We start from the raw sequence: 54,789 nt of genomic DNA, 5'->3' as shown, positions 1-54,789 counted from the left end.
CGAGCCCGCGGAGCTTCCGCTCGGTGTGGTGACGGCGTTCGTCGGCGGGCCGTTCTTCGTCGCGGTGCTGCGCTCTAGCCGCAGGGAGGTGGAGATTTGACGGTGCTGGTGCAGGGCCTGGACGTGGCCCTGGGCGGGCGGCGGGTCCTGAAGGGGGTGTCGCTGGACGTCCCGGCCGGGTCGTGGACGGCGGTCATCGGCCCGAACGGCGCGGGCAAGTCGACGCTGCTGCGCGCCGTCCTCGGCCTGGTGCCGTCCAAGGGCGAGGTGACCGTCGCGGGCGTGGACCTGGGGAAGCTGAAGCCGCGGCAGCGCGCCCGCATGATCGCCTACACGCCGCAGAGCCCGAACCTCCCGGTGGGGATGACGGTGTTCGACTACACGCTGCTCGGCCGGTCCCCCTACATCCCGCACCTGGGACGGGAGGGCGCGCGGGACCGGGCCGTCACCGCGGAGGTCCTCGACCGCCTCGACCTCACCGCCTTCGCGGCCCGTCGGCTGGGCCACCTCTCGGGCGGTGAGCGGCAGCGGGTGGTGCTGGCGCGGGCGCTGGCCCAGCAGACGCCGGTGCTGCTGCTGGACGAGCCGACCGCGGCCCTCGACATCGGCCACCAGCAGCAGGTGATGGAGCTGATCGACCGGCTGCGGCTGTCCGACGAGCTGACGGTGGTGACGACCATCCACGATCTGACGCTGGCGGGGCAGTACGCCGACCGGCTGGTCCTCATCTCGGGCGGGCGGGTGGCGGTGGCGGGCGAGCCCGCGCAGGTCCTGACCCGCTCCGCCGTCGAGGAGCATTTCGACGCCCGGGTGCGGGTCACCCCCGGCGCCGGCGGGCGGCCGGTCCTGTCGCTGGAGCGCCCGTGAACCTCGAGACGGTGTGGCGGGCGGAGGACGGGGCGCGGCTCGCCGCGACGGTGTGGCGGGCGGGCGACGGGTACCGGATGATCTCGTCGGCGATGCTCGGCGGCGGCGCCGGCCGCGCCCGGTGGGTGCTGAACGCGCAGGTCGCGGGCGGGTATTCGCGGATGGATCCGGTCGCGCACCTGGAGGAGCTCGCGGCGTCGTACGGCCTGGAGGGGCCGGGCGTCGGGATGCTCACCGCGGCCTCGGTGTCCCGGACGATGCGGCGGGACGACGGGGGCGTGCACGCCTCTGCGACGGTGGGGCTCCGGGTCCCGACCTGGGCCGCGGCACCCGCCGACCGGCCGGACCCGGAGCTGGCGCCGATCCACCTGGACGGAGCGTCGCCCCCGGCGTGGTCCCCGGGGACGATCAACATCGTCGTCGCCGTGCCCGTGCCGCTCAGCGACGCCGCATTGGTGAACGCGGTCATGACCGTCACCGAGGCCAAGACGCAGGCGCTTCTGGAGGCCGGATATCCGTGCACGGGCACCGCATCGGACGCGGTCTGCATCGCGGCAAGGACGCCCGGCCGGACGACAGAAGACGGCAAGGCGGTGGAGGTGTTCGCGGGGCCTCGGTCGGTCTGGGGGGCCAGGATCGCGCGGGCCGTCCATGCGGCCGTCCACGCCGGTGCCGTCGACTACACCGCTTACCTGAGCTCCCGGAACCGGCAGCGGAAAAGCTGATCGCGCCCGCCTCCGGACGGGCGCCGGCCGCCGTACCACCCCGGTGCGATACGGCGGCCGGCTCAGGGCCAGTGCAGTGTGGGGAAGGGCCTCACCTCCTCGCGGTGCATCGGTCGGCCGGCATGACCGTCAGCCGGCGTAGGGAAGGTGGCGTCCGTTGTGCTGCCTGCCGCGTCTCCCGGGGTCGGTGGCGAGCGGGTCGCCGAAGTCCAGGGACGAGCCGCCGACCGGCGGCACCGGATGCAGCCCCGTCGGCGGTTCCCGGTCGACGACCGGGCGGGGGCCGCCGTCGCGGTGCGTGTCCGCGAGGGCGGTGAGCGCGTCGACCCGGCGGCGGGCCCGGTCGGCCTCGGCGCGCGCGGCGTCGCGTTCGGCGGTCAGCGCCTGCACCGCGGCCCGGAGTTCCTCGGCGGTGCGGGTCAGCTGCCAGTTGTGCTGCTCGAACTCGCGTGCCCGCGCCTGGAACTGGTCGAGGTCGGCGACGGCCTGGCCGCGTTTGGCCTCGGCGTCGCGGACGGCGGAGCGGAGGTCGTCGGTGGCGCGTTTCGCCGCCTCCGCCTCGACGCGCTGCCCTTCGACGAGCGTCTCGGCCTCCGAGAGCCGCCCGTGCAGGGACACCAGTTCCGCGCGGGCGTTCTCCAGGGAGGCGAGCAGTTCGCCCTCGCGGGCGGCGACGCGGTCGCGTTCGCGTTCCGCGGCGATCCGGGCGGCGGTGGCGGCGTCGGCCTCCTCCCGGGCCTCCTGCCGTTCGCGCCTGGCGGCGTCGCGTTCGGCGGCGAGGCGCTCGGCCCCGGCGCGGGCGGCCGCGGCCTCCTGCTCGGCGGCGTCCGCGCGGGCGCGGGCGGTGGCGGTCTCCCGCCAGGCGGCCTCGGCCTGCCGCTGCGACGCGTCGCGCTCCCGCTGCGCGATCGCGATGTGCCCGGCGGCGTCGGCCTGGGCGTCGGCGATGCGCCGTTCGACGCCGGCGACGCTCAGCTCGGACATGAGGGAGCCGGCGAGCCGGTCGGCGGCGCCCTCCAGCCGCTCGACCATCTCCCAGGCCCAGGCGACCTGGCCGGTGAGGCCGGGGGCCTCCCGCCCGCGGTCGCGGCTCTCCCGGGCGGAGCGCTCGCACTCCCCGTCGTTGTCCTGGCAGTAGCGGACGGTGCGGGCGCCGCGCACCGGCTGCGGCACGGGCCGTCCGCAGCCGGCGCACGGCCAGACCGCGACCGGGTCGCCGAGGCGGGCGACCCCGGTGCGGTCGTCGTCGCCCGGCGCAGGCGGACGCGCGACGTCGCCGTAGGTCCGCGCGACCTCGGTGAGCGGCTGCGTCGGGACGGTGTCCGCGGCGGGCTCGCCGCCCGGTTCGGCGGCGGGCGCCGCGTCCGCGCCGAGGTCTCCGCGGGACGCGGGCGCGGACCCGGGGAAGGAGGAGACCGGGTCGGGGTAGCCGGAGTCGGGGATGACGGGAAGGTCGGTCTTCGTCGGGGAAGGGGTCGGGGCCACGTCGTCGAACGGGGCGACCTTCTGGTCCTTCATGTGCCGTTGTACGCAGGAGACCCCGGAGGCGTTCGACGTTCCCGGCGACTACTTCGGCCCCGTCCCTCCCCGAGGGCCCGCGGGCACGTTCAGCCCGCGTGTTCCCCCAGGTAGTCCTCCCTCACGCGGCGCCGGCTGAGCTTGCCGGACGGGGTGCGCGGCAGCGATTCGCGGAACTCGATCCGGCGCGGGTGCTTCAGTTTCGCCAGCCGGGGCTCGCAGTGCGCGAGCAGGTCGGCGGCGAGGGCGTCGCCGGCGACGGCGTCCTCGGCCGGCTCGACGAGCGCGACCACGATCTGGCCCCAGTCCTCGTCCGGGACGCCGATGACGGCGACGTCGCCGACCGACGGGTGCTGCAGGAGGGCGTTCTCGATCTCGGCCGGGTAGATGTTCACGCCGCCGGCGATGATGAGGTCGGTGCGGCGGTCGCTCATGAAGAGCCAGCCGTCCTCGTCCAGGTGGCCGAGGTCGCCGGGCGTGTAGAAGTCGCCGCGCATGGCGGCCGCGGTCTTGTCGGGGTCGCCGTGGTACTCGAATCCGGGCTGCCCGCTCGCGTAGATCAGGCCGGTCTCCCCCGGCGGCAGCTCGGCGCCCTCCGGGTCGTAGACCTTGATCTGCACGCCGTCGACCGCGCGGCCGACCGTGCCGGGGCGCGCGAGCCACTGCTCGGGGGTGGCGACGACGACCGGGCCGCTCTCGGTGCTGCCGTAGTACTCGTAGAGGACGGGCCCCCACCAGTCCATCATCCGCTGCTTGGTCTCGACGGGGATGGGCGCGGCGCTGTGGTACACCTGCCGCAGCGACGACAGGTCGTAGCGGGCGCGGACGTCGTCCGGCAGGGCGAGCATGCGGTGGAACATCGTCGGCACCATGAACGAGTTCGTCACGCCGTGCCGCTGGATCAGCTCCAGCGTCTGCTCGGGCCGGAAGTGCGCGGCGACCACGAGGGCGTGGCCGAGGTTGAGCGACATCAGCGCGTGGACGCACGGCGCGGAGTGGTAGAGCGGGCCGATGGCGAGGTGCACCTCGTCGCCGGGTTCGAGGCCGAGGTGCCGCATCAGCGTCTGCCTCATGAGGTCGATCACCAGTTCCGGCGGGACGTCGAGGAGCGGCCGCCGCACGCCCTTCGGCCGCCCCGTCGTCCCGGACGTGTACAGCATGATCGAGCCCATCTGCCGCTTGCCGGGCGGCTCGGCGCTGCCCGTGGCGCACAGCGTGGCCAGCGAGCCGTAGCCCTGGGCGGGGTCGACGCTCACACGCCCCTCGGCGGGGATGCCCGCCTCGTCCGCCGCGCCCGTCACGACGTCGGCGAACGCGCTCTCGGTCACGACCGCCTTGGCGCCGCTGTCGGCCAGGATGTAGCCGATCTCCGGCGCGGTCAGGTGGCGGCTCACCGGAATCAGGTACAGGCCGCTCTGGAACGCGGCCAGCAGGACGGTGAGGAACTCGGGCCGGTTGCCGAGGACGGTCGCCAGCGAGTCGCCGGGACGGAGGCCGAGCCCGCCCAGCGCGTTCGACAGGCGGTTCACCTCGGCGTGCAGCTCGCCGTAGGACATCGGTTCCCCGGGTGCCAGGATCGCCGGGCGGTCCGGGTGGTTCTGCGCGATCTCGTAGAAGCCGACACCCTCGACGCCCATACGGCACTCCTCAGTCCGGGGTCAGATGGTCAAGAAATGACCTTTGGTACATCTGACCGAGTACGGCATGGCCACGTCAAGGATGCGGGGACGCCCGCGCGACGACCGAGTCCTGCTCATCGCCGCCGGCACCGGCGTATCGGCGAGTTCTTCACGAATGGGCAGGCGGCGGCAGGGCCGGGCGCGGTCAGCCGGCTTCCCGGCCGGCCGCGTCCAGGGCGGCGCGGGCCATGGTCTGGAGGAGCTCGCCCATCGCGTCGCGGTCGAGCCCGGCGGCGCTGCGCGGGGTGGAATTGAGGAGGCCGAAGCAGGCGTGGACGGCCGCGCGGGTGCGGCCGTCCCGCAGACCGGGGTGGAGGCGGCGCAGGACGGCGACCCACTCCTCCACGTAGGCGCGCTGCAGCCGGCGGATCCGGTGCCGCTGCGGCTCGGGGACGTTGTCCAGCTCCCGCTCGTGCACGGTGATCAGCGCGGGGTTGTCGAGGGCGAACGCGATGTGCCAGCGCAGCAGCGCGTCCAGGGCGCGGCCGGGGTCGGGGTCGGCGGCGCGGCGGACGCCCTCGGCGAGCAGCCGCTCGCTGATGTCGAGGAGCATCTCGGCGAGGACGGCCTCCTTGCCGCTGAAGTGCCGGTACAGGGCGGGGCCGGTGAGGCCGACGGCCCGTCCGAGGTCGCCGATGGACACCCCGTGGTAGCCGCGGCGCGCGAACAGCTCCGCCGCGGCGCCGAGGATCTCGGCCCGGCGCGGATTGGGCGGGCCGGCCGGGGCGGCGGGCCCGGCGGCCGCCCCGGCGGGGCGGGACGTCATGCGCGCCAGTCTAGACTAAGGTTGTTAACGGTGATTAACATCGGCGTTGTTAACGATCGTTAACCGTGAAGGAGGGGCATGAGCGGACCCGAGACCGGCTCCCGCGCCGACACGGCGGCCGAGGCGTTCAAGGCGAGCGCCGCCCACAACGAGGCCCTCGCCGCGGAGCTGCGCGAGTACCTCGACCGGGCCGGTCGCGGCGGCCCGGAGCGGGCGCGCGAGCGGCACGTCGCGCGCGGCAAGCTGCTCCCCCGCGACCGGGTCGACACGCTCCTCGACCCCGGGTCGCCCTTCCTGGAATTGTCGCCGCTGGCCGCGAACGGAATGTACGGGGACGAGGCCCCCGGCGCCGGGATCATCACGGGCGTCGGGCGGATCTCCGGGCGCGAATGCGTCGTCGTCGCGAACGACGCCACCGTCAAGGGCGGCACCTACTACCCGGTCACGGTGAAGAAGCACCTGCGCGCCCAGGAGGTGGCGCTGCACAACCGCCTCCCCTGCGTGTACCTGGTCGACTCCGGCGGCGCGTTCCTGCCCCGCCAGGACGAGGTGTTCCCCGACCGCGAGCATTTCGGCCGCATCTTCTACAACCAGGCCACGATGTCGGGCCGCGGCATCCCGCAGATCGCGGCGGTCATGGGGTCGTGCACGGCGGGCGGCGCGTACGTCCCGGCGATGAGCGACGAGGCCGTCATCGTCCGCGGCCAGGGGACGATCTTCCTGGGCGGGCCGCCGCTGGTGAAGGCGGCCACCGGCGAGGTCGTCACGGCCGAGGAACTGGGCGGCGGCGAACTGCACTCCCGTACGTCGGGCGTCACCGACCACCTCGCCGAGGACGACGCGCACGCGCTGCGGATCGTCCGCGACATCGTCGCCACCCTCGGGCCGCGCGAACCGCGCCCGTGGGACGTCGCGCCGGCCGAGGCCCCGGCCCTGGACCCGGCGGAGCTGTACGGCATCGTCCCGCCGGACCCGCGCACCCCCTACGACGTGCGCGAGGTCATCGCCCGCATCGTGGACGGCAGCCGCTTCCAGGAGTTCAAGAAGGAGTACGGGCCCACGCTCGTCACCGGATTCGCCCGCGTCCACGGGCACCCGGTGGGGATCGTCGCCAACAACGGCATCCTGTTCAGCGAGTCGGCGCAGAAGGGCGCGCACTTCATCGAGCTGTGCGACCGGCGCAGCGTCCCGCTCGTGTTCCTGCAGAACATCACCGGGTTCATGGTCGGCCGCGAGTACGAGGCGGGCGGCATCGCCAAGCACGGCGCCAAGATGGTCACCGCCGTCGCCTGCGCCCGCGTCCCGAAGTTCACCGTCGTCATCGGCGGCTCGTTCGGCGCCGGGAACTACGCCATGTGCGGGCGCGCCTACTCGCCCCGCTTCCTGTGGATGTGGCCGAACGCCCGGATCTCGGTGATGGGCGGGGAGCAGGCGGCGAGCGTGCTGGCCACCGTCCGGCGCGACCAGATGGAGGCGCGCGGCGAGGAGTGGCCCGCGCAGGACGAGGAGGCGTTCAAGGACCCGATCCGCGAGCAGTACGAGGCGCAGGGGAACCCGTACTACTCGACGGCCCGGCTGTGGGACGACGGGGTGATCGACCCGCTCGACACCCGCCGCGTGCTGGGGCTCGGGCTCTCGGTGGCCGCCAACGCGCCGCTGGAGCCGGTCGGCTACGGCGTCTTCCGGATGTGAGGGTGTGATGTTCGACAGCGTCCTGGTCGCCAACCGCGGGGAGATCGCCGTCCGCGTCTTCCGCACGCTGCGGCGGCTCGGTGTCCGGGCGGTCGCCGTCCACACCGACGCCGACGCCCTGTCCCGGCACGTCCGGGAGGCGGACGAGGCCCTGCGCATCCCGTCGTACCTGGACATCGGGGCCGTGCTCGCCGCGGCCCGCGACTGCGGGGCGTCGGCCGTGCATCCGGGGTACGGCTTCCTCGCGGAGAACACGGAGTTCGCGCGGGCGTGCGGCGAGGCGGGGCTCGTGTTCATCGGCCCGCCCCCCGAGGCGATCGAGGCGATGGGCGACAAGATCCGCGCGAAGCGGACCGTCGCGGCCGCCGGCGTCCCCGTCGTCCCCGGAAGTCCCCTTCGAGGGGGGACGACCCCCCACGCCCCCCGCGGCTCCGCCGATCTTCGCGAACCGGGCCTCACGGACGCCGAACTGGAGGCGGCCGCGCTGGAGATCGGGCTGCCGGTGCTGCTGAAGCCGTCGGCGGGCGGCGGCGGCAAGGGGATGCGGCTCGTCCGCGAGGCGGCGGAGCTGCCGGAGGCCATCGCGTCCGCCCGCCGCGAGGCACGCGGCTCGTTCGGCGACGACACGCTGCTCGCCGAGCGGTTCGTCGAGAACCCCCGGCACATCGAGATCCAGATCTTCGCGGACGCGCACGGCAACGCGGTCCACCTGGGCGAGCGCGAGTGCAGCCTGCAGCGCCGCCACCAGAAGATCGTCGAGGAGGCGCCGTCCCCGCTGCTGGACGCCGCCGCGCGGGACCGGATGGGCGCCGCCGCCGTCGCCGCGGCCCGCGCCGTCGGGTACGCGGGCGCCGGGACGGTCGAGTACATCGTCTCCGCCGACCGCCCGGACGAGTTCTTCTTCATGGAGATGAACACCCGGTTGCAGGTCGAGCACCCGGTCACCGAGCTGGTCACCGGCCTGGACCTGGTCGAACTCCAGCTCCGGGTGGCCGCGGGCGAGCCCCTCCCGGTCACCCAGGCCGACGTCAGGCTGGACGGCCACTCGATCGAGGCCCGCGTCTACGCCGAGGACCCGGCCCGCGGTTTCCTGCCGACCGGCGGACGCGTCCTCGCCCTGACCGAACCGGACGGCGCCCGCGTCGACTCCGGGCTCGACGCCGGCACCGAGATCGGCGGGTCCTACGACCCGATGCTCGCCAAGGTGATCGTCCACGGCGCCGACCGCGCCGAGGCCCTGCACCGCCTCGACCGGGCCCTCGCCTCCTACACGCTGCTGGGCGTCCCGACGAACGTCGCGTTCCTGCGGTCGCTGCTGCGGCACCCGCCGGTCGTGGCGGGCGACCTCGACACCGGCCTGGTCGAGCGCGACCTGGACGACCTGGTGGCCGGCGCGGCGGTCCCGCCCGAGGTGCTGGCGGCCGCCGCGCTGGAACGGATGCGGGCCCTCGAAACCGGGGACGACCCCTGGGACATCCCGGACGGCTGGCGGCCCGGCGCCCACGCGTGGGCGCCGTGGATCATCACGCCGTCCGGTGGCGAGCCGGTCGAGGTCCGGGTGCAGGGGCGCGCCTCGGACGCGCAGGTCGCGATCGGCGGCGGCGCTCCGGTCCCGGCCGCGCTGAACGGCCCGTTCACCCTGACCTACGCTGGGAGGACGACCTCGTTCACGGCCGCCCGCGACGGGCACACCCTGTGGCTCGGCCGCGACGGGCACGCGTGGGCGCTCGGCGAGCACGTCCGCGCCGAGGCGGGCGCCGCGTCCGCCGGGACGGGCGACGGGGTGCTGCGCAGCCCGATGCCGGGCACGGTCCTGGCCGTCAAGGCGGCCGAGGGCGACCGGGTGTCGGCGGGGCAGCCGCTCGTGGTCGTCGAGGCGATGAAGATGGAGCACGCCGTCACCGCGCCGCTGTCCGGCACGGTGGCGAAACTGCCGGTACGCGTGGGCGCGCAAGTCGCCCTCGACGCGGTGCTGGCCGTGATCGAGGAGGAATGACGATGCGGGTACCTCTCTCCGGCCTTCCCAGGCGTGTATCGATCTACGAGGTCGGGCCGCGGGACGGGCTGCAGAACGAGAAGGCGGTCGTCCCCGTGGACGTCAAGTCCGAGTTCGTGACCCGGCTGGCCGCCGCGGGGCTCCGTACGATCGAGACGACCAGCTTCGTCCACCCCAAGTGGGTTCCGCAGCTCGCCGACGCCGAGGACCTCCTCAACGTGCTGCCCCGCTCCCCCGACCTGCGCTACCCCGTCCTCGTCCCGAACGAGAAGGGCCTGCAGCGGGCGCTGTCCAACGGCGTCACCGAGATCGCGATCTTCGGGAGCGCCACCGAGTCGTTCGCCCGCCGCAACCTCAACCGGACCGTGGACGAGTCGATCGACATGTTCGCGCCCGTCGTCGAGCGCGCCCACAGCGAGGGGCTCTGGGTGCGCGCCTACATCTCGATGGTGTGCGGCGACCCCTGGGAGGGCGACGTTCCCATCGAGCAGGTCGTGTCGGTCGCGTCCCGGCTGATGGAGCTCGGCTGCTCCCAGCTCAGCCTCGGCGACACCATCGGCGTCGGCACGCCCGGCCACGTCACCGCGCTCATCGAGGCGCTCGGCGCCGCGGGCATCGGCACCGAGCGGCTCGCCGTCCACTTCCACGACACCTACGGGCAGGCCCTCGCCAACACGCTCGCCGCGCTCCGCGCCGGCGTCACCTGCGTCGACTCGTCGGCGGGCGGCCTCGGCGGCTGCCCGTACGCCGAGAGCGCCACCGGCAACCTGCCCACCGAGGACCTCGTCTGGATGCTGCACGGCCTCGGCATCGACACCGGCGTCGACCTCGGCAGACTCGTCGAGACCAGCCACTGGATGGCCCGCCACCTGGGCCGCCCCAGCCCGTCCCGCGTCGTCCAGGCCCTCTCACCGAAACCGGAGTAGTAATGATCGACTTCACGCTCAGCGACGAGCAGGAGGAGTTGCGGCGCACGGTCGAGCGGTTCGCCCGCGACACGGTCGCCCCCGTCATCGGGGACCTGTACGAGCGCGGGGAGTTCCCGTACGAGATCGTCGCCGCGATGGGCCGGATGGGCCTGTTCGGGCTGCCGTTCCCCGAGGAGCACGGCGGCATGGGCGGCGACTACTTCGCGCTGTGCCTGGCCCTGGAGGAACTCGCCCGCGTCGACTCGTCCGTGGCGATCACGCTGGAGGCCGGGGTCTCGCTGGGCGCCATGCCGATCTACCGGTTCGGGTCGCCCGAGCAGCGGAAGCGGTGGCTGCCGCTGCTCACGTCCGGGGAGAAGCTGGCGGCGTTCGGGCTGACCGAGCCGGGCGGCGGGTCCGACGTCCCCGGCGGCATGCGCACCACCGCCCGGCTGGACGGCGACACCTGGGTGATCAACGGCTCGAAGTCGTTCATCACCAACTCCGGCACCGACATCACCGCGTTCGTGACGGTCACGGCCTTCACCGGCGACGGCGAGATCTCCACGATCATCGTCCCGAACGGCACGCCCGGCTTCACGGTCGGGCGCAAGTACTCCAAGGTCGGCTGGTCGGCGTCCGACACCCGCGAGCTGTCCTTCGACGACGTGCGCGTCCCCGCCGAGAACCTCGTCGGCGAGCGCGGCCGCGGCTACGCCCAGTTCCTCCGCATCCTGGACGAGGGCCGCATCGCGATCGCCGCGCTGTCGGTCGGCCTCGCCCAGGGCTGCGTGGACGAGTCCCTCCGCTACGTCCGCGAGCGCGAGGCGTTCGGCAAGGAGATCGGCCGCTACCAGGCCATCCAGTTCAAGATCGCCGACATGGAGATGCGCGCCCACACCGCCCGGCTGGCCTACTACGCCGCGGCGGCGAAGCTCCTCGCCGGCGAGCCGTTCAAGAAGGAGGCGGCGATCGCCAAGCTCGTCGCGTCCAACGCCGCCATGGACAACGCCCGCGACGCCACCCAGATCTTCGGCGGGTACGGCTTCATGAACGAGTACGCGGTCGGCCGCTTCTACCGCGACGCCAAGATCCTCGAAGTGGGCGAGGGGACCTCGGAGGTCCAGCGCATGCTGATCGCCCGCGCGCTGGGCCTGCCCCCGTCCTGACGGGGCGCCCTGCCGGCCGGCCGCGGGCGCGGGCCGGCAGGGCGTTTCGCGCACCCGACTTCAGCGGATCTTCGAAAGATCGATCAGCGTCGTCCCGTCCTTGTTCGTGACGAAGTAGTGCGGATCGCGGTCATTGCGCGCCCGCCCCATCACCTCGTTGTACCGCCGTATCCCGGTGTCGAGCAGCTTGCCGGTCTCGACGTCGTACAGGACGTGGTTCTCCGTCCGGAGCCCCTTCGGGAAGTAGGGAAGGAACCGTCCGTACACGATCTGCCGTCCCGGCCCCATGGGATCGTCGAAGGGCAGTGCCTTGCCGGCCCTTCCGTCCCTGAGCTGCACGGCGGTCACCATGCCCCGGTCGTCGGTGGCGCCCCGTACGCGCGAGGTGGCGCCGACGCACCAGATCACCCCGCATGACCACGCTCCCTTGAGAGGCGCGAGATGGGCGCCGCGGCGCTCCCCGGTCCGCACGTTCCACAGCGACCGGTACCTGATGTACCCGGCTCGGTCACCGTCGGCGGCGGGGGAGCCGATCCAGGGCCACGAGACGATCTCGAAGCCGCCGGTGCCGGGGATCTCCTCGGGCGTCCCGCCCGGCAGCGGCACCCGGTATACGGCGTCCTCCATGCCCCAGACGACGGTGTCGCCGTCGATGAGCAGCGTGGACACCGAATCCCCTCGCATCCCGGTGACCTTGCGTGCGGCCCCGCCGGCGACCGGGGCACCCCAGATCTCCACCGTGTCGCGCCCCTCCACCCGGTACGACAGCCACCAGACGACCTGGCCTCCCCCCACGGTGATGTCGGACGCGTAGATCTTCGAGCCGCGCGGGACCACGATGTCGGTGATCACGGCGGCCTTCTGGGTGTCGAGGTCGTAGGACCACAGCTCGTCCGGCTTCTGGAGGGACGACCATGTCGCCCCCACCAGCGTGCCGCCGTCCAGGAGATCGACGGGGTGCAGCTCGCGCCCGTTCGGCAGTTCGCCGGGGATGCTCCGGACGGCGTCCGGCCACTGTTCGCGCACCTTGACCGGCGCGCCGAGGGCCGCGCGCGACACCGGCTTGAGCTTGCCGGGCGCGGCGACGGGAGGCGCATCCTCGCCGGACCGCATCAACCCGCCGGCCGCGCCCGTCCCGCCGAGGACGACCGCGGCGGCGAGCGCCGCGGCGGACGCCCGGCGGCGCCGCCTTCTCCGGTGCCCCGCCTCGATCCGCTGCAGCAGCCCGGGTTCGGCGGGCGGTGCCTTCCGCGCGGCGGTCGTGAGCGTGCCGCGCAGCGCGCGGTCCAGATCATCGGTCATGGTGCCCTCCCCCTGCGACCGCGGCGGCCGGACGCCAGTCCGCGCGGAGCTTGCCGAGCGCGCGGGCCGCCTGGCTGCGGACCGTTCCGCGCGAGATCCCGAGAATCCCGGCGATCTCCTCGTCGGCCAGGTCCTCGTAGTAGCGCAGGACCAGCACCGCCCGCTGCCGCGGCGGCAGCTCGGCCAGCGCCTCCCACAGCCGCGGGTCGTGCTCGGCCTGCTCGATGCCGCGGTCGTCGTACCGCTCTTCCGGCACGCTGCCGACCAGGCGCTCCCGTTTTCGCCGCCGCCACAGGCTTATGTGCCGGCGCGCCATGATCGTGCGGACGTACCCTTCGGGATCGTTCTTGTTGACGACCCGCTCCCAGCTGCCGCGCAGCCGGACCAGCCCGTCCTGCACCAGGTCCGCCGCATCGTCGGCGTTGCCGGTGAGCACGTAGCCGTAGCGGAGCAGAGCATGCGCACGGGTCGTCACGAATTCCTCGTACGTCACGTCATCGGTCAAGAGGCCCGTCCTTCCCATCACACCCAGGACGCCCGGCCCCCGCGATCTGTTGCACGGCCCGCCGAGGAGGAGCGCGGTAGGGTCGGCAGATGCTCCAGCGCGCATACGGCATCGCCCGCTCCCTGGTCATGTACTACGGCGTCCCGGGCAAGCACCGACGCGCGAAGCGCCTTTACGGCGAGTTCCTGGGCCCGGACGATCTCGCGTTCGACATCGGCGCGCACGTCGGCGGCCGGATACGCGTATGGCGGCACCTCGGCGCCCGCGTGGTCGCGGTCGAGCCCCAGCCCGACTGCCTGAGCGTCCTACGCCTCTTCTACGGCCGCGACGAGGACGTCACGATCGTCCCCGGCGCCGCAGGAGCAAAGCCTGGCCACGCGGAACTGGCACTCTCGACGGCGACGCCCACGGTCTCCTCGATGTCCCCCGACTGGATCAAATCGGTGACGACGGACAGCAGCTTCGCCCACGTCCGCTGGGACCAGACCCTCGAAATCGAGGTCACCACGCTGGACGACCTCATCGCCGCCCACGGCGTACCGGCCTTCTGCAAGATCGACGTAGAGGGCTACGAGGCGGACGTCCTCGCCGGCCTGACCCACCCCGTCCCGGCCCTGTCCTTCGAGTACGTGCCGTCGGCCCACGACGCCACCCTGGAGGCCCTCCGCCACGTGGAGCGCCTGGGCAGCTCCGCAGGCGGCTACGTCTACAACTACTCCCCCATCGAAACGATGAAGTTCGCCAGCCCCCGCTGGCTCGACGCAGCCACCCTGGAACGCCGGCTAGACCGAATCCGCCCCCGAGGCCGCTCCGGCGACATCTACGCCCGCCTCCGAAACTGACGACGCCGGCAACTACCTCGGGTAGTCGCACTGCCATGGATAGACGAACTGCCCAGGATCCAACTGCCATACCTGCAGCGTGGCGTTCAACTCCGGCTCGCCTACGGCTACCCCGGTCCGGACGAGGACGGCTCCGATGTCATAGTCGAAGCCGAAGAGGCGCTCGGAGTCGAATTCCCAATGCTCAAGGCGGAACGTACGAGCACGGTCGGATCGCTTCCAGCCCTCTCGACGGGCCTGCTCATCCGCCGGGGTAGTGATCGGCATGATCTCGACGAAGGTCTGCCGACCAGGCGCCGAGGCCGGGATCTCCGCGACCAACCACTGGCCGAGCCGCAAGGCGTTCAGCTTGTCGACGGCCCACTCCCGCCCGCCGCCCGCCGGGCCGATCAGGTTGCTCAACCTCCGACGTCAGCGGGTGAGGTCGAGCGAGCCCGCCTTGATGTCGGCGAGGAGGGACGCCCACACGGTCGGCGCGACGGAGAGCATCGGCCCATTGACGTCCTTGGAGTCGCGCAGCGCCACCCCTTGATCCATCGGCGCGGCCACCTCCACGCACATCTGCCCTTCACTGCCGCTGTAGCTGCTCCTGCGCCAGATCGCGGAGACCTCCACGCACTCCTGTCCTTCATTCCCGCTGTGACTGCTCTTGCGCCATGCAGAAAAGACGAGCTGCCGACTGGTCATGACTCTGACACTAGCTGTTCGATCAGTGATCGGGAATCGTCCGGTGATAGCGCGAGGGCTCGGAGATGGTCGAAGACCACGCTGTGACGGCGGATGTCGTCCGCATGCTCCAGGTACCAACCGCTAGTCAAGTTCTCAACCAGAACCACCGAGAGCTCCTTGGTCGTCAACGCGGTGAAGGATCCGTTTAGACCCGGGTGGGCGCCCGCTGAGAACGGGAGCACTTGGAAGGTCACATTCGGGAGCACCGAGAGTTCGATCAACCTACTAAGCTGCGCTCTCATCACGTCCGCACCACCGAACTGCTGGCGGAGCGCGGCCTCGCTCACTATGGCCCAGAGAAGTGGCGGGTTCTCCCCCAAGAGAACTTGCTGGCGACGCATCCGAATCTCGACCAAACCGTCAACATCCAACTTCCTGCCCTGGGATACGCCGGTCACCATGTTCGCCCGCACATAGTCCTCGGTTTGCAGAAGTCCGGGGACGAGGTGGAGTTGGAAGCTGTTGATCGACGTGGCCTCGGCCTCCAAGGAGATGTAGTCGAGCATCGAGGGTGAAATCTTCCCTTCGTAGCGGTGCCACCAGCCCTTCTCTGTGGCGTGGCGGGCGAGATCGAAGAGGGCCTGGCGCTGGACCGGGTCGGTGAGTTCGTAGCGGTCGAGCATGTGCTCCAGGGCCGGGCGGCGGATGCCGCGTTTGCCGGTCTCCAGCTTGCTCAGGGAGGACGGCGTGCGGTTCAGCAGGCGCGCGGCCTTCTGGAGGTTGAGGTCGCGGCTCTCCCGCAGCTCGCGCAGCATCGCGCCGAGCTTGCGGCTTCGCATGGTCGGACGCTGCGGGTTGTCCATGGCGTAATCATTACCTGACTATGCGTAGTCATGGGGCATGTTCGCCTGGTTGGACACGGTGACTCAGTCAAAAGTGACTCGGGCCATCGTGCCCGGGGACCTCGGGACGAGGGAGACGAACGCATCGCTCGGACCAGCGCGTCCTGCCCATTCTTTTCGGACACGAGGATCCGGAAGGAGTGGAGTAGTGACGGTGCCGACCCTGAAATTCGATGCGTTCCTGCTGCCGGGGATGGACCGGGCGGCCGGGCACGCGCGGCGGTGGCTGCGGGACGTGCTGGGCGAGCACCCGGCGTTCGACGACGCCGCGCTGTGCATGAGCGAGCTGATCACCAATGCCGTCCGGCACACCGAGTCCGGGCGGGATGGGCAGGTCCGCGTGGAGGTGAGCCACTCGGAGAAGATCGTCCGCATCGAGGTCATCGATGACGGCGACACCGAGACCGTGCCGCATCTGTCCACGGTGGACGAGATGGACGTCTGCGGCCGGGGCCTGCGGATCGTGGCCTTCCTGTCCACCGACTGGGGCGCGGCCCGGCTGGATAAGGGCCATGCCGTGTGGTTCGAGATCGACCTCGGGTGAGCGGGGCTCAGGCGTGGGTGGGTTCCAGTTCGTGCAGCATCCTGCGGACCGTCGCTTGATCGGGGGCGGCGTACGACGGCGCCTCCTGAGCACTGGCAAGGGTGTCGAGAAGAGTTTCGGTCTTGTGGTGCGCGGAGGGCAGGTGGGAGCCGAGAACCACGGGCGGGTCGAGACTCCCCAGCAATGCCAGCCGGGTGAGGAACTCGTCCCGGTCAACGTAGATGAGCCCCGGGCAGTCCACCGCCGCCCAGAGGCGCTGGCCGGCCACGAGATCGGAGGAGGGAACCGCCCCGATGTCGTCGCTCTGCACAAGATCGCCCGTCGTCATGGGCGCCCCGAAGCAGTCGGAGCTGAAGTACGTACCGGTGAGGTCATCGAGGAGCCCCGTCGCCGCCGGGCCATGGTGGACGGGAAGCCGGAACGCGCCGAGCCGCCGGTCACCCACGTCCAGCCATTCGCCGGGATTGAGCAGGAACACCCGCTCGGCGGGGATCCGCTTCTCGATCGACAGCAACATCATGCCGAGGTACGTCGTCACCAGCAGCGCGTCCGGCGCGGCATCGAGGACCTCCAGGGCGCTCTCGGCGTGGTCGGGATCGGTCAGGTAGACCCACCGCAGGTCGGAGGGCTCGACCAGCGACCACAACTCCTCCAGGAACTCCGGACTCGACGCCCCCAGACCCGTATCGATGAGCACCGGCTCCCTGGCGTAGAGGACGTAGGCGTTGACGGGCAGGAACCCGATCCCTGGAACCGGAACGGCGTCCGTCAACGCGACGACATCCGAGGCAGGACGTGAAATGTACATAATGTGCCCCAATCTCCGATTCAGTGACACATGCCCGCCCCGCACCGGCACACCGCCAGGTACACCCCAAACACTCGCAAAGGATCGCCGGTACCGGCTCCAGGTGGCGGCCTGTCGACACCTGTCCTGCTGGTGGCGACGCTGCTCCGCACCGACCACGACCAGCTTCCCAGGTACGGAGACCGCGCTTCAGAGCCGACAGAGCGTGAAATGGCGTCGGCCGGGTCCATCCTTTTCGGGCGTTCCGGAAAACGGTAGATAGTTGCAACTTGAGCGTGCACGGGGATTTTCCGCGATAATGGCCGCTCCCGGTGAATTGGGGGTGCCGTGTCCGTCGAACTGGCCGTACTGCGGGTCGGCGGATCGGTGGCGCAGCTCGCGGTGGGCCGCTGGCTCGCCGGACGCTCCACCAGAACCGGCGCGGGCAAGGACCTCACCGAGCATCCTCTGGGACGCCACCCGGTCCGGGTCGGCGTCGTTCACCCCCGTCTGAGCCTGCGCGAGCGAATCGAGCAGCGTCTCGGTCCTGTGATGCACCGGCGGCAGATGAGCGCTGAGGACGACCGGCGGATCGATGTAGTTCAGCCCGGCGAGCACCCGCCCCACTTTCCATGCGGCCCGTGCGCGCGCCACCACGGCGGATTGCGATGGACTCTTCGACTGCACACCCGCGCTCATCCACCTCCATGTCCATGCATGGCTGCTCGCCGACGATTTGTGGACGACAACTATCTACCGCTGCGAAAGGAAAAAACTCAAGGCGATCGCAAGAAACCTCCATGCACCCTTAACGTTTCCAGCACTCCTTAGACTGTTAGCGACGTCCCCACTCATCAGCCATCCTGGAGATGTGAACCATGGACTCGTCCGCCGTCAGCGAAATACTTTTTAGCGACTCCCAGCACATCCGATACGTGTGAGTGACTTCATCGTCTTGCAGGTCTGCCATAGTTGAGACATTGTCGATGTATACAATGTCAGGAAAGGGCACACGGTAGGCTGGCTCAAACTTAAGCAGCGTAAAAGTCTCTGACAATATTGGCTCTCTGTGAACCTTCAACGGAAGTATATAAATCTGAACGTTCGGGAGGACGGCAAAGTCGAGCAGAGTGCGCATCTGCTGGCGCATGACGTCGGGATCACCTACCATCCTCAATAGAACGGACTCGTCGATCACAGCGGAGAGAGTCAGCGGCTTCTCTCGGTGCAGCAACTCCTGGCGGCGCATGCGCAACTCCAGCCGACGCGCAACCTCACGCGGAGTGGATATGGCGATCACCCGACCACTCTCCAATACACGGTGGGCGTACTCCTCACATTGAAGCAGCCCTGGCACGGCGTATGCCGTAAATGTCAGCGCAAGAAGCGCCTCATCCTCCAAAGCAACGTACGTGCCGAAATTTCCGGGTAGTATGTCGCGATAATTCGCCCACCATCCCGGCTGCATCGCGGCCTGGGCGAGAGCGAGGACTTCACCCAGGTGCGCTTCGTCCACCTTGTAAAGCTCCAGCAACAGGCGCACGTCGGAGACTCGGACGCCAATGCGGGCGTTCTCGATCCGGCTGAGCTTGGACGGCGACCAGTCCAGTCGCGCCGCAACCTCCTCGACCGTTGGCCCGAGTCGCTCCCTTAGACGGTTGAGCTCGATCCCGAGCCGGCGTCGTCGAACTGTCGGCGCTATCGCCACCTTGCCTCCAGCGGATCACTTTAACCATCCCGAACCAACATTTCCGTTGATGCAAGTTGCAGTGCAAGTTGAACCTCTGCCACTTAGCACACTAGATCTGTTCGAGTCACTTTCCTCTTATTGGAATCATCCTGCCTGCCGTGGAACGAACCAACTATCCCTTCGGACACAAAGACGATTTCAGTGCACTGCAGATGAGTCTGCAGCTTGCATGACCCGCAGGCATGTGAAGACTATATCTAGCCCCTTCCGTGGAGATCGGCATTCGTGGAATACCATCCGGTTCCTGCACTCGGGTGATATTCGCACACCTAGGTGTCGAGGGCTCATACCTCGCCAGGAAGGCATTTATGATGCATTCGCGCCGCTTATCGTCCTAGCAATTGTCGTCCTAGTCACACGAATATAGGAATACCAGCGGGTCCGGCGGTGCGGGATCGGGGCCACTCGGATGCGTTGTCAATCAGTGCACAGGAGCATCCTTACCGTTGACATCGAGTAGGTGACAAAAGGCCCGCGGACGCATGTCCGATCAGGCAAGAACATCGGTCGCAGATCTACCGCTTGCTTGATGTAAAGACCGCAATGCCCGCAGTAGCGTGCAAGCGCTGGCGGCCGACTTGCGTCACTGGGTCCGATACTGAAGTAACAACCCATGCAGTTCCTGTAAACCAAAATCGCCGAATAGATCTTTACATCTTCGCACGCTCTGCGTCCAAACGTCAGGCGCATGACACTAGCGGATAACGTCTGGCGTCACGGGGACCACCGCTCCCGTTCGATCTGGTAGATGCGCTGTACAGAGTCGTCGGGCGACAGTGCCACGGACCTGAGCGCTTCCCACGAACGGTGATACCGCTCTGTCAGGGATTCGTCCAGGAATTCAGCCGCCGTCATCCACGAATTGTCGATATAGACGACATCGGAGAAGTTGACATCCTCTTCATCCTCAGCGACAGCTGATTCCGCATCGTCCTCGGTGGAACGAAACTTCAGAAGGATGAACGCCTCGCCCACGATGGGCTCCCGATGAACACCCAAGGGCAACACCCGGATCGTGATCTCGGGTAGTTCGGCGAGTGACAGCAGCTTTAGCATCTGCCGCCGCATTACGTCGCGGTTGCCGATCGTACGCAGCAGTACGGATTCGTCGATGATAACGTCGAACTTGAGCGGGTTCTCCTTTCGGAGAAGCAGTTCCTGCCGGCGCATCCGCACCTCGACGCGGGTGGAGATGTCACGTTGCGTGTCGACCGTGACGGCGCGGGCGCTTTCCAGCGTGCGCCTGGCATACTCTTCGTCCTGGAGAAGGCCGGGGACGGTGTACGTCGCATAGGCCAACGCAGAGCTCGCCTCGGCCTCCAAAGCAACGAACTTGGCGAACTGCTCCGGCAGCACCTGCTGGTACCGGTGCCACCACCCGCGCCGGGTCGCGGCCTCGGCCAAGGCGAGGATCTCCCCCTTGCGCCCCTCGTCTACTTCGTACAACTCAAGCAACAGGCGCACGTCGGAGACCCGGACGCCGATCCGGGCGTTCTCGATCCGGCTGAGCTTGGCCTGGGACCAGCCCAGGCGGTTGGCTATCTCCTCGGCCGTGGCGTCGAAGTCTTCCCTGAGCCGGTGCAGCTCTTTCCCGAGACGGCGCTGCCGGGCCGTCGGAGTTGCCGCCATGATGCCTCCAAGGCCGCCCTCCGCCGTGAGCAAGATTTCGAGGCGTCTTGCTCTGCAAGTTGCACGGACATCCTACGACATCCTGCGGTAACCAGACTAGGCAACACCCGGGGTCGCCACCTGCAGGTACAACCCGATAAGTCGACTAGGTGGGATTATACGGTCAGCATACTGGCCTCACCGCCACATAGCCATTCCCCTTCGTGTGCATCTGGCTGTGCATCTTGCAAGATCTTCACTAACTACGCAAACTGGCCATAACGCTCCAAGAGTGGTCAATTACACCGACACAGTCGACGCGGTTCGGAGACCCCGCATCCGGAACGTCAGCACGGCTCGCGAGGCGACGGCGGCTCGCCGGGCCACATCCAGGGCCACGATTCCTTCGTGGCCGTGCTCCGAGGCCCTGCCCATCGGTGGGGCATGCCGGCGGAAAGGCGAGATTGGGGGTCGCTCCGGTGAGCAGTCAGCCAGTGCACAGGAGCATCCTTGTCATCGACATCGAGGGGTCGACGGCGGCCGTGCGGACGAATCCGATCAGGCAGGAACTGCGTTCGCAGGTCTACGACATGCTCGGCCGGGCCATGGACTACACCGGGATAGACGGCGGCTGGTGCGATCCGTTCGAGGACCGGGGCGACGGAGTGCTCGTCCTGCTGCACCCGGTGGACGAGCTGCCCAAGACACTGCTGCTGTCCCGGCTCGTCCCGAAGCTCGCGCAGCAGCTCGCCGGGTACAACGCGGACCTTCCGGTCGCCGAACTGCCTCGCCTCGGGCTGCGGCTCCGGGCCGCCGTGCACGCCGGAGAGGTCCACCGGGACGGCAAGGGGTGCTTCGGGGAGGCGGTCGACCTGGCGTGCCGGCTGCTCGACGCACCGAAGTTGAAGCAGTGCCTGCGGAACACGCCGTCTCCCTTGGTGCTCGTAGTGTCCGAGGACATCTACTGGGGGATCGTCAGGCACGGTTACGAAGGCATTTGCCCCACCACCTACCACCCGGACCTGAAGGTCTCCGTCGGTGGGCGGCGCCGTCAGGGCTATGTCCATGTGCCGTCCGTCCTGCAACTCACGACGGCGCTGCGGGACCACGTCGCTTAGGCCGGGCGCGCTTCCAGGACGGTGAAGGTCGGGCTGTGGGCGGGGATACCCGTGAAGCGGAGGCCGGCGCGCCCGAAGAGGGCCTCGTACGCGGACTGGGTACGTTGCAGGCCCCCACGGGTCATCACGAGCATTTCCAGGTCCAGCCACTTGATACGAGACGCGGCCGGGCCCTCGCGGAGGATGCCCTCGGCGACGAGGACACGGCTGTCGGGCCTCATGGCCCGGCGGCAGCTGGTGAGGATCTGGGCGGCCCGGTCGTCGTCCCAGTCGTGAACGATGTGGCTGAGGACGTAACTGTCGCAGTCGGGCGGCACGGAATCGAAGAAACTACCCCCGATCATCTGGCAGCGGTCTTCGGCGAGGGCCTCACGAAGGGGACCGCCCGCGGCGTCGGCGACGACCTCCGGCAGGTCGTACAGGATGCCCCGGGTGCCGGGGTTGGCGGCGAGGATCTCGGCGAGGACGACGCCGTGGCCGCCGCCCACGTCCACGATCGTGTGGCCGGAAGGGAAGCCGCAGGCGGCGACCACCGGGGCGATGAACGCGCCGGAGAGGGCGATCATCGCCGCGTCCAGGACGTCGCCGTCGGCGGGGTTGTCGCGCAGGTGGTCGAAGACCTCCTGGCCGTGGACGTGCGTGAACGCCGACTCGCCGGTGCGGACGCTGTGCTCCAGGGCACTCCAGGCGTCCCGGTGGAAGGACGCGCCGGTCAGCAGGGCATAGCCGCGCAGGGAGGGGATGTCGCTGCGCAGGAGGTCCCCGAGAGCGGTCCCGCTGAAGAGGCCGTCCTCACGCTCCTGGACGACGCCGACGTCGGAGAGGGCACGGAGCAGGCGGTGCAAGGTAGGTGCGTCCGCCCCCACCGCGGCGGCGATGTCGGCGGCGGAGCGGGGGCCGCGGGCGAGGTGGTCGGCGATCTTCAGGCGGGCGGCCACGCTCACCGCCTGGGCGACCCAGCCGCCGGTGAGCAGGCCGACCATCGATACGGCCAGCGGGCTTTCGGGCACCTCGGCTGACATGACACCTCCCACGATCGACCACCAAGAGTATTAACGAAACTACGCATAGTTGCGGAGGGCGGCCGGGCGATCGCCCGCGACAGTGGTGGTGAGGCGCAACGGACAGGGTCTGGACGGGACGGGATGTTGGGTGTGTCACACCGGGTTCACCTCAAGGTCGGCTGAGGGTTGCCGCGGGCGGGTGGGGAGCAGGGAAATTCGTCGGAGCCGGGCGGAATACTCCGGGAAGCGGCGGGAGTTAACCGTTCGCGGAAGTGTCAGTCGCTGCAGTATTTTGCGGCGGTACCCCTTGAGACGTGACCACCTGGTCCCTGCGTGCCCGCATGCGGGGCCTGACGATTGGATGTGAGTTGACCGCTCCCGCATCTCCCAAGATGGCGGAAGGCCCCAGAGAGGAGCCCGACGCAGGCGGAGGTCTAGATCGCGGCGTGCTGGCGGTGGCCGGGGTCGTCGTCCTCGGCGCGATCATGTCGATCCTGGACGTGACCGTCGTCAACGTCGCCATCAACGACCTGGCCAGGGAGTTCAAGACCCCCCTGGCGACGATCCAGTGGGTCGCGACGGGTTACACCCTGGCGCTGGCCACGGTCATCCCGATCACCGGGTGGGCCTGTGCGAGGTTCGGCACCAAGCGGCTGTACATGATCTCGCTGGTGCTGTTCGTGCTCGGCTCGACGCTCGCGGGGTTCGCGTGGTCGGCCGAGTCCCTGATCTTCTTCCGGGTCCTGCAGGGCCTGGGCGGCGGCATGATCATGCCGGCCGGCATGACGATCCTGACGCAGGCGGCGGGGCCGCAGCGGGTCGGCCAGGTGATGAGCATCATCGGCGTCCCGATGCTGCTCGGCCCGATCACCGGCCCGATCCTCGGCGGCTGGCTCGTCGACGACGTGTCGTGGCGGTGGATCTTCTTCATCAACCTGCCGATCGGCATCATCGCGCTGTTCCTGGCCGGCCGCATCCTCAAGGCGGACGAGCCGCAGCCCGCCGAGCGGCTCGACTTCATCGGGCTGCTCCTGCTGTCGCCCGGCCTGGCGTCGCTGATCTACGGTGTCGCGCGCGGCGCCGAGGAGCGCGACTTCATGCTGACGGAGCCGCTCGTCTTCACCGCGGTCGGCGCGGTGCTGGTCATCGGGTTCGTGTTCCGGGCCCTGTCCGCGCGGAACCCGCTGATCGACCTGCGGCTGCTGAAGCGCCGGTCGGTGGCGGCGGCGTCCGGCACGATGGTGCTGTTCTCGATCGCGTTCATGGGCGCGATGCTGCTGCTGCCGCTGTACTTCCAGACGGTGCGCGCCGAGGGCGCGATGAGCGCGGGCCTGCTGCTGGCCCCGCAGGGCCTCGGCGCGATGGTCACGATGCCGATCGGCGGGAAGCTCACCGACCGGATCGGGCCGGGCCGGGTCGTGCTGGTCGGCATGGCGGTCGTGGTGCTGTCGGTGGCGGCCTTCGCGGCGGTCCTGGGGGCGGACACGTCCTACTGGACGCTCGGCACGGTGCTGTTCGTGATGGGTCTCGGCATGGGCATGACGATGATGCCGACCATGGCCGCGGCCATCCAGACCCTCGTCCACGACGAGGTGCCGCGCGCCAGCACGATGCTGAACATCATCCAGCAGGTGTCGGCGTCCATCGGCACCGCGATGATGTCGGTGCTGCTGGCCCGCCAGCTGTCGGCCGAGCTCGGCGACGGGTCCGGCGGTGAGATCGGCTCCACCGAGGAGGTCCCGCCGCAGATCATGGAGAAGATCGCCGGTCCGATGGCGGACGCGTTCCAGCACACCTACTGGTACGCGGTCGGGCTGATCGCGCTGGCGTTCCTGCCGGCGCTGCTGCTGCCGCGCAGGAAGCCCGAGGTGACGGGCGTCGACGCGCCGATGCCGATGCACTGAGCGCGCCTCTGCCGCGTCGAAGGCCCCGGCCGGGATCCGAGTGACCCCGGCCGGGGCCTTCGCCGTCCAGGGCCGTCTCAGGCCTTCGCGGGACGGTCCGCCCAGTACTCGTCCTTCAGCAGCCGCTTGTAGAGCTTGCCGGTCGGGTGCCGGGGCAGCTCCGGCCGGAAGTCGACCGAGCGCGGGCACTTGTAGTGGGCGAGCTGGTCGCGGCAGTACGCGATGAGCTCGGCCTCCAGCTCGGGACCGGCCTCGTCCATCGACAGGGGCTGCACGACGGCCTTCACCGCCTCGCCCATCTCGGCGTCCGGGACGCCGAAGACGGCGACGTCGGCCACCTTGGGGTGGACGGCGAGGACGTTCTCGGCCTCCTGCGGGTAGATGTTCACCCCGCCGCTGATGATCATGTAGGCGCGGCGGTCGGTGAGGTAGATGAAGCCGTCCCCGTCCACGTAGCCGACGTCGCCGAGGGTGCTCCAGCCGCGGCCCTTCGGGTCCCTGGACGCGGCCGTCTTGGCGTCGTCGTCGTGGTACTCGAACTGGGGGCCGTTGCCGAAGTACAGCGTCCCGGGCTCCCCGGGCGGCAGTTCGTTGCCCTCTTCGTCGCAGACGTGGACCTCGCCCAGGACGCACCGCCCGACGGTGCCCTTGTGGGTCAGCCAGTCCTCGGAGTTGGTGTAGACGAAGCAGTTGCCCTCGGTCCCCGCGTAGTACTCGTGCAGGATCGGGCCCCACCACTCGATCATCCGCTCCTTGATCGGGATGGGGATGGGCGCGGCGGCGTGCACGGCGGCGCGCAGGCTCGACACGTCGTAGCGGGCGCGGGTCTCCTCCGGGAGCTTGAGCATCCGGATGAACATGGTCGGCACCCACTGGCTGTGGGTGACGCCGTACTTCTCGATGGCCTCGAGCGCCGCCTCGGGGTCGAACTTCTCCATCACCACCACCGTCGCGCCGAAGCGGTGCATGGTGATGCAGTAGCGCAGCGGTGCCGCGTGGTAGAGCGGCGCCGGCGACAGGTAGACCGAGTCGGCGTCGGGCTGAAAGAGCAGCGAGAGCAGCTGGTAGAGCGGGCCCGGCTCGCCCATGGGCGCCTTGGAGAGGGCCGGTTTCACCCCCTTGGGGCGGCCGGTCGTCCCCGACGAGTAGAGCATGTCCACGCCTTCGCACTCGTTCTCGATGGGCGTGGGCGGGTGCTGGGCGACGCGCGCCTCGTAGGAGTCGTAGCCGGGTGCCGTGCCGCCGAGCATGAGGCGCAGCGGCACCTCGGGCGGGGCCTTGACGGCGGTCTCCATCGACGCGGAGGTGATGAAGGCCTTGGCCCCGCAGTTGTCGACGATGTAGGCGAGCTCCTCGTGCTGGAGCCGCGTGCTGATCGCGGTGTAGTAGAGCCCCGACCGCTGTGCCGCCCAGGCTATGGCCAGGTACAGCGGATGGTTCTCCAGCATGAAGGCGATGTGGTCCCCCGGGCGCAGCCCCTCCGCGTGGAGCAGCTGCGCGAGCCGGTTGGACTCCTCGTTGAGTTCCCGAAACGTGATGACCTGCCCGGAGCCCGCCATGACGACGGCGGGCTTGTCGGGCGTCTGTGCGGCGATCTGCCCCAGATGCATGGCCGCACGCTACCGGGCCGGACGGTGGAATGGAATCCCGTTCGGTTTCGCGCGCGGGGGCCATCCCGCCACGTCAGACCAGCATGTGGTCGAAGTCGCCGTCCTTGGCCCCTCCCACGAAGGCCTCCACCTCCTCGCGCGTGTAGACGAGCACCGCTCCCTCGGGGTCACGGGAGTTGCGCACGGCGATCTCCCCGTTGGGGAGTTCGGCCATCTCGACGCAGTTCCCGGACGGGTTGCTGCGCCGGCTCTTCTGCCAGACGAGCTCGCTGCGCCAGACGTCCGACATCGGTTGGCCGTCCATCGTTGCCCCCTCTAGGCGTCTCAGCCCTCCCGCTTGCCGCAGGAAGGCCGCGATCTCGCCCCACCCCACACAAATGGTACGAGATGCACGTGCATTCGTTCTTGCATTCGTTCATGCAGACGGTCTTGCATCTGCACGGCTTGGGGAGCAAGATAGCGAACGCTCGCCGGTGACCGACCCCGCACGCCTCTGAGGTTCAGACCATGACCGTTGACCAGGCAGACGAAGTCGCAGCTCCCGCCGCCATGGGAGGCGGCCGGCCGCGTCGTGGCGCGGCCCTTCACCCCTGGCCGGACGCCCCCCGGGCGCCGCACGACCCGCACGGCCCGAACGGGCCGGCGAACGGTTCCGCGGCCGTCCCGGTGGTGGAGCCCGGCCTCGCCGGGCTGTGGCCCACGCCGCACACGGGCTCGCCGCGCATGGCGCGGCGCGTGTTCCCGGCGGAGATCACGACCCCGCGCTCCGCGCGCGAGTTCACCCAGGCCACGCTGGGCGAATGGGGGCTGGCCGCAGGCGTGGAGGACGTCGTGATCGCGGTGTCCGAGCTGGCCACGAACGCGCTCCGGCACGGCATGGAGGGACTCCCCCAGCCGCTGCCGCTGTGCCCGATCCAGCTCGTCCTGATCGCGCACCCGCGGCGGCTCGTCGTCTCGGTGACCGACCCGAACGGGCGTCCGCCCGAGCCGCTCGCGAGCGACCCGGACCGGTTCGTCGAGGGCGGCCGCGGCCTCCTCGTCGTCGGCGCGGTCAGCGACGCGTGGGGCTGGGCGCGGCTCGCCACCGGCGGCAAGGCCGTCTGGGCGGCCTTCGACCTGCGGGTCAGCCCTCCGCAGACACGGGAGCCGGCCGCGCCTGGACGGAGCGCTCCGGACGCTCCAGCTCACTGAGGAAGGCGCGCGCCCAGCGGTCCACGTCGTTCTCGATGACGCGGCGGCGCATCGTGCGCATCCGCCGCGCCTGCTCGGCCGGCTCGGCCGCGAGGGCGGACAGCAGCGTCCCCTTCAGGCCGTCGATGTCGTACGGGTTGACCTGGAACGCGCCCCGCTTGAGCTCGGCCGCGGCACCGGTGAACTCGCTGAGCACGAGCGCCCCGCGCAGGTCCTTGCGGCACGCCACGTATTCCTTGGCGACCAGGTTCATGCCGTCCCGGAGCGGGGTCACGACCATGACGTCCGCCGCCAGGTAGAGCGCGGTCAGCTCGGGACGGTCATACGAACTGTGCATATAGTGAATGACCGGAAAGCCCAGTTCGCCATACTCGCCGTTGATTCGTCCCACCTGCTGCTCGATCTCCTCGCGGAGCAGCTGGTACTGCTCGACCCGCTCCCGGCTCGGCGTGGCGATCTGCACGAACACGGCCTGCCCCGGCTTGAGGTGGCCGTCCTCGAACAGCTCCCCGAACGCCTGCAGCCGCTGCGTGATGCCCTTGGTGTAGTCGAGGCGGTCGACGCCGAGCAGGACGGTCGCGTCCCCGAGGTCGTTCCGGATCTCCTGTGCGCGCTCCTGGACCTCCGGGCGCCCGACGAGCTCGTCGAGCTCGTCCACGTCCACCGAGATCGGGAACGCGCGGGCCCGCACGACGCGGTCGTCCCAGTAGACGTCCTGCTTGACGTAGCGGGCCTCCAGGAGCCGCCGGCACAGCCGCACGAAGTTGGCCGCCGCGCCCGGGAGCTGGAAGCCGACCAGGTCGGCGCCGAGCAGGCCCTCCAGGATCTGCCGCCGCCACGGCAGCTGCCAGAACAGCTCCAGCGGCGGGAACGGGATGTGCAGGAAGAACCCGATCCGCAGGTCGGGCCGCAGCTCGCGCAGCATCCGCGGGACGAGCTGGAGCTGGTAGTCCTGCACCCAGACGATCGCGCCCTCGGACGCGACCTCGGCCGCCGCCTCCGCGAACCGCCTGTTCACGCGGACGTAGGCGTCCCACATCGCGCGGTCGTAGACGGGCGGGGCGACGACGTCGTGGTAGAGCGGCCAGAGCGTGGCGTTCGAGAAGCCCTCGTAGTAGAGCTCGACCTCCTCCGCGGACTGCGCGATGGGGTGGAGCGACATGCCGTCCTCCTCGAACGGCTCGATCTCCTCGTCCGGCGCGCCCGTCCAGCCGATCCAGGTGCCCTTCCTGCTCCGCATCACCGGGGCGATGGCGCTGACGAGCCCGCCGGGGCTGCGCCGCCAGCGCGGGATGCCGTCCGCTCCCACCTTCCGGTCGACCGGAAGCCGGTTGGCCACCACAACGAACTCACTACCGCGCGACACCTGCGACCCGCCTCTCAAGGAACTCTCAGCGATCACTCATGCCCAGAAACGGTCATTGGGAACATCTTGTCACTTCGACGGTAAGCCGCGATGCCCTGCAAAGGGAGATGTCAGGCGGCCGGGCGGCCCGCCGCGGGGATTGGAGCGGGCCATATTGCTTTCCCGCCAGGTGACCGATGTTTACCCGCCGGTCACGTCGTTGACGCAGCTGGACAAAATGTGACTTAGATCACATAACACCATTTGATGCCGTTAAGTGAACAGACGTTGGCAAACGATGCCAAGCGGCCCCGCGAGCGTCCCGCGGAGGTCGCGGGCGCCGGCGGGGCCGGGCGGGCACGGGCGAGAGGGGTCAGGCCGGTGCGGACTCCCGCTCGGGTGCTCCTTCGCGGCGGCCCCACAGGACCGCGTCCAGCGAGAAGCGGCCGCCGCCCACGAGGGCGAAGAGCAGCGCGATCGCGCCGAGGACGACCACGTACTCGTAGCCGCCCTCGCGCGAGTAGAGCCCGTTGTCCATGTGCACGTACCAGAACGCTCCGCCCATGACCATGGCGATCAGCACGCCGGCGACCGGGACGAGGACGCCGGCGACGAGCGCGGCGCCGCCGAGCAGCTCGACCCAGGTGGCGAAGTGCGCGGACAGGCCCGGCAGCGGGATGCCCAGTTCGGCGAAGGAGCCGGCGACACCGTCGTGCCCGGTGTCGGTGAGCTTCTGCCAGCCGTGCGCGATGAAGATCACGCCGACGGCGAGCCGGCCGATGAGGAGGCCGGCGTCGGTCAGGGCGGGGTGGCGGCGGGCTGGGAGCATGCCTCGTCTCCTCCGGTGGGGCGGTGGACGGAACCAGCAGAACGGGACCGGACTGGCAGAGCGCCAGTCAGAATGATTCAAATTCAGACCATCTAGAAAATTCAAGCCATCTTTCACGCCAACTAGAATCACCGCATGAGCGATGCGGGCGAGCCCCTGGAGCCGCGGGAGCTGCGGGCCTGGATGGCGTTCCTGGCCGCGGCCCACCTGGTCGACCAGGAGGTCGAGCGGCAGCTCAAGCGGGACGGCGGGCTCTCCCACCCCGAGTTCGAGGTGCTGGTCAAGCTGCACGGCGCGGCGGGCGGCCGGATGCGCATGTCGGACCTCGCGCGCGAGGTGATGGTCTCCAAGAGCCGCCTCACCTACCAGGTCACCCAGCTGGAGCGGGCCGGGCTCGTGAAGCGCACCGGCTGCGAGTCGGACCGCCGCTCGGTCTGGGCGGAGCTGACCGGCGAGGGCGCCGCGGCGCTCGCCGGGGTCAGGCCGGGGCACCGGCGGGTCGTCCGCGAGGTCCTGATCGAGGTGCTGACCCCTGAGGAGATCGAGGTGCTCGGCGACGCGCTCGGCCGGGTGGCCGACCGGCTGCGCGACCGCTGACCGCCGCGTGGGGGATGCTGGGGCCATGCCTGACTCCGCTGGGCGCGACTTCGGGGGGATCGTGGAGTGCTCGCCCGTCCGCGTGGTGCGGCCGGGCTCGGCGGACGAGGTCGCGGACGCCGTCCGCGCTGCCGCCGCGCAGCGCGTCGAGACGGTGCCGCGCGGGCTGGGGCACTCGACGTACGGCCAGTCGCTGACCCGCGGCGTGTCGCTCGACCTGCGCGGCCTCGCCGGCGTGGAGGTCGGGGAACGGCAGGCGGTGGCCGGGGCGGGCGCCACGTGGCGGGATGTTCTGGCGGCGGCACTGCCGCTCGGCCTGACCCCGCCCGTCCTGACCGACTACCTCGACCTGACGGTCGGCGGGACGATCTCCGCGGGCGGCGTCGGCGGGACGTCGCACGTCCATGGCACGCAGGCCGACAACGTCCTCCAGATGGACGTCGTCGCGGACGGCGAGGCCGTGGCCTGCTCCCCCGCCGTCCGGCCCGCGCTGTTCGACGCCGTCCGCGGCGGCCTCGGCCGGCACGGCGTCATCACCGCCGCGACGCTCCGGCTCGTCCCGGCACCGGAGCGGGTGCTGTGCTGCACCATCCCGTGCCGGGACGCCGCCGACGTCCTCCGCGTCCAGCGCGAGACGGCCGCCGAGCACATTTCCGCGCAGGTGAAACCGTCGGAGGTCGGCTGGACGTACGAGGCGAAGGCCGTCCTGTACGGGGACGGCGGCGAGCCTCCCCCCGGCACGTCGGAGGTGGAGGAGTTGCCCTATGCCGCCTTCTGCGACCGCATGCGCCCCGACGTCGAGGAACTGATCGCGCTCGGCGAGTGGGCGCGCCCGCACCCCTGGGGGATGGTCTTCCTGCCCATGCCCCGCGCCGCCGCCGTGATCGAGGCAACGCTCGCGGCCATGGCCACCCGCGACCTCGGCCTCAGCGGGGTCGTCCTGATCAAGGCGCTGCGGGTCGGCCGGGTCCCGACACTGGGCGCGCCGGAGGACCCCGTCCTGTTCAGCGTGCTGCGGACGGCCTCGCCCGGCTGCGCGTCCGTGCCGGAGATGCTCGCCGCCAACCGCGCGCTCCTCGGCCTGGCCCGCGCCGCGGGCGGCACCCGCTACGCCGTCGACTCGGCTCCGGCGTGACGCCCGGGCGCGCCGCCCGGCCGGTCACAGCGCGAGGGCGATGACCTCCGCTCCCGGGAGACCGGCGAGCGCCTTGCCGGGCAGGAGGATCTTCGACGTGCGCAGGCCGCTGCCGATCACGACGCGGGACGCGGCGGCGGCCGCCTCGTCCACCAGGATCGGCCAGCCCCCGGGGAGCCCGACCGGGGTGATCCCGCCGTACTCCATGCCCGTGAGCGCGGTCGCCTCGTCCATCGGCGCGAACGACACCTTCCGCGCGCCGAGGTGCTTGCGGACGACGCCGTTCACGTCCGCGCGGCCGTCGGCGAGGATCATGCAGGCCGCGTATGCGACCTGGCCGCCGCGCTTCGCGGCGACGACCACGCAGTTGGCGCTGAGCTCCGGCGGCACCTCGTAGCGCTCGCAGAACGCCGCCGTGTCGGCCAGATCCGGGTCGATCCCGGCGACCTCGGCCTCCGGCACGTCGCCGATCGCCGCGGCGACCGGCTCCGCCAGCAGGTCCCGGTGCTCGTTCGCCGGCCGCCAGTCGAGCGTGCCCACCATGTCGCGCGTCCCCTCTCGTGTTCCCCGGTTCCCCTGGGTTCCCCGGCTTCCAGCGTGCCAAGGGTCTTGACGCGGAAACGCCGCTCGTGGTCCAGTGGCTGAGCCACTGGACCACTACACCGGAGTGTTGAGACGTCCTCGCCCATCCCCCGCGACACCGTCGTGGACTCCCTCGTCGACCGGCTGCGCGACGACGTGCTGAGCGGCCGCTACCCGCCCGGCTCCTACCTGCCGCCCGAGCGCGAGCTGGCCGCCGGCTACGCGGTCACCCGGACGTCGCTGAAGCACGCGATCGTCCGCCTCGCGCAGGCCGGGCTGCTGGAGACGCGGCACGGCGTCGGGACCCGGGTCCGCGACTACGAGCGGCTCGGCGGGCCCGAGCTGCTGCCGATGCTGGTCCACACGGCCGGCCCGGCCTGGATGCGGGAGATCTTCGAGGTGCGGCGCGAGGTGGGCGCCCAGGTGGCGGCCAAGGCGGCGGAGCACGGCACGTCCGAGCACCGGGACCGGCTGCGGGAGCTGGCCGCGCTGCTGCGGGACGCCGGCGACGCGGACGCGGCGCAGCTCACCGAGTGCGAGATCCACCGCGTCATCGCCGGCGCGACCGGCAACCGGGTGTACGGCTTCCTGGTCAACTCGCTGCTGAACGCCTACCTGAAGGTCCGGGAGCGGTTCACGCACGCGTTCGCCGACCCCGCCGCCGCGGCCGACCGGATCGCGCCGCTGGTCGGCGCGCTGTGCGCCGGCGACCCCGCACGGGCCCGCGGGGCCGCGGAGGCGTACTTCGCCGAGACCGAAGCGATCATGCTCAAGGGCCCGGAGAGGAGCGGATGATGGCCCCGTCCACGAGAGCGCGGAGGACGACGTTCGACGAGGTGATGGAGGGCGCCTTCCGCCTCGCCGGGGAGGACCGCGACCGCCCGATGCGGCTGGATCTGTCGATTGACCTGCCCGGGGTGCTGCGGCCGTGGAGCGACACCGAGGGCGCCCTGACCGGGCACGTGCGCGTACCGGGCTGGGCCGACGACCACTCGGCGGCGGGCCGGCTCCGCGTCGCCCCGCTCACCGCCCGCCGGATCCGCTACACCATGGACTTCACCGGCCGCGACGGGCGGCGCCTGCACCTGGACGGCTGGAAGTCGATCGACCCGCGCCGGCCCGTCCGCTCGATGACCACCCTCCCGGTCACGGTGACCGGCGAGGACGGGACCGTGGCGGGCGAGGGGCTGCTGCGCTTCGACCTGCGCCGCGACCTGGCCCGCTTCATCGCCGGCGCCCGGTTCCCCGGCCCCGACCCGATGCGGTCGCGCTGGCGGGGCCAGGCCGGGCGGCTGGAGGTCTGGTACACGACGCTGACCGACCCGGTGACCGGGACCGGGTTCTGGCTCCACCACGAGCTGCTCGCGCCGGCCGGGGGCGAGGCGCGCTCGCACGGCTGGGCCACCGTCTTCCCGCCCGGCGAGCGGCCGGTCCTCGCCCGGTTCGGCCCGTACGGGTGGGACCGTCCCGAGGCCGGGTTCCTCGCCGGTCCCGTCGCGCATGTCGGCGACCGGCTCACCGGCACCGCCGGGACGATCGCGTGGTCGCTGCGCGAGACCGGCGGCGGCGAGCCGGTCCACACCTTCCCGCGCTGGGCGTGGGAGTCGGAGCTGCTGCCCGCGGCGCAGATCGTCCCGCGGCCGTCCGCGGTGTACGACGGGGTGGTCCGGTTCGGCGACCGCGTGCTCGAACTCGACGGCGCGCCAGGCGCGTCGGCCCGCATCTACGGGCACGGCAACGCGCGGCGCTGGGCCTGGCTGCACGCCGACCTCGGCGGCGGCGACGTCTGCGAGATCGTGGCCGCGGTCTCCACCCGGCCGGGGCTGAACCGGCTCCCGCCGCTCCCGCTCGTCCGGCTCCGGGTGGACGGCGAGGACCTCGCCACCGGCGACCCGCTGCTCGCCGCGCGGCGCCTCAAAGCGGACATCGGGCTGCCGGCCTGGACGGTACGCGGCCGCATCGGCGACCGGGCCCTCCTGGTGGAGGTGACGCAGCACCCGGAGGAGACCGTCGCCGTGGACTACGCCGACCCGGACGGCGCCCCGGCCGTCTGCCACAACTCCGAGCGCGCCGACGTCCGCATCGTGCTGGCGCGGCGGGCCGGGCGCGGCTGGGAGACCGAGCGGGAGTGGCGCCTGGACGGCACCGGGCACGCCGAGGTGGGCCTGCGATGAACGCCATGACCGGGGCGGTCGCGACCCTGCTCGGCATCGAGGACGCCGCCGACCTCGCCCGCGTCGCCGCCGGCGCCGAGGCCATCGCGGACTCGCTGCCCGCCCCGGCGCGGCTCGGCCTGCGCACCGGCGCGGGGACCCTGGACGTGCTGGCGCGGCTCACCACCGGGCACGCCCTGGACGGCCTGGACGCCGCCGGCCGCGACGCGTTCTGCGCCCGGGTGGCCGCCCGCCCGTCCACCGCCCGGATGGCCGAGATGATGAAGATCCCGCTGCTGCTGGCGGCCGGTACGGAGCTGCTGCCCGCGCCGCCGCCCCCGCACGGCCTGGCCCGTCCCGATCCCGAGCTGGACTGCGCGCCGGCCGCGGAGTGGCCCGGGTGCACGACCGCAGACGCCGTCGTGATCGGGTCGGGGGCGGGCGGCGCGATGGCGGCCCGCACCCTCGCCCGGCGCGGGATGTCGGTGGTCGTCCTGGAGGAGGGGCGGCGGTTCACGTCCCGCGACTTCCGGGGCCGGCCGCCGCTCGACCGCTTCCTCGGCCTGTACCGGGACGGCGGCGCGACCTTCGCGCTCGGCCGCCCGCCCGTGCTGCTGCCCGAGGGCCGCGCGGTCGGCGGCACCACCGTGGTCAACAGCGGCACCTGCTACCGGACGCCGGAGCACGTCCTGCGGCGGTGGGCGGAGGCCGGCGCGCCCGTCGAGGGGTTCGGCGACCGCCTGGACGAGGTGGAGGCGACCCTGCGCGTCGCGCCGCAGCCGATGGGGCAGCTCGGCCGCAACGGGCTCCTCGCGCTCGCCGGCGCGGAACGGCTCGGCTGGCGCGCGGCACCGCTGCGCCGCAACGCGCCGGGCTGCGTGGGCAGCGCGCAGTGCGCCGTGGGCTGCCCGCACAACGCCAAGTACGGCGTGCACCTGAACGCGCTGCCGCAGGCGTGCGAGGCGGGCGCCCGCATCGTCACGGAGGCGACCGCCGAGCGGATCCTGGTCGAGCGCGGCACCGCGACCGGCGTGCGGGCGCGCCGCCCCGACGGGACGTTCTTGGAGATCCTCGCGCCGCGCATCGTCGTCGCGGCGGGAACCACCCGGACACCGCTGCTCCTGCGGCGTTCCGGCCTCGGCGGGCACCCGGAGCTGGGGCGCGGCATGGCCGTCCACCCGGCGACGAACCTGGCCGGGCGCTTCGCCGAGCCGGTCGTGTCGTGGTCGGGCGTGATGCAGAGCGTCGGCATCGAGGAACTCCACGCCGACGGCATCCTCATCGAGGCGACGGCGACCCCGCCCGGCATGAGCTCGTTCCCGCTGCCGGGCCTCGGCCGGAGCCTGCGGCGCGAGCTGGCGGGTGCCGACCGCCTCGCCGTGCTCGGCGCGATGATCGCCGACGCCCCCTCGGGCCGCGTCCACGGCGCCCGGCACCGCGCGCTGATCCGCTACGACCTGGCCCGCGAGGACGCCGCCCGGCTGCGCCGCGCCCTCGTCGCGATGGGCCGGGTGCTGTTCGCCGCGGGCGCGGAGGAGGTGCTCACCGGCCTGGCCCGCAAGCCGGCCGTGCGGGACGAGGCGGAGCTGACCCGCGCCGCGGCCATGGCCGCGCCCGCGGACCTGCACCTGGCCGCCTTCCACCCCACCGGCACGGCGAAGCTCGGCGCGGACCGCGCGCGTACGCCGGTCGACCCCGCGGGGCGGCTCCGCGGTGTCCGGGGCGTCCACGTCGCGGACGCCTCGGTGCTGCCGAGCTGCCCCGGGGTGAACCCGCAGCTGACCATCATGGCGATGGCCCTGGCGATCGCCGACGGGATCGGGTAGGGATCAGGCGGCGGCCCCCACCGCGCCGTGCGGGTCGAGGATGTACTTCGTCGCCGCGCCGCGGTCGAACTCGGCGTAGCCCTCGGGCGCCTGGTCGAGCGGGATCGCCTGGGCGTTGACGTTGCGCGCGACGCTCACCCGGTCGTACAGGATCGCCATCATCAGCTGCCGGTTGTACTTCATCACCGGGCACTGGCCGGTGACGAAGTAGTGCGACTTGGCCCAGCCGAGGCCGAACCGGAGCCCGAGCTGCCCGGCCTTGGCCCGCTCCTCCGGCGCGCCCGGGTCGTCGGTGACGTACAGGCCGGGGATGCCGAGGCCGCCGGCGGCGCGGGTGATGTCCATCAGCGTGTTGAGGACGGTGGCGGGCTGCTCGCCGGCGGACCCCTCGGGGCCGTGGCCGCGCGCCTCGAACCCGACGCAGTCGACCGCCGCGTCCACCTCCGGGACGCCGAGGATCTGCTCGATCTGCTCGGGCACGTTCTCGTGCCGGGACAGGTCGATCGTCTCGCAGCCGAAGCCGCGGGCCTGCTCCAGCCGCTGCGTGTTCATGTCGCCGACGATGACGACGGCCGCGCCGAGCAGCAGGCACGCGGTGGCGCAGGCGAGCCCGACCGGGCCCGCGCCCGCCACGTACACGGTGGACCCGGTGGTGACGCCCGCTGTGTAGGCGCCGTGGTAGCCGGTGGGGAGGATGTCCGACAGCATCGCGAGGTCGGGCAGCTTCGCCAGCACGGTGTCGCGGTCGGCGGGGAACTTGAGCAGGTTGAAGTCGGCGTAAGGGACGACCGCGTACCGGGCCTGGCCGCCGTGCCAGCCGCCCATGTCGACGTACCCGTACGCGGCGCCGGGACGTGCCCGGTTGACGTTCTCGCACACGCCGGTGTGCCGCTCCTTGCAGTTGCGGCAGCGCCCGCACGCGATGTTGAACGGGACGCTGACGAGGTCGCCCTTCTTGATGAACTCGACGTCCCTGCCGAGCTCCACCACCTCGCCGGTGATCTCGTGGCCGAGCGTGAGCCCGGCGGGTGCGGTCGTCCGGCCGCGCACCATGTGCTGGTCGGAGCCGCAGATGTTGGTGGCCAGGACCTTCAGGATGACGCCGTGCTCCAGCTTGCGGCCGTCCTGCTCGGCCAGTTCGAGCTCGGGGTAGTCCAGGTCCTCGACCGTGACCTTGCCGGGCCCTTGGTAGACGACGCCTCGGTTGGTGTCCGCCACGACCTCTCCCTCCACGTTGAGGTTCGGCTCGCCGGCGCCCTGGACGACGGAACGCGTTCAATCGCCCCGCCCATCCGGGCGGCACGGGTGCCGCGATCGTACGCCCGGACGTATACCCCGTCCATGCCCGTTAGTCCGTTTTGCTCATGTCGGATCGGGAGCCCAGATAGCGCAGGACGGCGAGGACGCGGCGGCTGTACCCGGACGTCCGCGACAGGTCGAGCTTGTCGAAGATCGCGTTGACGTGCTTCTCCACGGCGCTCTGCGAGATGTGCAGGTTCTTGCCGATCGACGCGTTGGTATGGCCCTGCGCCATGTTGTCCAGGACGTCCCGCTCGCGGGGCGTGAGCCGCGCGAGGGGGTCGGCCCGCGTCCCGTGCGCGGCCAGGAGGCGGCGCACCACCTCCGGGTCGAACGCGGCGCCGCCCGCGCCGACCCGGTCGAGGGCGTCCAGGAACTCGTCCACCTGCGCCACCCGGTCCTTCAGCAGGTAGCCGACCCGGGCCGTGTCCGCGGTGATCAGCTCGGTCGCGTACCGCCGCTCCACGTACTGCGACAGGACGAGGACGCCCACGTCCGGCCAGCGCCGCCGGATCTCCAGCGCGGCGCGCAGCCCCTCGTCGGTGTGGGTGGGGGGCATCCGCACGTCCACGACCACGACGTCGGGCGGCCCGGCGGCCACCGCCGCCAGCAGCGCGCCGCCGTCGCCGACCGCCGCGGCCACCTCGTGGCCCTCCTCGGCGAGCAGCCGCACCAGGCCCTCGCGGAGCAGCGTCGAGTCCTCGGCCAGCATCACCCGCACGGCAGCTCCGCACTGATCACGGTCGGGCCGCCGGGCGGGCTGTGCACGGCGAACGTCCCGTCCAGCGCCGCCACCCTGCGGGCCAGCCCGGCCAGCCCGCCGCCCGCCGGGTCGGCTCCCCCGGCCCCGTCGTCCTCCACGCGCACGCGGATCATTCTCCCCGACGCGCTTCCCGGCGCGCCCCCCGGCGCGTCCCCCGGCGGGGGCGGCGGCGCCGCGACGTCCACCACCACCCGGCCGGCGCCGGAGTGCTTCGCCGCGTTGGTGACGGCCTCGCAGACGACGAAGTACGCGGCGGTCTCCACCGCGTGCGGAGGCCGGTCCGGCACGTCGTAGCCGATCGCCACGGGCAGCTGGGACCGCTCGGCGACCGTCTCCAGCGCCGCCCGCAGCCCCTCCCCGTCCAGCGCCGCCGGGTAGACGCGCCAGGCGACCTCGCGCAGGTCGTCCAGGGCGCGCCGGGACTCCTCGTGCGCCTGCCGCAGCAGCTCGGCGGCCCGGTCTCCGTCGCCGGCGCGGCGCGCCCGGCCGATCAGCATGCCGAGCGCCACCAGCCGCTGCTGGACGCCGTCGTGCAGGTCCCGCTCGATGCGGCGGCGCTCGTCGTCCACCGCGTCCACCACCTGCGCCCGGGTCACCGACAGCTGCGCGATACGGCGCTCGTACTCCTCCAGCGGGCTGGGGCCGAGGCACCGCCGCGCGACGGCCTTCTCCAGCGCCACGACCCCGACGAGCCCCTGGACGGCCAGGAACAGCAGCACGAGCCCGGCGACGGCGGTGTAGAGGACGATCCACCAGTGCGGCGGGATGCCGTCCATGTAGTCGCCGGTGATCCACCAGCCCACGGCCAGCCTGATCGCGGCCGCCGCCCCGTAGGCGATCAGCAGCAGGACGACTCCGCCGAGGAGGCCGACCGGGACGCGGAGGACGAGGTAGGCCAGCGCCTTAAGTGGCCCGTGGTCGGCCGCTCCCTCCTCGTCGAGGAACCTGCGGAGCCGCCACCGCTCCAGCTCGGTCGCGGCCTGCGCGGCGTCCGCGACGACCGCCGGGACCGTCCGCTGTCCCCGGGAGAAGGCGAGCGAGTACGCCATCAGGAGCGCCGACAGCACCAGCAGGAACAACTCGACGCCTGCGGTGAGGGCGCCCAGCGCCAGGCCCACAAGTGCCCGCGCTGCGACGCGCGGACCGCGCATGTCAGCGCGCATGTCAGGAGGAGCGGCCACGCTCGTATTCTCTAGTGCCCGGCTCGGGCTCCTCGTCGGCCGGCTGTCCGTCCTCGCGCTCCCGCCGGCCCTTGCCCTCCCGCCGACCTCGCCGCGCCTTGCGGACGCGGACGGCGACGAACACCGCCACGGCCAGGGCGAACGCCGCGAGCACGGCCCTGGAGTACATGCCCATGTACGTCTCGACCGTCTGCCAGTTGTCGCCGAGCAGGTATCCGGCCAGGACGAACACCGTGTTCCACAAGGCGCTGCCGAGCGTCGTGTAGAGCAGGAACTGCGTCATCCGCATGCGCTCCACCCCGGCCGGGACGGAGATCAGGCTGCGGAAGACCGGGACCATCCGGCCGAAGAACACCGCCTTGGTGCCGTGCCGGGCGAACCACGCCTCCGTCCGGTCCAGGTCGTCGAGCTTGAGCAGCGGCATCCGGTCCACGAGCTGGCGGACCCGGTCCCGCCCGACCGCCGCCCCGATCCAGTAGAGGACCAGTGCCCCGGCGACGCTCCCGAACGTCGTCCACAGGAGGGCGCCCGTCAGGCTCATCCCGCCCTGCGCGGCCGTGAACCCGGCCAGCGGGAGGATCAGCTCGCTCGGCAGCGGCGGGAAGAGGTTCTCCAGCGCGACCGCCAGTCCCGCACCGGGCGCGCCGAGCTTCTCCATCAGGTCGGTCAGCCAGCCCGCGACGCCCCCGTCGGGACCGCCTCCGGACGCCGCCGCGGCGTACGTCGTCTCGATCATGTCTGCAACGTTAAGAATCGGCCCGTCCTCGTCACCATGGAGAACACCGCCTACCCCGGCGGCCGCGTTCCACACTTCGGCCCTGCGGAAAACCGCACCCCCGGGCGGCCGGGATGGGGAAAGATCCTCCCCGCCAGGGCGAACGGGCCTACGCTTGGAGGCCCCCCGCCCCCCGTGCGCAGCGCCGCCGCGGGCCCGAGCCAGGAAGGAGATGTCCGCGTGGCCGACGACCTCCCCGATAAGGCGCCTCCCGGCATCGACCCCTCCACGCCGACGTTCGCGCGCGTCTACGACTACTTCCTCGGCGGCAAGGACAACTTCGCCGCCGACCGCGAGGTGGCCGACATGGTCCTGCAGCTCGTGCCGGAGGCCCCGGTGGTGGCCAAGGGCAACCGTGTCGCGATCGAGCGCGCGGTGACGTACATGGCCGCCGAACTCGGCATCGACCAGTTCGTCGACATCGGGTCCGGGCTGCCCACCGCGTCGAACGTGCACCAGTTCGCGCGCGCCGCCAACCCGCACGCGCGGGTCGTCTATGTCGACAACGACCCGATCGTCCTGGCGCACGGGCGGGCGCTGCTCACCGAGACGGGCGTCGCGACGTTCATCCAGGGCGACCTGTACGAGCCGGAGAAGATCTTCACCGATCCGGCGCTGACCGCCCTCCTCGACCTGTCGCGGCCGGTGGGCATCGTCCTGGCGGCGATCATCCACCACGTGCCGGACGACCGGGACCCCGCGGGAGTCGTCCGGGGGCTCCTGCCGTTCCTGGCGCCCGGCAGCCACGTGATGCTCACCCACCTGCACGACTCGGGCAACGACCCGCGCGTCGAGGAGGCCAAGCGCATCCTCCAGGCGGGGCTGGGCGGGTCCTGCTTCCGGCACTCCTCGGAGATCGAGCGGTTCATGGCGGGGCTCACCATCCTCGAACCCGGTGTGGCGCACGTCACCGAATGGCGGCCGGACGGGCCGGCGGGGCCGCTGGAGCACCCTCTCCACACCCAGATGGCGGCGGTCATGGGCCGGAAGGAGTGACGGCGCCGATTCAGCGGAGAGTGAAACCCCGGCGCCCTCCCGACCGGCCGCCCGGGGAGGCCCGGAAGCCCCGCAGCCCCAGGCAGGCAAGCGGTTTGCGGACGCTGGCGGGCCCGGTTTCGGACACCGGAGCGCACCGCATCCCGGTAAAGAATCTTTTTAAGCGACTTTTCGGTTAACAGCCTTTCTTGTAGCGTTCGCAGGGTTTTGTGAAGTGCATTCATGATCGGATTTCCCGCCAGCAAGATCATGTAAGGACGCCGCGATGCCCATGGCGACTGGCCTGGCCGCGGCCGCGCTCCTCGGCCTGCTCACGCTCCTGGCCACCGCGCGGCACGGCAGGCGCCGACACCGCCCGGAGAAGGAGCACCCCGAGTCCCTGACGGCCGTCCTGGGGCCCGGGGACGAGGAGTACCTCGCCTGGCTGGCCGACTACCACTGGCCAGGCGACGAGTACCTCGACCTGGAGCACGAGTGGCTCGAGGAGCTGGATCTCCCCGATCCGGGCGCGCACTACCTGTCGCCGCTGTGCCCCCACTGCAACCTGCGCCGGGAGGACGTGTGGCCCTGCCCCTCGTGCGGGCGGCTCCTGCACTCGTCCTGCGGGCACGGGATGCGGCGCAGGCGGGTCGACCGGCCGTACCGCACCCACGGCGCCAACTCGGAGGCGGTCATCGGGGAGTGGGTCTGCACGGGCTGCACCTCCGTGGTCGGCCTGGACGTCGACCACGGTGACGAACCGGACGGACGCCTGCACTGAATGTGGCGAGTTGCCCGGTCTTGTCCGGCTTCACACGTACCGAACGGTAAAGAATTCCTCATTGACTTGCATATTTCGGACGAGCGACGGCAGGCTGCATCTATGTCCTTAATCACAGGGACGCCCTGGAGGAACTCGTGACCGCTCAACACCACTCGATCTGCACCCACGAGCCGGCCTGTCCGAAGCCCGACGCGCTCGACCGCGAGGCCGCGCGCACCGTCGCGCACCACCCGGAGCAGGGCTGGAGCCTGCTCTGCAACGGCATCGTGGTGTTCGACGACACCGGTGAGCTGCTCCCCGACGGCCGGGCCGTCGCCCCGCACCGCCCCATCGCCACCGCCTGAGCAAGCACCGCCTGAGCAGCACCGCCTGAGCAGCACCGCTTGATCAGCAGCGCCTGATCACCACCGCCTAGCCGCCGGGTCTCCCCGCACCCGCCCGGCCGCGCGCGATGCGTCGCGCCCCGCCACGAGGCGCCGCCTTCCCCGGCCGCGGCCGGGACGCCGCAGCGCCCTTCCCGTGGCCGCGGCGGGTCTTCCTCCCGCCCGCCGCCGCCCGCTTGCCCTCCCGCCCGCGTGTCGCGGTACTCCCGCGCGCATATCACGCCAGCCTGGAGAGGGACCGCAGTACGAGGCGCCTGGGACGAGCCCGCCGGTCCGCGCGCGGGCGCGCCCGGACGGCACGCCACCGGTCCATCGGCACGGGCCATCGTCCCCGGGCCTTTGTCACCGGCGGCCGCATGTCGTCCCCGCATCCGCCCGGTCACCCCGATAACGTTCAACTGTTTTGCGACGTACGCAAGAATCGTGTTGAACTCGACCGCGAAAGGACGGTGTGGCGTGATCACGGCGCTGGTTCTCGTGTCTCTGGCCGCCCTGCTCGGCCTCTGCCTGCCGAACCTGCTCCGTCCCATGGCGCCGGGACCGGACCGTGCACCGCCCGCGGACGACGCCCCGCCCGTCCATCCCGAGTCGATGACCGCGGAGCTCGACCCCGGCGACGAGGAGTACCTGGCCTTCCTCGCCGACGCGCTCTGGCCCGACGACGAGTACGCCGAACTCGAGCACACCACGGACGGCGAGGAGGAGTCCGGCGGCGGCGGCAGCGGCATGCTGATCTAGCCGCGCCGGGCGGGACCCCGGTTCAGGCGGCGGGTTCGGGAAGGGGCTCGCCGGTCTCCAGAAGGGTCTTGAGGCCGGAGACGATGGCCGGCCAGCCCTCGCGCGACATGCCGAGGAGCACGTCGCCCGCCTCGTGCACGACGGTCAGCTTGACCGTCTCCCCCACCGGCTCGATCTCGAAGGTGACCTTCGAGCGCGGCTCGGCGAGGAGCCTGGCGCGGGTCTCCTCGTCCACACCGACGGCCTTGGCCCACTCCGGCGTGAACGTGTGCCAGGTGTAGGAGAGTCGGCGGCCGGGCTCGGCCTCGAGGACGACCTGCTCCGGGTCGGCCATCGTCGCGGCCTCCTCGTGCCAGGTGATCGTGGAGCCGGGCTTCCAGTCCGACTCGAAGGCGACGCCCCAGTAGCGCCGGGTGAACGCCGGATCGGTCAGCGCCTGCCAGAGGCGCTCCGGCGTGGTCTTGATGTAGGTCGTGTAGACGAACCGGCCTTCGGTCGCCGTGTCGTTTCCGGACATCGGGCTCTGCTCCAATGCGGTCTTCAGGTCGGCCAGGGCACGCGCGCGTTCGCGGTCGTACCGGCTGATCCAGCGGTCGGCGATGGCGTTGATGGGGGCGGCGTTGAGGTAGTGGAGCTTCTCGCGGCCGCGGCGCGCCGTCGTCACGAGCTGCGCGGCCTCCAGCACCGCGAGGTGCTTGCTCACCGACTGCCGGGCCATGTCCAGCCCGGCGCACAGTTCCCTGAGGGTCTGCCCGTTGCGGCTGTTCAGGCTGTCCAGCAGGCGGCGCCGGCTCGGGTCGGCCAGCGCCTTGAAGACCTCGTCCATGTACCGTCCCAACATGCAGCCATCTGGCTGCCTAAAAGATTAGGCAGCCAGATGGCTGCATGTCAATGCGGGCCGGCGGGTCAGGGCTTGCGGCCCACGCCGCCGAACGCGTCCACGGCCTCCGGCTCACCGGGGGCGTCCGGGCGCCAGTGCGTCACCGGCACCACGCCCGGTTCGACGAGCTCGAGGCCGTCGAAGAACCGCTCGATCTGCTCCGGCGTCCGCAGCACGAGCGGGGTGTCGCCCGAGGCGTTCCACACCTCCACGATCCGGTCGGACGACTCGCCGTGGACGACATTCGTCCCGTCGTACATCGCGAGATGGCTCCCGGAGGGCACCGCGTCCAGGAGCCGCCGCACGATCGCGTACGCCTCGGCGTCGTCGGGGATGAACTCCAGCACGCCCATCATCGTCAGGGCGACGGGCTCGCCGAAGTCCAGCGTCTCGGCCGCGGCCTCCAGGATGCGGCCGGGGTCGCGCATGTCCGCGTGGAGGTAGGCGGTGCGCCCCTGGGGCGTACTGGTGAGCAGCGATCTCGCGTGCTCCAGCACGAGGGGGTCGTGGTCGACGTAGACGATCCTCGATTCGGGTGCCGCGCGCTGGGCGACCTCGTGGGTGTTGTCCACCGTGGGCAGGCCCGTCCCGATGTCGATGAACTGGCGGACGCCCACCTCGGCCGCCAGGGGCCACACGACGCGGTTGAGGTACAGGCGGCTCGCTCGGGCCAGGCGCGCCACGTCCGGCAGCATCCCGATGATCTGGTCGCCGACCTGCCGGTCCACCGGGAAGTTGTCCACTCCGCCCAGCCAGTAGTTCCAGATGCGCGCGACGTGCGGGACGCTCGTGTCGACCAAAGGGCCCGGTCTGTCGTGGACCATACGCACCCTCCCCCACGCCGATCCTGCCCAGCGCGAAGACCGTCAGTCCTCACGTGGAGGACCGACGGTCTTCTGGGAGCGGACGCCTCAGCGATCGGCCGCGGAGCGGTCAGTCATCGTCCCGGTCGTCATCACGGTCGTCGTCATCGTGGTCGAACACGACCTTGGAGTTGCCGGCGTTCACTTCGAGCTCGCGCTCGTTGCCGTCCTGCCCGGTGATCTCGATCTCCCAGACGGCCCTGCCGTCGTCCTCGTCGAACTCCACCGAGGTCACGGTGCCGGGCGCGGACCGCAGCGCGGCCCTGGCGGCCTCCGACACGCTGACCTTTGCCTTGCGCAGCGCCGCGGCCTCGTCCCGGTCGTCGTCATCGTCGTCGTCCGCGCGGTCGGACAGGACCTTGCCGCTGCCGGCGTCGACGGTCAGATCGCGCCACTCGCCGTTCCCGGCGAGCACCTCGACCTCCCAGACGCCGTCGTCGAGGTCGATCTCCGCGACGTTGCCGGACACCGCCTTCAGCGCCGCGGCGGCGGCCTGCTCGGCCGTGACGCGTTCGGCGGCCCGCCCGGTACCGGCGCCGTCGTCGGACGGCTGCCCGGACGGCGTCGCCGCGATCGCCGGACCCGCCGGGGGCGGGACGGCGCCCTGCTCGCCGCCGCCGTTCGCGGCGGCGACCGCCGTGGCGCCCCCGCCGGCCAGCACACCCGCCGCCACGACCGTCACGAGCAGCCCGCGCCCCGTGAACATGCGCCGCACGTCGATACCCATCGAACCCCTACCTCCAGAAGTCGCATCCGGGCCGGTGCTCCGGCCCGCCCCCTTCGACCTCCACATTGCTCTTTGTACCTGTAGCGCTCCTGAAGCAACCTGAAGTCGTCTTCAGGTTGCACCTGGCACCCTGTGAGGATGCGCCTGCTGATCGTGGAGGACGAGAAACGCCTGGCCCTGTCCCTCGCGCGGGGGCTGACGGCGGAGGGGTTCGCGGTCGAGACCGTCCACGACGGCGCCGAGGGGCTCCAGCGGGCGCTCGGCGGCGGGTTCGACCTCGTCATCCTGGACATCATGCTGCCCGGCATGAACGGCTACCGGGTGTGCGCGGAGCTGCGGGCGAGGGGCGACGAGACGCCGATCCTGATGCTGACCGCCAAGGACGGCGAGTACGACGAGGCCGAGGGCCTGGACACCGGCGCCGACGACTACCTGACCAAGCCGTTCTCCTACATCGTGCTGGTCGCCCGTGTCCGCGCGCTGCTGCGCCGCCGGACGCGCGGCGCGGCGCCGACCATCGTGCTCGGCGACCTCACCGTCGACCCGGCGGCGCGGCGGGTGCACCGGGGGGACGTGGCGGTGGAGCTGACGGCCAAGGAGTTCGCCGTGCTGGAGCACCTGGCGTCCAACGCGGGCCTGGTGGTGTCGAAGTCGCAGATCCTCGAGGCCGTCTGGGACTTCGCCTACGAGGGCGACCCCAACATCGTCGAGGTGTACGTGAGTGCGCTGCGCCGCAAGCTCGACGTCCCGTTCGGCCGCAAGTCGATCACGACGGTGCGCGGGGCGGGGTACCGGCTGGCGCGGGACGGGGGCGCCTGAGTGGCCGGTCGCCTGTCGTCGGTCCGGGCGCGGACGACCCTGGGCGCGACCGCCGTCGTGGCCGGCGCCCTCATCGCGGCGGGGCTCGCGGTCGTGCTGCTGCTGCGCGCGAACCTCTCCGGGCAGACCGACCTGGAGGCGGAGGTGGCGGCGCGGAACGTCGCGTCGCAGCTCGCGTCGGGCACCCGCTTCGCCGACCTCGACCTGCCGGACGGGAAGGAGCACCCGGTGCAGGTCGTCGACGAGGACGGCCGGGTGGTGGCGGCCAGCGAGGACCTGGAGGCGATCAGCGGGACCGGTTCCCCGGATGTGCGCCCCGCCTCGCCCTCGGCGGAGCCCGGCGACGACGATGACGATGACGACAACAACGATGACGATCTCGGCCCGGGTGAGGTCTCCGACGACGACCCCGGCTTCTCCACCGGCAGCGCGACCGTCGACGGGAGCAGCGCCGACTACCGGTTCGCGGTGGTGGAGGCGACCACGCCGCGGGACGAGACCGTCACCGTGCACGCCGGATCGGACCTGTCCGGGACGCGGGACGCGGTCGGCACCGCGACCCGGGCGATGCTCGCGGGCCTGCCGCTGCTGCTGGCCGTGGTCGCGGGCGTGACGTGGCTGGTCACGCGGCGCGCGCTGCGCCCGGTGGAGGCCGTGCGCGCGGAGCTGGCCGAGATCACCGCGGCCGGGGACCTCTTCCGGCGGGTGCCGGTCCCGGACTCGGGGGACGAGATCGCCGACCTGGCGGCCACGACGAACGAGACGCTCGCCCGGCTGGAGGAGTCGGCGGCGCGGCAGCGCGGGTTCGTCGCGGACGCCTCGCACGAGCTGCGCAGCCCGATCGCCTCGCTGCGCACGCAACTGGAGGTCGCCGCGGCGCATCCGGAGCTGCTCGACATGGACGGGCTCGTCGAGGACGTCGTCCGGCTCCAGCACCTGGCCGCCGACCTGCTCCTCCTCGCCCGCATCGACGCCGGGGAGCGGCCCCCGCCGGAGACCGTGGCGCTCGGCCGGCTCGTCCGGGACGAGCTGGCTCACCGCGCGGCGAGCGGCCGGGTGCCCCCGCGGTCGTCGGTCGAGGCGGACCCCCAGGTCACCGGCGTGCCGCGGCAGCTGTCGCGGGTCGTCGGGAACCTCCTCGACAACGCCGGCCGGCACGCGGACGAGGTCGTCCGGCTGTCGCTGCACGAGGAGGCGGGCCAGGCGGTGATCCAGGTCGCCGACGACGGCCCGGGAGTGCCGCCCGCCGACCGCGACCGCATCTTCGAGCGGTTCGTGCGGCTGGACGACGCCCGCAGCCGGGACGAGGGCGGGTCGGGCCTCGGCCTGGCCATCGCCAGGGACCTCGTGGTGGCGCACGGCGGGGGCATCACCGTCGGCGAGGCCCCCGAGGGCGGCGCGCTGTTCGAGGTCCGGCTGCCGGTCAGCGGAGGAGTTGGCGGGCGATGACCATGCGCTGGATCTGGTTGGTGCCCTCGTAGATCTGGGTGATCTTGGCGTCGCGCATCATCCGCTCCACCGGGAACTCCCGGGTGTAGCCGTACCCGCCCAGCAGCTGGACCGCGTCGGTGGTGACGTCCATCGCCACGTCCGAGGCCAGCGCCTTGCACGCCGACGACACCAGCGTCAGGTCCGCCACCTGCTCACCCTGCATCGCCCGCTCGGACTTGATCGCCGCGTGGTAGGTCAGCTGGCGGGCGCCTTCCAGCCGCATCGCCATGTCGGCCAGCATGAACTGCACACCCTGGAAATCGGCGACGGGCCTGCCGAACTGGCGGCGGTCCTTGACGTACCCGACCGCGAAGTCCAGCGCGCCCTGCGCGATCCCCAGCGCCTGGGCGGCGATGGTGATGCGGGTGTGGTCCAGCGTGGCCAGCGCCGTCTTGAACCCCGTGCCCTCGGCGCCGATGATCCGGTCGGCCGGGACGCGGACGTCCTCCAGGATGACCTGGCGGGTCGGGGAGCCCTTGATGCCCAGCTTGCGCTCCTTCGGGCCGAACGACACCCCCGGGTCGGACTTCTCCACCACGAACGCCGAGATCCCCCGCGCACCGGCGGACGGATCGGTCACCGCCATCACCGTGTAGAACTCCGACACGCCCGCGTTGGTGATCCACATCTTGGTGCCGTTCAGCACCCAGTCCCCGCCGTCGCGCACCGCACGCGTCTTCATCCTCGCCGCGTCCGAGCCGGCCTCGGCCTCCGACAACGCGTAGGAGAACATCGCCTCACCCCGCGCCACCGGCGCCAGGTACCTGTGCTTCAGCTCTTCCGAGCCCGACAGCAGGATCGGGACGGTGCCCAGCTTGTTCACCGCCGGGATCAGCGAGGAGGAGGCACAGGCGCGGGCGACCTCCTCGATCACGATCACCGTGGCGAGCGCATCGGCTCCCGCGCCGCCGTACGATTCGGGCACGTGCACCGCATGCAGGTCGTTGGCCGCCAGCGCGTCCAGCGCCTCCTGCGGGAACCGCGACTCCTCGTCCACCTCCGCCGCGAAAGGAGCGATCTTGGCATCGGCCAGCTCACGCACCGTCCGCCGCAGCAGCTCATGCTCCTCCGACGGCGCATACGTGGGAAAGTCGCTCATCGTTCCTCCGCGGTGCCCCCGGCCGCGTCCGCGGCCATTTAGTTTGACGACCAATATTTGGACGCCAAAGTAAGCGAGAGTGCAGCACGAGGTCAAGGCGGGGCCGGGCGATGCGCGTCACACGGGACCGGCAGCGTCCCCCAGGTGGCTCAGAAGCTTCGCCAGTGCCGGGTTGTCGTTGCCGCGCCGCCAGGTGAGGCTCAGCTCGACGGGATCCGGCCCGGCGATGCCGACCGGCCGGAACGTGAGGCCCGCGTAGCGGAGCCGGGCCGCGGCGGCGGGCACCAGCGCGAGGCCCCAGCCGCCGTTGACCAGGGCCAGGACGCTGTGGACCTGGCTGAGGTACTGCGCGTACACCGGCGTGACGCCCGCCTGCCGGAACAGGCTGATCAGCAGCTCGTAGAAGTAGCGCGCCTCGACCGGCGAGTACATGATGAACGGCTGCCCGTCGAGGTCGGCCAGCCGGATCGGCCCGTCCCCCGCCGCGAGCGGGTGGTCGTTGGGGATCGCGGCCAGCAGCGACTCGCGGTCGGCGCCGCGCTCCGCAAGGTCCGGGTCCGTGACGGGAGGGCGGACCAGGCCGAGGTCGAGGGAGCCCTCCGCCAGGGCTTCGACCTGGTCCCTGGTCACCATCTCGCGCAGGACGATCCCGACGCCGGGCAGTTCCGTCCGCGCGACCTCCAGGAGCCGGCCGAGCGTCGCGTACGCGCTGGCGGCGGTGAACCCGATCGTGATGCTCCCCGCCTCCCCCGCCGACACCTGCCGGACCGACATCTCGGCGTGGTCGGCCTGGTGCAGCAGCCGGCGGGCCTCGACCAGGAACGCGCGCCCGGCGGGGGTGAGGCGCACCGAGCGGTTCGTCCGGTCGAACAGCCGCACCTTCAGGTCGTTCTCCAGCAGCTGGATCTGCCGGCTCAGCGGCGGCTGCGTCATCCGCAGCCGCTCGGCCGCCCGGCCGAAGTGCAGTTCCTCGGCCACGGCCACGAAGTTCGCGAGCTGGTTGAGCGTGAACATCGATTCCCTACGGGTATCAGTGGATGCCTATTTCGTGTTGGACCTGGATCAATCGGCCATCCTAACCTCGGGCCATGAAGCAGACCGCGCCCGACGAGATCGCCCGCCGGCTCGGCTCCGGGCTCCTGTCGTTCCCCGTCACCCACTTCCGCGACGACCTGTCCTTCGACGAGCCCGCCTACCGCGAGAACATCGCCGGGCTGGGCCGCGCGGGCCTCAGCGGCCTGTTCGCGGCGGGCGGGACGGGCGAGTTCTTCTCCCTCACGGCCGACGAGGTCCGGCGGGTCGTCCGGGCGGCGGTGCAGGACGCGCCGGACGGCGTGCCCGTCATCGCGCCCGCCGGCTACGGCACGGCGACGGCGGCCGAGATGGCGCGCGACGCCGAACGCGCGGGCGCGGACGGCATCCTGCTCTTCCCGCCCTACCTGACCGAGGCGTCGCAGGAGGGGCTGGCCGCCCACGTGCGGGCCGTGTGCGCGGCGACCCGCCTCGGCGTGACGATCTACAGCAGGGCGAACGCCGTCTACCAGGACACGACCGTCGCCGAGATCGCCGACACCTGCCCGAACCTGGTCGGGTTCAAGGACGGCGTCGGGAACCTGGAGCTGATGACGCGCATCAGGGCCCGGCTCGGCGAGCGCCTCGTCTACATCGGCGGGCTTCCCACCGCCGAGACGTTCGCGCAGCCCTACCTGGAGATGGGGGTGACGACGTACTCCTCGGCCATCTTCAACTTCGTGCCGGACTTCGCGCTCGGGTTCTACCGGGCCGTCCGCGCGCACGACCGGGACGAGGTGCGGCGCCGCCTGGAGGAGTTCGTCCTGCCCTACTGCGAGATCCGCAACCGCCGCGCCGGCTACGCCGTCAGCATCGTCAAGGCGGGGATGCGGGCCGTCGGCCGCCCGGCGGGGCCCGTGCGGCCGCCGCTGACCGACCTCACCGAGGACGAGTTCGACGCACTGGCAGAACTCGCGCAGAAGGCGAAATGACCGGGACCGCCGGGGCGGCGGCCCCCGACCGGGTCACGCGGATCGAACTGTCGTCGGTCACGCTGCCCCTCGCCGCCCCGGTCAGCGACGCCAGTCGTCGGCGGAAAGGGTTGACCGGACAGGACTCGAACCTGCGACCCGCTGCTTGTAAGGCAGCCGCTCTCCCGAAACTGAGCTACCGGTCAATGGTGCCCTCCGGCGGGCGGTGGCGTCCGCCCGCCTGGGCACGGGAGGACCGGCCGGGGGTCGTTACTCCCGCCGGTCCAGTCCAGAGCCGCACTCGAGAATCGAACTCGATACTCCTGAGTGGAAGCCAGGTGCCTCACCATTTCGGCTTGTGCGACATAACACGATTTCGTTACTCATATGGTGCGGCAGTTACCGCAGAGGCGCAATCGGTTTTACCCGGACCCGCACCGGGGCCCGCGGTTCACGGGCCCCGGTGCGGAGGGGGTATTGCGCGTCAGACGGCCCGGCGGCGCGAACGCGTCCGGCCACGTCCGGGGGTCAGCAGCCGCTGGATGACCCTGAGCGGCAGGGTGATGATGCTGACGATCGTGCCGATGATTGCGCTGAGCGCTCCGCTGATGCGGCGCATTGGATTCACTCCTTCGAGTCGTCCTATGCCGCCGTATACCCGCACATGACGTTTTACACAGGCTTTGCCGCAATGACCACTGTGACGTGGAACTCGGCGGAGACCGACACGGCGGCGGTCAGGCCGCCCTGCTCGACGGCGGCGACCGCGGCGGGGGCCTGCCGCGCGCTCGTCTCGAAGAGCAGATGCCCGCCCGGGACGAGCCACTGCGACGCCTCGGCGGTGAGGCGGCGCAGGACGTCGAGGCCGTCCGCGCCGCCGTCCAGGGCGATGCGCGGCTCGTGGTCGCGCGCCTCCGCCGGCATCAGGCGGAGGTCGCCGGTCGGCACGTAGGGCACGTTGACGAGCAGGATGTCGACGCGTCCGCGCAACACGTCCGGGAGGGGGCCGAAGAGGTCGCCCTCGTACACCTGGCCGCCGAACGGCGCGACGTTGCGGCGGGCGCAGCGCACCGCGGCGGGTTCGATGTCGGCCGAGTGCAGCGCGAACTCGTCCAGCCCCGCGACGAGCGCGACCCCCAGCGCGCCGGAGCCGCAGCACAGGTCGACGACCACCGGCCGGGGCGGGACCAGCGCCTTGGCCTCCCGGACGAGGAACTCGGTGCGGCGGCGCGGGACGAACACGCCGGGGTCCACGGCGATGCGGAGGCCGCAGAACTCCGCCCAGCCGAGGACGTGTTCGAGGGGCAGCCCGGCGGCGCGCCGCTCCACCATCGCGGACGCGTCGTCCGGGGTGCTGGCCGTGGCGAGGATCAGCCGCGCCTCGTCCTCGGCGAACACGCAGCCGGCGGCGCGCAGCGTGGCGGCGATGGCCGACTCGGTGGGAGGTTCGGTGGGAGGTACTGACATGGGCGTCGGCAACTGTATCCCGGCCGAGCGGTCCGGAGCATGGGCGGCCCGGCGCGAGAATGGGGGCCGAGGGACGGGAGAGGACGGGGAGGACGTGCCGGAGAGGCTCGACTTGAAGGCCGACTGCGCGAACTGCTTCGGGCTGTGCTGCGTGGCGCTGCCCTTCGCCAAGTCGGCCGATTTCGCGGTGGACAAGGACGCGGGCGAGCCGTGCCGGAACCTCCTCGCCGACTTCCGCTGCGGCATCCATGCGAACCTCCGCGAGAAGGGGTTCCAGGGCTGCACGGTCTTCGACTGCTTCGGGGCCGGGCAGAAGGTGTCGCAGGGCACCTTCGGCGGGCGGGACTGGCGGCGGGCACCGGAGGTCGCGCGCCAGATGTTCCAGGTCTTCCCGGTCATGCGGCAGCTGCACGAGCTGCTCCGCTACCTGGACGAGGCGCTGGCCCTGCCGTCCGCCGAGCCCGTCCGCGGCGAGGTCCGGCGGGCGCTGGACGACGTCGTCCGCCTCACCGGGGCGGGCCCCGCCGAACTCCTGGACCTGGACGTGGCGGCGGTGCGGGGAAGGGTGAACGTCCTGCTGCTGCGGGCCAGCGAGCTCGTCCGGTCCGGTGTCCCGGGCCGCCCGAAGAGCATGCGGGGAGCCGACCTCATCGGCGCGAAGCTGACGGGCGCCGACCTGCGCGGCGCCGACCTCCGGGGCGCGTACCTGATCGCGGCCGACCTGCGGCGCGCCGACCTGCGATCGGCGGACCTGATCGGGGCCGACCTGCGGGACGCCGACCTGCGCGGCGCCGACCTCACCGGAGCCGTCTTCCTCACCCGCGCCCAGCTCGACTCCGCGCGGGGCGACTCCCGCACGCGCGTACCGGCCGCGCTGGGCAGGCCCGCGCACTGGTGACCCGCGCCCCGGCGGCCGCTGATCTTGTTTAGTGCCGCGGCCAGCGGGAATTTCCGCAGCGCACGTCATCGGGGGGCTGCATGACGCGGGTGAGATGGTGGGGTACGGGCGTCGTGGCGCTGGTCCTGCTGATCCTCTGCGGCGGGCTGGCCCTGGTCAACGCGGCGCTGGGGAGCGGCGGCAGGCCGGTGGCGCCCGGGACGGTCCTGTCCGCGGGCACGCCGCGCGACGGGATGCGCCCGGTGACGTTCGTCGTCCCGACCGCGGGCTGGCTGCTCAGCCCGGCGGACACCACGCTGACCAGCAACATCAAGCTCCTCAGCGGCGACGTCACGGTCAACCTGAACGTGGTGGTCCCGCTCGGCAGGCTGGACGCGCGCCGGCTGTGGGACGGCCTCGGCCGGATCGTCGAGGCCGGCGGGCAGACGCGGCTCGGCGCGGGCCCCGCCCCGCTCATGACGGCGGACGGCCTGACCGGCCTCACCGGGAGCATCACCGGGCGGGACCGGACGGGCACGGCCGCGGTGTTCGCGACGGCCACGCTCGGCGCCACGATGACGGCCGCGGGCCCTCCGCACGCCTACGTGCGGCTGGCCCCGGAGATCGAGGCGATGATGCGGACCGTGCGGATCAGGTCGCCGTGGCCGTGACGCGCCGCCCCGCGTTCTGGCTGTGGGCGGCGACGTGCCTGATCGGAGCCTGGATCGCGTGGCGGGGGCTGGACGCGGTGGTGCGGGCGTTCCCGGTGGGCTCGGTCGCCGGGCTGGTGCTGCTGGTGCCGACGCTTGCCGCGGGGTTCTGGGCGCTGCGGCGGCTGCACCCGGTCCGGTCGCTTCCGATCGGGTACGCGCTGATCGCGGTGTCGTGGGGCGGGCTCGCGGCGTTCGGTCTGGCGCTGCCCGCGAACGCCGCGTTCCAGGCGGTGATCGGGAAGACGGCCGGGCCGGTGTTCAACGCGGCGTGGGGCGCCTCCATCGCCGCGCCGGTCGACGAGGAGATCCTGAAGCTGCTCGGCGTCGTCACGCTGGCGCTGATGGCGCCGTCCGCGGTCCGCGGGCCGCTGGACGGGTGGGGCTACGGCGCGCTGGCCGGGCTGGGCTTCCAGGTGTCGGAGAACTTCCTGTACGTGCTCAACACCATCGTGCTGACGGGTGCGACGCAGGACGTGAACGCGGCGCTGTTCTCGTTCGGCAGCCGGGTGGTCGGCGGCGCGTGGTGCAGCCACTGGGCGATGACGGCGGTGGGCGGCGCGGGTCTCGGGTGCCTGCTCGGCAGGCCGTCCCGGGCGAGCGCCGCGGTCGCCGGGGGCGCGTTCGTCCTGGCGATGGCCCTGCACTCCTGGTGGGACTCCCCCATGCTGCACGGCGTGCTGCTGCTGCCGGTGAAGGGCGCCCCGATCCTGCTCGCGGCGGTCGTCGCGTACCGGCTCTCCAGGCGCCGCTACCTGTCGCATTTCCGGCGCACGACGCACGCGGAGACCGTCCGGGGCGTCCTCGTGCCGGGCGAGGGGCACGTCCTCGCCTACCGCAAGTGGCGCGAGAAGGAACGGTGGGAGGTGCCGGCCGGGGAGCCGCGGCGGCTGCTCGCGCGGCTCCGGGCCGCCGAGCTGGAACTGATCGAGGACGGGCTCGGCGGGCTGGAGCGCGATCCCGGGGCCGCCGAGCGGCTGCGGGACGACGTCCGGGACCTCCGCCGGCTCCTCAACGCCTCCGAGGGACGGCCCCGGGTGGCCTGACGCGGGCGGCCGGCGGCGTCGTTTGCCGCAGGTGGCCGGGGGTACCGCCCAGCGGAGATCAGGGGTTGGCCAGGGGAGACGCACGATGGCGGGACGGAAGGGAAGGGCGCGGGGCGAGCTTCCGGCGAGGCTCGTCCACGGAGTCAGCGACAGGCTCGGGACGACCCGCTTCCTCCACCAGAACCTCCGCAAGGCGTTCCCGGCGCACTGGTCGTTCCTGCTGGGCGAGATCGCGCTGTACTCGTTCGTCATCCTGGTGATCACCGGGATCTTCCTGACGTTGTTCTTCAAGCCGAGCGGGATGCCCGTCGTCTACGACGGCTCCTACGCGGCGCTGCGGGGCCTCTCGATGAGCGAGGCGTACGCGTCCACGCTGCACATCTCGTTCGACGTGCGGGGCGGCCTCC

At 71.6% G+C, this 54,789-nt stretch carries 56 protein-coding genes, 2 tRNA genes and 1 pseudogene (1 of these 59 running past the window's edge); 28 read left to right on the top strand and 31 right to left on the bottom strand.

Going from position 1 to position 54,789, the window contains the following annotated elements:
- The 3 genes in view from IEZ03_RS22360 to IEZ03_RS22350 are tightly spaced (at most 2 nt apart) and all read left to right on the top strand, a layout consistent with a single transcriptional unit that may run on beyond the window.
- On the top strand, positions 1–100 hold the end of the coding sequence (locus IEZ03_RS22360) for a FecCD family ABC transporter permease (protein ID WP_184890725.1). It extends 896 nt beyond the left edge of the window; the window shows 100 of its 996 coding nt (coding positions 897–996); its start codon lies beyond the left edge, outside the window; the stop codon is at positions 98–100.
- A 2-nt stretch (positions 101–102) separates the two neighbouring features.
- Entirely contained in the window at positions 103–867 is a 765-nt protein-coding gene (locus IEZ03_RS22355; RefSeq protein ID WP_229808510.1) for an ABC transporter ATP-binding protein, read from the top strand.
- On the top strand, positions 864–1,592 hold the full coding sequence (locus IEZ03_RS22350; RefSeq protein ID WP_229808489.1) for an adenosylcobinamide amidohydrolase: 729 nt from the start codon (positions 864–866) through the stop codon (positions 1,590–1,592). Before IEZ03_RS22355 ends, IEZ03_RS22350 begins: the two co-directional genes overlap by 4 nt.
- Positions 1,593–1,721: 129 nt before the next feature.
- Here the strand turns inward: IEZ03_RS22350 and IEZ03_RS22345 are convergent, their stop codons facing one another.
- The 3 genes from IEZ03_RS22345 to IEZ03_RS22335 all read right to left on the bottom strand — a co-directional run bounded on the left by IEZ03_RS22345 (position 1,722) and on the right by IEZ03_RS22335 (position 5,555).
- Entirely contained in the window at positions 1,722–3,110 is a 1,389-nt protein-coding gene (locus IEZ03_RS22345; protein ID WP_184885856.1) for a chromosome segregation ATPase, read from the bottom strand.
- Positions 3,111–3,199: 89 nt separating this feature from the next.
- The gene (locus tag IEZ03_RS22340) at positions 3,200–4,747 is read right to left on the bottom strand and encodes an AMP-binding protein (protein WP_184885858.1); all 1,548 of its coding nucleotides are present in this window, start codon (positions 4,745–4,747) and stop codon (positions 3,200–3,202) included.
- A 187-nt stretch (positions 4,748–4,934) separates the two neighbouring features.
- A complete protein-coding gene (locus tag IEZ03_RS22335) occupies positions 4,935–5,555 on the bottom strand; it encodes an SACE_7040 family transcriptional regulator (protein ID WP_184885860.1) in 621 nt (206 codons plus the stop codon).
- A 78-nt stretch (positions 5,556–5,633) separates the two neighbouring features.
- Here IEZ03_RS22335 and IEZ03_RS22330 point away from each other — a divergent pair, with 78 nt between their 5' ends.
- From IEZ03_RS22330 to IEZ03_RS22315, 4 genes are read left to right on the top strand one after another with little or no spacing between them, the layout of a single operon-like run.
- Positions 5,634–7,247, top strand: coding sequence for a carboxyl transferase domain-containing protein (locus IEZ03_RS22330; protein WP_184885862.1), 1,614 nt, complete (start codon positions 5,634–5,636; stop codon positions 7,245–7,247).
- A 7-nt stretch (positions 7,248–7,254) separates the two neighbouring features.
- The gene (locus IEZ03_RS22325; RefSeq protein WP_184885863.1) at positions 7,255–9,243 is read left to right on the top strand and encodes an acetyl/propionyl/methylcrotonyl-CoA carboxylase subunit alpha; all 1,989 of its coding nucleotides are present in this window, start codon (positions 7,255–7,257) and stop codon (positions 9,241–9,243) included.
- A gap of 2 nt (positions 9,244–9,245) precedes the next feature.
- Complete coding sequence (locus IEZ03_RS22320) at positions 9,246–10,169, top strand: hydroxymethylglutaryl-CoA lyase (protein ID WP_184885865.1); 924 nt, start codon at positions 9,246–9,248, stop codon at positions 10,167–10,169.
- A 2-nt stretch (positions 10,170–10,171) separates the two neighbouring features.
- Positions 10,172–11,320 carry an acyl-CoA dehydrogenase family protein gene (locus IEZ03_RS22315; protein ID WP_184885867.1) on the top strand — a complete coding sequence of 383 codons (1,149 nt, stop codon included), beginning with the start codon at positions 10,172–10,174 and terminating at the stop codon, positions 11,318–11,320.
- A gap of 60 nt (positions 11,321–11,380) precedes the next feature.
- Here IEZ03_RS22315 and IEZ03_RS22310 read toward each other — a convergent pair whose 3' ends face one another.
- Both IEZ03_RS22310 and IEZ03_RS22305 read right to left on the bottom strand, forming a co-directional pair.
- Positions 11,381–12,622: a TolB-like translocation protein gene (locus IEZ03_RS22310; RefSeq protein ID WP_184885870.1), complete on the bottom strand. Its 1,242-nt coding sequence runs from the start codon at positions 12,620–12,622 to the stop codon at positions 11,381–11,383.
- Positions 12,612–13,127: a SigE family RNA polymerase sigma factor gene (locus tag IEZ03_RS22305; protein WP_229808488.1), complete on the bottom strand. Its 516-nt coding sequence runs from the start codon at positions 13,125–13,127 to the stop codon at positions 12,612–12,614. The genes IEZ03_RS22310 and IEZ03_RS22305 overlap by 11 nt, the downstream gene beginning before the upstream one ends.
- Positions 13,128–13,216: 89 nt before the next feature.
- Between IEZ03_RS22305 and IEZ03_RS22300 the strand changes: the two genes are divergently transcribed.
- Positions 13,217–13,969: an FkbM family methyltransferase gene (locus IEZ03_RS22300; protein ID WP_184885873.1), complete on the top strand. Its 753-nt coding sequence runs from the start codon at positions 13,217–13,219 to the stop codon at positions 13,967–13,969.
- Positions 13,970–13,981: 12 nt separating this feature from the next.
- Here IEZ03_RS22300 and IEZ03_RS22295 read toward each other — a convergent pair whose 3' ends face one another.
- From IEZ03_RS22295 to IEZ03_RS22285, 3 genes are read right to left on the bottom strand one after another with little or no spacing between them, the layout of a single operon-like run.
- Complete coding sequence (locus IEZ03_RS22295) at positions 13,982–14,371, bottom strand: hypothetical protein (protein ID WP_221480792.1); 390 nt, start codon at positions 14,369–14,371, stop codon at positions 13,982–13,984.
- Between the two features lie 9 nt (positions 14,372–14,380).
- The gene (locus tag IEZ03_RS22290) at positions 14,381–14,656 is read right to left on the bottom strand and encodes a DUF397 domain-containing protein (protein ID WP_184885875.1); all 276 of its coding nucleotides are present in this window, start codon (positions 14,654–14,656) and stop codon (positions 14,381–14,383) included.
- A complete protein-coding gene (locus IEZ03_RS22285; protein WP_184885877.1) occupies positions 14,653–15,501 on the bottom strand; it encodes a helix-turn-helix domain-containing protein in 849 nt (282 codons plus the stop codon). Before IEZ03_RS22285 ends, IEZ03_RS22290 begins: the two co-directional genes overlap by 4 nt.
- A gap of 187 nt (positions 15,502–15,688) precedes the next feature.
- On the opposite strand from IEZ03_RS22285, the gene IEZ03_RS22280 reads away from it, so the two are divergent.
- Complete coding sequence (locus tag IEZ03_RS22280) at positions 15,689–16,084, top strand: ATP-binding protein (protein WP_184885879.1); 396 nt, start codon at positions 15,689–15,691, stop codon at positions 16,082–16,084.
- Between the two features lie 7 nt (positions 16,085–16,091).
- Here IEZ03_RS22280 and IEZ03_RS22275 read toward each other — a convergent pair whose 3' ends face one another.
- The 4 genes from IEZ03_RS22275 to IEZ03_RS22260 all read right to left on the bottom strand — a co-directional run bounded on the left by IEZ03_RS22275 (position 16,092) and on the right by IEZ03_RS22260 (position 20,250).
- Positions 16,092–16,856, bottom strand: a complete 765-nt coding sequence (locus IEZ03_RS22275) for an MBL fold metallo-hydrolase (protein ID WP_184885881.1) — start codon at positions 16,854–16,856, stop codon at positions 16,092–16,094.
- A gap of 225 nt (positions 16,857–17,081) precedes the next feature.
- Positions 17,082–17,570: a hypothetical protein gene (locus IEZ03_RS22270; protein ID WP_184885883.1), complete on the bottom strand. Its 489-nt coding sequence runs from the start codon at positions 17,568–17,570 to the stop codon at positions 17,082–17,084.
- 136 nt (positions 17,571–17,706) lie between these two features.
- The gene (locus IEZ03_RS22265) at positions 17,707–18,579 is read right to left on the bottom strand and encodes a helix-turn-helix domain-containing protein (protein WP_184885885.1); all 873 of its coding nucleotides are present in this window, start codon (positions 18,577–18,579) and stop codon (positions 17,707–17,709) included.
- Between the two features lie 756 nt (positions 18,580–19,335).
- A complete protein-coding gene (locus IEZ03_RS22260) occupies positions 19,336–20,250 on the bottom strand; it encodes a helix-turn-helix domain-containing protein (protein ID WP_184885887.1) in 915 nt (304 codons plus the stop codon).
- Positions 20,251–20,708: 458 nt separating this feature from the next.
- Between IEZ03_RS22260 and IEZ03_RS22255 the strand changes: the two genes are divergently transcribed.
- Complete coding sequence (locus IEZ03_RS22255; RefSeq protein WP_221480793.1) at positions 20,709–21,347, top strand: nucleotidyl cyclase domain-containing protein; 639 nt, start codon at positions 20,709–20,711, stop codon at positions 21,345–21,347.
- Here the strand turns inward: IEZ03_RS22255 and IEZ03_RS22250 are convergent.
- The gene (locus tag IEZ03_RS22250) at positions 21,344–22,369 is read right to left on the bottom strand and encodes a methyltransferase (RefSeq protein ID WP_184885891.1); all 1,026 of its coding nucleotides are present in this window, start codon (positions 22,367–22,369) and stop codon (positions 21,344–21,346) included. The genes IEZ03_RS22255 and IEZ03_RS22250 overlap by 4 nt on opposite strands.
- A 428-nt stretch (positions 22,370–22,797) precedes the next feature.
- Here IEZ03_RS22250 and IEZ03_RS22245 point away from each other — a divergent pair, with 428 nt between their 5' ends.
- On the top strand, positions 22,798–24,255 hold the full coding sequence (locus tag IEZ03_RS22245; RefSeq protein WP_229808487.1) for a DHA2 family efflux MFS transporter permease subunit: 1,458 nt from the start codon (positions 22,798–22,800) through the stop codon (positions 24,253–24,255).
- 77 nt (positions 24,256–24,332) lie between these two features.
- On the opposite strand, the gene IEZ03_RS22240 is transcribed toward IEZ03_RS22245, so the two are convergent.
- The gene (locus tag IEZ03_RS22240; protein ID WP_184885895.1) at positions 24,333–25,865 is read right to left on the bottom strand and encodes an acyl-CoA synthetase; all 1,533 of its coding nucleotides are present in this window, start codon (positions 25,863–25,865) and stop codon (positions 24,333–24,335) included.
- A gap of 73 nt (positions 25,866–25,938) precedes the next feature.
- On the bottom strand, positions 25,939–26,169 hold the full coding sequence (locus IEZ03_RS22235) for a DUF397 domain-containing protein (RefSeq protein WP_184885896.1): 231 nt from the start codon (positions 26,167–26,169) through the stop codon (positions 25,939–25,941).
- Positions 26,170–26,372: 203 nt separating this feature from the next.
- Between IEZ03_RS22235 and IEZ03_RS22230 the strand changes: the two genes are divergently transcribed.
- A complete protein-coding gene (locus tag IEZ03_RS22230) occupies positions 26,373–27,056 on the top strand; it encodes an ATP-binding protein (protein WP_184885898.1) in 684 nt (227 codons plus the stop codon).
- Here IEZ03_RS22230 and IEZ03_RS22225 read toward each other — a convergent pair.
- Together IEZ03_RS22225 and IEZ03_RS22220 are read right to left on the bottom strand one after the other, a co-directional pair.
- Positions 26,989–28,422 (bottom strand): alpha,alpha-trehalose-phosphate synthase (UDP-forming), encoded by a 1,434-nt coding sequence (locus tag IEZ03_RS22225; RefSeq protein ID WP_132052609.1) that lies wholly within the window; start codon positions 28,420–28,422, stop codon positions 26,989–26,991. The two genes, IEZ03_RS22230 and IEZ03_RS22225, sit on opposite strands and share 68 nt — an antisense overlap.
- Before the next feature lie 352 nt (positions 28,423–28,774).
- Positions 28,775–29,230 (bottom strand): DoxX family protein, encoded by a 456-nt coding sequence (locus IEZ03_RS22220; protein ID WP_184885900.1) that lies wholly within the window; start codon positions 29,228–29,230, stop codon positions 28,775–28,777.
- Between the two features lie 135 nt (positions 29,231–29,365).
- Here IEZ03_RS22220 and IEZ03_RS22215 point away from each other — a divergent pair, with 135 nt between their 5' ends.
- Both IEZ03_RS22215 and IEZ03_RS22210 read left to right on the top strand, forming a co-directional pair.
- Positions 29,366–29,827 carry a MarR family winged helix-turn-helix transcriptional regulator gene (locus IEZ03_RS22215; protein ID WP_184885902.1) on the top strand — a complete coding sequence of 154 codons (462 nt, stop codon included), beginning with the start codon at positions 29,366–29,368 and terminating at the stop codon, positions 29,825–29,827.
- Positions 29,828–29,852: 25 nt separating this feature from the next.
- Positions 29,853–30,962 (top strand): FAD-binding protein, encoded by a 1,110-nt coding sequence (locus IEZ03_RS22210; protein ID WP_184885904.1) that lies wholly within the window; start codon positions 29,853–29,855, stop codon positions 30,960–30,962.
- 24 nt (positions 30,963–30,986) lie between these two features.
- Here the strand turns inward: IEZ03_RS22210 and IEZ03_RS22205 are convergent, their stop codons facing one another.
- Positions 30,987–31,505, bottom strand: coding sequence for a YbaK/EbsC family protein (locus tag IEZ03_RS22205; protein WP_184885906.1), 519 nt, complete (start codon positions 31,503–31,505; stop codon positions 30,987–30,989).
- 162 nt (positions 31,506–31,667) lie between these two features.
- On the opposite strand from IEZ03_RS22205, the gene IEZ03_RS22200 reads away from it, so the two are divergent.
- From IEZ03_RS22200 to IEZ03_RS22190, 3 genes are read left to right on the top strand one after another with little or no spacing between them, the layout of a single operon-like run.
- A complete protein-coding gene (locus tag IEZ03_RS22200; protein ID WP_221480795.1) occupies positions 31,668–32,339 on the top strand; it encodes a FadR/GntR family transcriptional regulator in 672 nt (223 codons plus the stop codon).
- Entirely contained in the window at positions 32,339–33,718 is a 1,380-nt protein-coding gene (locus IEZ03_RS22195; RefSeq protein ID WP_221480796.1) for a tocopherol cyclase family protein, read from the top strand. The genes IEZ03_RS22200 and IEZ03_RS22195 overlap by 1 nt, the downstream gene beginning before the upstream one ends.
- Positions 33,715–35,523: a GMC family oxidoreductase gene (locus IEZ03_RS22190; RefSeq protein WP_184885908.1), complete on the top strand. Its 1,809-nt coding sequence runs from the start codon at positions 33,715–33,717 to the stop codon at positions 35,521–35,523. The genes IEZ03_RS22195 and IEZ03_RS22190 overlap by 4 nt, the downstream gene beginning before the upstream one ends.
- A 3-nt stretch (positions 35,524–35,526) precedes the next feature.
- On the opposite strand, the gene fdhA is transcribed toward IEZ03_RS22190, so the two are convergent.
- The 4 genes from fdhA to IEZ03_RS22170 all read right to left on the bottom strand — a co-directional run bounded on the left by fdhA (position 35,527) and on the right by IEZ03_RS22170 (position 39,502).
- Positions 35,527–36,741 carry a formaldehyde dehydrogenase, glutathione-independent gene (gene fdhA / locus IEZ03_RS22185; RefSeq protein ID WP_184885910.1) on the bottom strand — a complete coding sequence of 405 codons (1,215 nt, stop codon included), beginning with the start codon at positions 36,739–36,741 and terminating at the stop codon, positions 35,527–35,529.
- Between the two features lie 130 nt (positions 36,742–36,871).
- On the bottom strand, positions 36,872–37,543 hold the full coding sequence (locus IEZ03_RS22180; RefSeq protein WP_184885912.1) for a response regulator transcription factor: 672 nt from the start codon (positions 37,541–37,543) through the stop codon (positions 36,872–36,874).
- Positions 37,534–38,766: a sensor histidine kinase gene (locus IEZ03_RS22175; RefSeq protein ID WP_308427992.1), complete on the bottom strand. Its 1,233-nt coding sequence runs from the start codon at positions 38,764–38,766 to the stop codon at positions 37,534–37,536. The genes IEZ03_RS22180 and IEZ03_RS22175 overlap by 10 nt, the downstream gene beginning before the upstream one ends.
- Positions 38,750–39,502, bottom strand: a complete 753-nt coding sequence (locus tag IEZ03_RS22170) for a DedA family protein (protein WP_184885913.1) — start codon at positions 39,500–39,502, stop codon at positions 38,750–38,752. The genes IEZ03_RS22175 and IEZ03_RS22170 overlap by 17 nt, the downstream gene beginning before the upstream one ends.
- Before the next feature lie 219 nt (positions 39,503–39,721).
- On the opposite strand from IEZ03_RS22170, the gene IEZ03_RS22165 reads away from it, so the two are divergent.
- The 4 genes from IEZ03_RS22165 (at position 39,722) to IEZ03_RS22150 (ending at position 42,421) form a co-directional block, all read left to right on the top strand.
- Positions 39,722–40,537, top strand: coding sequence for an SAM-dependent methyltransferase (locus IEZ03_RS22165; protein ID WP_229808486.1), 816 nt, complete (start codon positions 39,722–39,724; stop codon positions 40,535–40,537).
- Between the two features lie 265 nt (positions 40,538–40,802).
- Positions 40,803–41,297, top strand: coding sequence for a hypothetical protein (locus IEZ03_RS22160; protein ID WP_229808485.1), 495 nt, complete (start codon positions 40,803–40,805; stop codon positions 41,295–41,297).
- 158 nt (positions 41,298–41,455) lie between these two features.
- A complete protein-coding gene (locus IEZ03_RS22155) occupies positions 41,456–41,644 on the top strand; it encodes a DUF5999 family protein (RefSeq protein WP_184890732.1) in 189 nt (62 codons plus the stop codon).
- 495 nt (positions 41,645–42,139) lie between these two features.
- Positions 42,140–42,421: a hypothetical protein gene (locus IEZ03_RS22150; protein ID WP_184885916.1), complete on the top strand. Its 282-nt coding sequence runs from the start codon at positions 42,140–42,142 to the stop codon at positions 42,419–42,421.
- A 22-nt stretch (positions 42,422–42,443) separates the two neighbouring features.
- Here the strand turns inward: IEZ03_RS22150 and IEZ03_RS22145 are convergent, their stop codons facing one another.
- The 3 genes from IEZ03_RS22145 to IEZ03_RS22135 all read right to left on the bottom strand — a co-directional run bounded on the left by IEZ03_RS22145 (position 42,444) and on the right by IEZ03_RS22135 (position 44,891).
- On the bottom strand, positions 42,444–43,262 hold the full coding sequence (locus IEZ03_RS22145) for an ArsR/SmtB family transcription factor (RefSeq protein WP_229808484.1): 819 nt from the start codon (positions 43,260–43,262) through the stop codon (positions 42,444–42,446).
- A 65-nt stretch (positions 43,263–43,327) separates the two neighbouring features.
- Entirely contained in the window at positions 43,328–44,125 is a 798-nt protein-coding gene (locus tag IEZ03_RS22140) for an SAM-dependent methyltransferase (RefSeq protein ID WP_184885917.1), read from the bottom strand.
- Positions 44,126–44,234: 109 nt separating this feature from the next.
- Positions 44,235–44,891, bottom strand: a complete 657-nt coding sequence (locus IEZ03_RS22135) for a PepSY domain-containing protein (RefSeq protein ID WP_221480797.1) — start codon at positions 44,889–44,891, stop codon at positions 44,235–44,237.
- A 138-nt stretch (positions 44,892–45,029) separates the two neighbouring features.
- Here IEZ03_RS22135 and IEZ03_RS22130 point away from each other — a divergent pair, with 138 nt between their 5' ends.
- Together IEZ03_RS22130 and IEZ03_RS22125 are read left to right on the top strand one after the other, a co-directional pair.
- Entirely contained in the window at positions 45,030–45,710 is a 681-nt protein-coding gene (locus IEZ03_RS22130) for a response regulator transcription factor (protein ID WP_184885919.1), read from the top strand.
- On the top strand, positions 45,711–47,159 hold the full coding sequence (locus tag IEZ03_RS22125; protein ID WP_229808483.1) for a sensor histidine kinase: 1,449 nt from the start codon (positions 45,711–45,713) through the stop codon (positions 47,157–47,159).
- Here IEZ03_RS22125 and IEZ03_RS22120 read toward each other — a convergent pair.
- Together IEZ03_RS22120 and IEZ03_RS22115 are read right to left on the bottom strand one after the other, a co-directional pair.
- Positions 47,134–48,300 (bottom strand): acyl-CoA dehydrogenase, encoded by a 1,167-nt coding sequence (locus IEZ03_RS22120; RefSeq protein WP_184885922.1) that lies wholly within the window; start codon positions 48,298–48,300, stop codon positions 47,134–47,136. The genes IEZ03_RS22125 and IEZ03_RS22120 overlap by 26 nt on opposite strands.
- 117 nt (positions 48,301–48,417) lie before the next feature.
- Complete coding sequence (locus IEZ03_RS22115) at positions 48,418–49,314, bottom strand: LysR substrate-binding domain-containing protein (protein ID WP_184885924.1); 897 nt, start codon at positions 49,312–49,314, stop codon at positions 48,418–48,420.
- A 74-nt stretch (positions 49,315–49,388) separates the two neighbouring features.
- Here IEZ03_RS22115 and kdgD point away from each other — a divergent pair, with 74 nt between their 5' ends.
- Entirely contained in the window at positions 49,389–50,303 is a 915-nt protein-coding gene (gene kdgD / locus IEZ03_RS22110; RefSeq protein WP_184885927.1) for a 5-dehydro-4-deoxyglucarate dehydratase, read from the top strand.
- A 110-nt stretch (positions 50,304–50,413) separates the two neighbouring features.
- On the opposite strand, the gene IEZ03_RS22105 is transcribed toward kdgD, so the two are convergent.
- The 4 genes from IEZ03_RS22105 to IEZ03_RS22095 form a co-directional block, all read right to left on the bottom strand.
- Positions 50,414–50,488: transfer RNA gene (locus tag IEZ03_RS22105), tRNA-Val, on the bottom strand.
- An 87-nt stretch (positions 50,489–50,575) separates the two neighbouring features.
- Positions 50,576–50,647, bottom strand: a tRNA-Gly gene (locus tag IEZ03_RS22100).
- Positions 50,648–50,766: 119 nt separating this feature from the next.
- Complete coding sequence (locus tag IEZ03_RS38610; RefSeq protein WP_268248552.1) at positions 50,767–50,901, bottom strand: LPFR motif small protein; 135 nt, start codon at positions 50,899–50,901, stop codon at positions 50,767–50,769.
- A 53-nt stretch (positions 50,902–50,954) separates the two neighbouring features.
- Positions 50,955–51,749 carry a putative protein N(5)-glutamine methyltransferase gene (locus IEZ03_RS22095; protein WP_184885929.1) on the bottom strand — a complete coding sequence of 265 codons (795 nt, stop codon included), beginning with the start codon at positions 51,747–51,749 and terminating at the stop codon, positions 50,955–50,957.
- Between the two features lie 94 nt (positions 51,750–51,843).
- Here IEZ03_RS22095 and IEZ03_RS22090 point away from each other — a divergent pair, with 94 nt between their 5' ends.
- The 4 genes and pseudogenes from IEZ03_RS22090 to IEZ03_RS38075 form a co-directional block, all read left to right on the top strand.
- Entirely contained in the window at positions 51,844–52,647 is an 804-nt protein-coding gene (locus IEZ03_RS22090) for a pentapeptide repeat-containing protein (protein WP_229808482.1), read from the top strand.
- A gap of 80 nt (positions 52,648–52,727) precedes the next feature.
- The gene (locus IEZ03_RS22085) at positions 52,728–53,297 is read left to right on the top strand and encodes a hypothetical protein (RefSeq protein WP_184885933.1); all 570 of its coding nucleotides are present in this window, start codon (positions 52,728–52,730) and stop codon (positions 53,295–53,297) included.
- Positions 53,288–54,382 (top strand): PrsW family intramembrane metalloprotease, encoded by a 1,095-nt coding sequence (locus IEZ03_RS22080; protein WP_184885935.1) that lies wholly within the window; start codon positions 53,288–53,290, stop codon positions 54,380–54,382. Before IEZ03_RS22085 ends, IEZ03_RS22080 begins: the two co-directional genes overlap by 10 nt.
- Before the next feature lie 85 nt (positions 54,383–54,467).
- Positions 54,468–54,789 (top strand): annotated as a pseudogene (locus IEZ03_RS38075) (cytochrome bc1 complex cytochrome b subunit); the annotation flags it as partial.

Origin of the sequence: Actinomadura livida (genome assembly GCF_014648675.1) — a bacterium.
GTDB lineage: Bacteria > Actinomycetota > Actinomycetes > Streptosporangiales > Streptosporangiaceae > Spirillospora > Spirillospora livida.
Note: the sequence above shows the minus strand (reverse complement) of the source record. Positions and strands in the feature narration are given on the sequence as shown.

What these genes read in the sequence shown, in the direction of transcription:
- IEZ03_RS22345 (WP_184885856.1), bottom strand. Translation starts at nt 3,110, where the DNA reads ATGAAGGACCAGAAGGTCGCCCCGTTCGACGACGTGGCCCCGACCCCT.
- IEZ03_RS22340 (WP_184885858.1), bottom strand. Translation starts at nt 4,747, where the DNA reads ATGGGCGTCGAGGGTGTCGGCTTCTACGAGATCGCGCAGAACCACCCG.
- IEZ03_RS22335 (WP_184885860.1), bottom strand. Translation starts at nt 5,555, where the DNA reads ATGACGTCCCGCCCCGCCGGGGCGGCCGCCGGGCCCGCCGCCCCGGCC.
- IEZ03_RS22330 (WP_184885862.1), top strand. Translation starts at nt 5,634, where the DNA reads ATGAGCGGACCCGAGACCGGCTCCCGCGCCGACACGGCGGCCGAGGCG.
- IEZ03_RS22325 (WP_184885863.1), top strand. Translation starts at nt 7,255, where the DNA reads ATGTTCGACAGCGTCCTGGTCGCCAACCGCGGGGAGATCGCCGTCCGC.
- IEZ03_RS22320 (WP_184885865.1), top strand. Translation starts at nt 9,246, where the DNA reads ATGCGGGTACCTCTCTCCGGCCTTCCCAGGCGTGTATCGATCTACGAG.
- IEZ03_RS22315 (WP_184885867.1), top strand. Translation starts at nt 10,172, where the DNA reads ATGATCGACTTCACGCTCAGCGACGAGCAGGAGGAGTTGCGGCGCACG.
- IEZ03_RS22310 (WP_184885870.1), bottom strand. Translation starts at nt 12,622, where the DNA reads ATGACCGATGATCTGGACCGCGCGCTGCGCGGCACGCTCACGACCGCC.
- IEZ03_RS22300 (WP_184885873.1), top strand. Translation starts at nt 13,217, where the DNA reads ATGCTCCAGCGCGCATACGGCATCGCCCGCTCCCTGGTCATGTACTAC.
- IEZ03_RS22290 (WP_184885875.1), bottom strand. Translation starts at nt 14,656, where the DNA reads ATGACCAGTCGGCAGCTCGTCTTTTCTGCATGGCGCAAGAGCAGTCAC.
- IEZ03_RS22285 (WP_184885877.1), bottom strand. Translation starts at nt 15,501, where the DNA reads ATGGACAACCCGCAGCGTCCGACCATGCGAAGCCGCAAGCTCGGCGCG.
- IEZ03_RS22270 (WP_184885883.1), bottom strand. Translation starts at nt 17,570, where the DNA reads ATGAGCGCGGGTGTGCAGTCGAAGAGTCCATCGCAATCCGCCGTGGTG.
- IEZ03_RS22260 (WP_184885887.1), bottom strand. Translation starts at nt 20,250, where the DNA reads ATGGCGGCAACTCCGACGGCCCGGCAGCGCCGTCTCGGGAAAGAGCTG.
- IEZ03_RS22250 (WP_184885891.1), bottom strand. Translation starts at nt 22,369, where the DNA reads ATGTCAGCCGAGGTGCCCGAAAGCCCGCTGGCCGTATCGATGGTCGGC.
- IEZ03_RS22240 (WP_184885895.1), bottom strand. Translation starts at nt 25,865, where the DNA reads ATGCATCTGGGGCAGATCGCCGCACAGACGCCCGACAAGCCCGCCGTC.
- IEZ03_RS22235 (WP_184885896.1), bottom strand. Translation starts at nt 26,169, where the DNA reads ATGGACGGCCAACCGATGTCGGACGTCTGGCGCAGCGAGCTCGTCTGG.
- IEZ03_RS22230 (WP_184885898.1), top strand. Translation starts at nt 26,373, where the DNA reads ATGACCGTTGACCAGGCAGACGAAGTCGCAGCTCCCGCCGCCATGGGA.
- IEZ03_RS22220 (WP_184885900.1), bottom strand. Translation starts at nt 29,230, where the DNA reads ATGCTCCCAGCCCGCCGCCACCCCGCCCTGACCGACGCCGGCCTCCTC.
- IEZ03_RS22215 (WP_184885902.1), top strand. Translation starts at nt 29,366, where the DNA reads ATGAGCGATGCGGGCGAGCCCCTGGAGCCGCGGGAGCTGCGGGCCTGG.
- IEZ03_RS22210 (WP_184885904.1), top strand. Translation starts at nt 29,853, where the DNA reads ATGCCTGACTCCGCTGGGCGCGACTTCGGGGGGATCGTGGAGTGCTCG.
- IEZ03_RS22205 (WP_184885906.1), bottom strand. Translation starts at nt 31,505, where the DNA reads ATGGTGGGCACGCTCGACTGGCGGCCGGCGAACGAGCACCGGGACCTG.
- IEZ03_RS22195 (WP_221480796.1), top strand. Translation starts at nt 32,339, where the DNA reads ATGGCCCCGTCCACGAGAGCGCGGAGGACGACGTTCGACGAGGTGATG.
- IEZ03_RS22190 (WP_184885908.1), top strand. Translation starts at nt 33,715, where the DNA reads ATGAACGCCATGACCGGGGCGGTCGCGACCCTGCTCGGCATCGAGGAC.
- IEZ03_RS22170 (WP_184885913.1), bottom strand. Translation starts at nt 39,502, where the DNA reads ATGATCGAGACGACGTACGCCGCGGCGGCGTCCGGAGGCGGTCCCGAC.
- IEZ03_RS22160 (WP_229808485.1), top strand. Translation starts at nt 40,803, where the DNA reads ATGCCCATGGCGACTGGCCTGGCCGCGGCCGCGCTCCTCGGCCTGCTC.
- IEZ03_RS22145 (WP_229808484.1), bottom strand. Translation starts at nt 43,262, where the DNA reads ATGTTGGGACGGTACATGGACGAGGTCTTCAAGGCGCTGGCCGACCCG.
- IEZ03_RS22140 (WP_184885917.1), bottom strand. Translation starts at nt 44,125, where the DNA reads ATGGTCCACGACAGACCGGGCCCTTTGGTCGACACGAGCGTCCCGCAC.
- IEZ03_RS22135 (WP_221480797.1), bottom strand. Translation starts at nt 44,891, where the DNA reads ATGGGTATCGACGTGCGGCGCATGTTCACGGGGCGCGGGCTGCTCGTG.
- IEZ03_RS22130 (WP_184885919.1), top strand. Translation starts at nt 45,030, where the DNA reads ATGCGCCTGCTGATCGTGGAGGACGAGAAACGCCTGGCCCTGTCCCTC.
- IEZ03_RS22120 (WP_184885922.1), bottom strand. Translation starts at nt 48,300, where the DNA reads ATGAGCGACTTTCCCACGTATGCGCCGTCGGAGGAGCATGAGCTGCTG.
- IEZ03_RS22115 (WP_184885924.1), bottom strand. Translation starts at nt 49,314, where the DNA reads ATGTTCACGCTCAACCAGCTCGCGAACTTCGTGGCCGTGGCCGAGGAA.
- kdgD (WP_184885927.1), top strand. Translation starts at nt 49,389, where the DNA reads ATGAAGCAGACCGCGCCCGACGAGATCGCCCGCCGGCTCGGCTCCGGG.
- IEZ03_RS38610 (WP_268248552.1), bottom strand. Translation starts at nt 50,901, where the DNA reads ATGCGCCGCATCAGCGGAGCGCTCAGCGCAATCATCGGCACGATCGTC.
- IEZ03_RS22095 (WP_184885929.1), bottom strand. Translation starts at nt 51,749, where the DNA reads ATGTCAGTACCTCCCACCGAACCTCCCACCGAGTCGGCCATCGCCGCC.
- IEZ03_RS22085 (WP_184885933.1), top strand. Translation starts at nt 52,728, where the DNA reads ATGACGCGGGTGAGATGGTGGGGTACGGGCGTCGTGGCGCTGGTCCTG.